Here is a 57,671-nt window from a genome sequence, read left to right as displayed (position 1 = left end):
CGGGGTAAACCAGGTCGGCTGGTAATCACGGGCCTGCTGCGGGCCGGTGGCCTGGGGCGTTTCAGCGGCGCTGGCTGCGGCCGGGGCCACGGCCAGCGAGCCGAGGCCGGAACCGATCGCCATCGCCGGTGCGATGCTGATGGTCCGCAGCAGAAAATCTCTGCGGGTGCTTCCTGTTTTTTGCTCTGACATCACATTGCCTTATCAGACGCCGGCGGCTGCAGGCGTGAAAAATGGGTTAACGCGGGTGAATAGTGCTACGGGCCGTAGGGTTTTATTGTAGACGCCACTTTTTTGTTACCGGTAACAATTTTGCAGAGTGTAACAGTAACCCGCGCAGAAAGTGAGGGGATTGAAACAAAAAGGCACAAATTCATTAACAAGCCCGCACTCTGACGGGCTACCGCTTCCTCGTCGGCATCGGGCTGGGCTTCTGCTACTCGTTTAGGTGAGGTGTCAGACCTGCAGCACTGCAGTTTTAACAAACCAGGTTATCGCTGCGGTCATCATCGGCAGGAAAATGCCCCAAAAAACCTTCGAGTCGCTGGAGTTGATACGCGAATTCAGTTTCTCAATCATCGCCTGATGCCGGCTATCCATGTTATCTAAGCGTTCATTAAGCCGAACTTCAAAAGCATGCAGTGTGCCGGTGAATTCGGCTTTGGTGACAAACGTATCACAACGCTCAATCAGCTTTTCCACCGAAGCGGTGGTGGCAAAATTTTTGGAGCGCTCGGTTAGCGCCGTCACATCCAGCCGGATTTGATGCGTATCCTTTTCAAGCTGCTCAATCCGTTTATTTAATTCATCCATCTCGTTTCTCCCTTTGTCAGTGCTGATTCTGCACAGCATCCGCAAGTGGCGGCACCGCGCATCCGGGTTGATCGGTTACCCACGGCCATTCAGGTCATGACGGCGGTGCGGATAAACCAGCCAATCGCGGCGGTCATGCCCGGTAAGAAAATCCCCCAGAAGATTTTGGAATCGACGGCGTTGATCCTTGATTCTGTGGCGTTGATTCTGGAATCTAAACGGCTGATCATCGCCATGTGCCGATCATCCATCTTTGCGAACCGTTCGTTCATCCGGTTGTCCATCCGATCCAGACGATCGTTCAGTCGCACTTCAAAATCATGCAGCTTGCCGTTGAACTCCGCCTTAGTGACAAAGCTATCGCAACGCGCAACCAGCGCATCCACCGAAGCCGTCGTGGCAAAATTTTTGGAGCGTTCGGTCAGCGTTGCCAAATCTACGCTGATTTTATGCGTATCCTTTTCAAGCAGCTCCACGCGTTTGTTTAACTCTTCCATCTCGTTTCTCCCTTTGTCAGTAACAGGCCTGAGTAACAGGCATGACATATTTCAAGCCGCCCAAAGTTCGCGTCTGACCACTTCAGGCGGGGAACGATACGGAAACTTAATTTACAGAAAATTCCAGATAATGACGTACAAAAGATGCGCGAATTTTCATCTGCGCATCTTTTATCAGCGGTGAGTTAAAGGGGCTCAGCCTGGCGCACCGTTAACCGGACAGCACGCAGAGGCAGTGGGTACTCACTGGAGAAGGTAGATTTTAGCCGCGCTTTTCTGCCGGCCGGCACTCACCCCGGCGTGAACGCCTCCAGCCGCGTCTCAGACGGCTGCGGGCGGCCAAAGTAGTAGCCCTGGAACAGCGTACAGCCCTCTTCTTTCAGCCGTTCAAACTGCTCGTTGCTCTCCACCCCTTCGGCGGTGATCTGAATATCCAGGCTGCGGCTCATGCCGGTGATAGCGCGGATAATCGCCAGCGCCTCGCGGCTGTCCTTCATATCGCTGATAAAGGATTTATCGATTTTGATTTTGTCGAACGGGAAGGATCGCAGGTAGCTGAGGGACGAGTAGCCGGTGCCAAAATCATCCAGCGCGATGCGCACGCCCAGCGCTTTCAGCTTCTGCAGCGTCTCAATATTCACCGAGTTGTTATCCAGCAGCACCGACTCGGTGATCTCCACCTCCAGCCGCTCCGGTGCCAGCCCGGAATCGCGCAGCGCAGCCTCCACCACCGAGACCAGCGCGCTGTTTTTAAACTGCAGCGGCGACAGGTTGACCGCCACGCTCTGCCCGCCCGCCCAGCCGGCCGCTTCGCGGCAGGCTTCATGCAGCGCATAGGCACCCAGGCTGTGGATCAGCCCGGTCTCTTCGGCAATCGGGATAAAGTCCATCGGCATAATCATCCCCTTCTCAGGGTGATGCCAGCGCATCAGCGCCTCATAGCCGACGATCTCGCAGTGCTGGTTGTTGGTGATTGGCTGATAGTAGAGCTTAAGCTGACGCCGGGTGATCGCCTCGCGCAGATCGTTCTCAATCAGGCGGCGCTTCTCGGCCTGTTCACCCATCTGATGGGTAAAGTGTTCAAAACGGTTTCGGCCGTTACGTTTAGCTTCGTACAGCGCCATATCGGCACAGCGCAGCTGCTGATCCGGCGAACTGGTTCCACGCTCGGCAAGGGAGATACCGATGCTCAGCCCCACCGACAGCGCATGGCCGTCCACGCTGAACGGCGGGCGGATCACGTCAATCAGCCGGCCGGCGACCAGCTCGGCCTCTTCGCCACCGCGCAGGCCGGGCAGCACGATGGCGAACTCGTCACCGCCGTTGCGCGCCAGCGTATCCTGCTCGCGCAGCACGCCGCGCAGCCTGGCTGCCACCGTACGCAGCAGATCGTCGCCGACCTGGTGCCCCAGCGCATCGTTAACGTTTTTAAAGTTGTCGAGATCGAGGCACAGGGTGGCGGTGACGCGCCGGGCATCGCGATCCTCGCGCAGCGCCTCGGTCAGCCGCTGGCTGAACAGTACGCGGTTCGGCAGGCTGGTCAGGTTGTCGTGGTGCGCCATATGGTGGATACGCGCATCGGCCGCCCGTTGATCGGTGACATCGTCGGCGATCAGCAGCACGTAGTTACGGTGTTCGTCGTTACCGCGAATAACCGAGGCGCTGGCGCTGATAATACGGTCGCCCAGCGGACTGGCCAGCAGACGCTCGTTGCGCTGCATCCCCTGTTTACGCTGCACCGCATCAGAGAGCTGCATAAAGTATTCGCTCATTTCTTCCGTCATGCATTCTGCCAGCTTCTTACCGACAAAATCACGCTCGGAGCCGCCGAGCAGCTGCTCGGCTTTGCTGTTGATCAGCAGGATTTCGCGCGATACCGCGTCTTCAACGATTACGCAGGAGGGAATATTGGAGACGATGGTATCCAGGAAGGTGGAAAGCGCCGCCATCTTCTCGCCGTTACGCTCCGCCAGCTCACGCGCCTGCTGCATCTGCTGCTCGTATTCGCGCAGCTCGGTGTAGTCACGGGTCACTTTGGCAAAGCCGAGCAGCAGCCCCTCATCGTTGCGAATCGCATCGATCACCACGTGCGCCCAGAACGCGGTGCCGTCCTTACGGTAGCGCCAGCCTTTGGTGTCGTAACGACCGGTTTCGCGTGCGATATTCAGCCCGTTCTGCGGCACGCCCTTCTCGCGATCTTCTGCGCTGTAAAAGCAGCTGAAGTTTTTACCGATGATCTCTTCCGGGGTATATCCCTTGGCGCGCTGAGCGCCGGCGTTCCAGTTGGCGACCACGCCATCCGGCTTCAGCATATAAATGGCGTAATCCACCACGCTTTGTACCAGCATGCGGTACATGACATCTGAATCATCTTTCATTTTTAGTGTTACCTGGTCACCGGCGGTATTTCATTGCTGCAAAACGCGGCCGGCTGAAAAACGCCTCTGACGGGCGCAAAATGTCACCGGGGCTTCCCTGCGAAAGCGGCGATGATGTCGGTTACAGTCTTGTTCCAGGGTTCGGGTATAAACTGAAAATCGCTGCCTGTCCAAGATAATTCCATTTACCCATCCTGGTTCATTTCAACAGTATCGGCATTGCTTAAAAAATATTCAGTCGTGCAACATTAATGCTTACCTCAGGGGAGCAGAAGTCAAAACCCGCGCCACGACATTTCCTGAAATAAATGCCCTGAGGTCGCCGGGCAACCTGCCCGTGGCAAGCTACACAGATTTCCTGCAGACACGAACGGATACAACCGTAGCGAGATTATTTACCGGCATTCAGGCTATAAAATTAAAAAATTCAGGAGTTGCGATGTTTAAATCCTTTTTCCCGCGGCCCGGCCTGCTTTTCATCAGCGCCGTGGCCTGGAGCGCACTGGCTATCCTGCTGTGGTTCACGTTTGCCAGCCGGCTGTTTGCGCATCTGATGTTTTTCTCTCCGGTGCCGGCCGGACCGCTGCCCGATAACGCGCTGCGTTTTATCGCCCCCACCTCGCTGGCCTTTGACGGCTACTATCTGCTGGTGGTCGGTCTGTTCAGCGCGGCCTGGTTCTGCCTCAGCCCGCACCCGTGGCAGCGCTGGTCGGTCACCGGCACCGCAATGATTATTTTCTTCACCTGGTTTTCGGTGCAGGTCGGCGTGGCGATTAACAGCTGGTACGGCCCGTTTTATAACCTGATTCAGAGCGCGCTGGACAAGCCCGGCAGCGTGCAGACTGGCACGCTGTACGTCCAGCTGCTGGATTTTCTCAGCATTGCGCTGCTGGCGGTGCTGATAGACGTGCTGAACCTGTTTCTGATCAGCCATTACGTGTTTCGCTGGCGCACCGCGATGAATGACTACTACATGACGCACTGGCCGCAGCTGCGCGGCATTGAGGGGGCCGCCCAGCGCGTACAGGAGGACACCATGCGCTTCGCCGCCACGGTAGAAGAGATGGGCGGCAGCCTGATTACCGCTCTGATGACGCTGATCGCCTTTCTGCCGGTGCTGGTGGCGCTGTCGGCCCACGTAAAAAGCGTGCCGCTGCTCGGCAGCATCCCCTATGCGCTGGTGATCGCGGCCGTGCTCTGGTCACTGCTGGGCACCGGGTTACTGGCCACGATCGGCATCAAGCTGCCGGGGCTGTCGTTCCGTAATCAGCGGGTGGAAGCCGCCTACCGTAAAGAACTGGTTTACGGCGAAGATGACCCCACCCGCGCCGCGCCGCCCACCGTGCGGCAGATGTTCCTGCAGGTACGAAAAAACTACTTCCGCCTCTATTTCCACTATCTCTATTTCAATATTGCGCGCATCTTCTATCTGCAGCTGGACGCGGTGTTCGGCCTGCTGGTGCTGTTCCCCGCCATCGTCGCCGGCGGCATGACGCTGGGGCTGCTGAATCAGATTACCAACGTGTTCGATCAGGTTCGCGGCGCGTTTCAGTATCTGATCACCTCGTGGACCACGCTGGTTGAGCTGATGTCGATCTATAAGCGCCTGCGCGGTTTCGAGCAGGCGCTGGCCGGACCGCCGCCAGGGCTGGCGGCTGGCTAACCGCGCGCGGCCACGCTTACCGCGAGGCCAGCGCGGCAAACACCTGCTGCACGGCCCAGGCACCGGGATCTTTCACCCCGTCAAGGCTCTGCGCGTTGAGGTAAGACGCGCGGCCCGCGCCCGCTTTCTGCATCCGGCTGGTGCTGTCCGCCCCCTCTTTCGCGGCGGCGGCGGCGACTGACAACCCTTCACCCGCCAGCAGCGCGGCAAAAGCCGGTGCCAGCGCATCAATCATGGTACGGTCGCCGACCCGTGCGCCACCGTAGTGCTGCAGCCGCTCCAGCCCCGCGGTCAGCGCCTCAGGCAGCGGATCCCCCTGCTGCAGGCGCTGACCGGCGGCGGTAAACAGGATCGATAGCAGCACCCCACTGGAGCCGCCCATCACCGCCGCCAGCTGTTCGCCTACCACGCTCAACAGCGCCGCAGGGTTATCCAGCGGCAGCTGTCGCGCTTCACAGGCGTGCAGCAGCGCGCGGCTGCCGGCCGCGAAGGTCGAGCCGGTATCACCATCGCCAACCCGCGCATCCAGCTGGTTCAGCTCACTCTCCAGGCCGATCAGGGTCTGGCAGACGGTGGTCAGCACGGCGGCCGCGCCGGCATTCTCTGACGGGGTAAACGACGTCTGCGTGGCGATCGGCTCCGCCGCTAGCGTCACCGGCGGTTGCGGGATACTCACCCCGGGCCAGCCTGCCGCCTCCACCGACGCCCGCAGCGCCGCGTCACGCTCAGGATCCAGCCGTAACACCGACAGCGAGAAGCCTTTCATATCCAGCGCGCTGACCAGCGTGGCCGGCCCGACCAGCAGCGTGACCCGTTTGCCCAGCGTGGAGCGCAGCACCTCGCGGGTCAAAACCGCCATCTCCAGCTGGGAAAAACCGCCGAGATTGTTGACCAGCAGCGCCAGCGGCCCGTCCCCGCTGACGCGCTGCAGGCGCTGGCTCAGTTCGTCTACGATCCTGCGGCTGTTCTGCGTTGCCAGCGTGGAGGCCCCCGGCTCACCGTGAATGCCCATTCCCAGCTCGCTGTGGCCGGGCGGCACGCGGTCGTCACGCACTTCGCCCGGCACGTGACAGGGGCTGAAGGCGAGGCCGATTGAAGCGGTAGCCTCAATCGCCTGCTGCGCCGCTGCCGTCACGTCGCTTAAGGTCCGCCCCTGCTCTGCGGCAAAGCCCGCCACTTTGTGTACCAGCGCGGTACCGGCGATACCGCGCGGCTGCGGGTTATCCGCCAGCGCAATATCATCGCGCACGATGACCATCGCGACCTCATAACCCAGCAGACGGGCCTTTTCCGCCGCCAGGCCGAAGTTAAGGCGATCGCCGGTGTAATTTTTCACGATCAGCAGGCAGCCGGCTGGCCCGGTAACGTTGATGATGGCATGCAGCACCGCATCGACGCTCGGTGAGGCAAAGATATCGCCACACACCGCCGCGGTTAACATCCCCTTGCCGACAAAACCGATGTGCGCCGGCTCATGCCCCGACCCACCGCCGGAAATCAGCGCCACCTGTGATTTATCCCAGTCGCACCGCACCACCACCCGGGTCTGCGGACCCAGCGCCAGGCGAGCCAGATTCGGGTACGGAGACGACATTAGCGCCCCGTCAATCGCTTCATTTACCAAATTTTGTTTCTGGTCGACAAAAAATTGATACATCGCTTTTCTCCGCGTTGAGACACCCTGTGAGGCAGGCCGATCCTGCAGATATGCTCGCTTTGCTGAATGCACCTTGCTGGCTGCCCTGCGTATCAGGACATATCTGCCAGACGAAGTCGATAATAATGACCGCTGTCTGTTACTTTTAGAAATAAACTTTCGCCATTCATTTTAATCATCCGCGTAATCATAATCCTAAAAACGATCCCTTATCGAACAATTAAAGTAATTAGATCTCGAATCAAACCCTTAAATCGAACGAATAAAACCATTCACTATAAATACCATAACAGCATGAATTAAAACGATTAGATAAAACATACGCATTTGACGCATTAATTTACAAAAACAGAATTCAGTTTGAAATTGCAGTATCAATCACAGTTCAAGGTAAATTAAGGTGCATTTATCTGAAAAAAGTTCTAAAACTATCTACAGGGATCTCAATCGGAACGTTGAATCGGCTAACGCCTTCAGGATACATAAGATAAATATTTTAATGATTACCGGCAGTCCCTGTTTTAACCTTAAGCAAAAATAATCCAGACACACGCCAACACCAGGGCGTTACAGGGAGCAGATCGACAGATCTGCTCTTTTTTTTTGCCGCCGCTTGTCCGCTTTTCGCCTGAGATTGTCAGTTTTGCGCCAGCCAGTACGCGCCGGCTTACGGCACACTAGCTGTTCACCCTTGACGCGATCGAAGACCTCTTCAGGAGCCTGAACATGCTGCCACATCCCGCCGAAAAATATCGCCCCTTTCCCGCCCTGACGCTGCCAGACCGCCAGTGGCCGGGCCACATCCTGCGCCAGGCACCGCGCTGGCTCTCCACCGATCTGCGCGACGGCAACCAGTCGCTGGCAGAACCGATGGATGCCGAACGCAAGATGCTGTTCTGGCAGCTGCTGTTGCAGTGCGGCTTTAAAGAGATCGAGGTCGCCTTTCCGTCGGCCTCGCTGACCGATTTCAACTTTGTGCGCCAGCTGATCGGGCAGCGGATGATCCCGCAGGACGTTACCATCCAGGTGCTGACCCAGGCGCGATCGGATCTGATCGATCGTACCTTCGCCGCGCTGGAAGGGGTGGATCGGGCGATCGTCCATCTGTATAACGCCACCGCGCCGGTATTTCGCCGGCTGGTGTTCCGCCAGAGCCGTGAACAGATTATCGAACTGGCCGTCAGCGCCGCCCGCCAGATCCGCCAGCGTTGCGAAGAGCAGCCGCAGACCCGCTGGACCTTCGAATACTCGCCCGAAACCTTCTGCTTTACCGAAATGGAGTTTGCCCTGCAGGTCTGTGAAGCGGTGGCCGCCGTCTGGCAGCCCTGCGACGCACGGCCAATGATTATCAACCTGCCGGCCACCGTGGAGGTCAGCACGCCAAACGTCTATGCCGATCAGATTGAGTACTTCTGCCGCCACTTCTCGCAGCGCCGGCAGGTGTGCATCAGCGTGCATCCGCATAACGATCGCGGCACCGGCATTGCCGCCGCCGAGCTGGCGCTGCTGGCGGGGGCTGACCGGGTGGAGGGCTGCCTGTTTGGCAACGGCGAACGCACCGGCAACGTCGATCTGGTGACCATGGCGCTGAACTTTTATACCCAGGGGATCGCCCCCGGACTGGATTTCAGCCAGATGAAACGGGTGGTGGACGTGGTGGAGCAGTGTAACCAGCTGCCGGTGCATCCGCGCCACCCTTACGCGGGTGAGCTGGTGTTTACCGCGTTTTCCGGCTCCCACCAGGATGCGATTAAGAAGGGCTTTGCCGCGCGTAAACTGCAGCAGGAGCCGCACTGGGAAGTGCCCTATCTGCCGCTCGATCCGGCGGATATCGGCTGCAGCTATGAAGCGGTGATCCGCGTTAACAGCCAGTCGGGCAAGAGCGGTGCCGCCTGGATGATCGAACAGAATCATGGCCTGACCCTGCCGCGCGGCCTGCAGCAGGATTTCAGCCAGCGGGTGCAGCAGGTCACCGACGGCGACAGCAAAGAGATGACCCAGGCGGCGATCTGGCAGCTGTTCCGCCAGGCGTATGGCCTGGATGCCCCGGCCTTACGCCTGAACGACTACCGCAGCCAGAGCGACCACCACGGGCAGCTGCAGTTTGCGGCCAGCGTGCAGCGCGGTGAGCAGGCGATCGCCATCAGCGGCTGCGGCAACGGGCTGCTGTCGGCCGCGGTAGACGCGCTGCGCCAGGCGTTCGACGTCCCCTTTGCCATTCAGGACTACCATGAGCACACCCTCGGCCAGCGTAGCGACAGCCGTTCCGTTGCCTATCTGCGCTGCACCTTCGGCGACAACCGCAGCCTGTGGGGCGTCGGCATCGACAGCGACGTGTCACGCGCGTCGCTGCAGGCGCTGCTAAACGCGCTGGGGCAGGCTCTGTCCGCCGCAGGGAAATGACGGCCAGCACAGGTTCAGCCCGCCGCCGGCGTGTTACCGACAGGGCCGCAGGCAGGAGCCTCACCGCCGGGCAGGCTCAGCCGCGCGCCGGGAAGTAGTCGCTGGGTGCCACGCCCATAATGCGGCGGAACATGGCGCTGAACGCGCTCTGGCTTTCGTAACCCAGCTCCAGCGAGACGCTCAGCACCGAGTCGCCGCGCGCCAGCCGCGTCAGCGCCTCCATCAGCCGCGCACGCCGCACCCAGTCGCTGAACTGCAGCCCGGTCTCCTGACTGAAGCGCCGGGCCAGCGTGCGGCTGCTGGCGTTAATCTGCCGCGCGCCGTTCTCCAGCGTCCAGCGATCGCCAGGCCGCGCGCGTACCGCACGGCACAGCGCCACCAGCGCGTCGCTGGACGGTTCCGGCAGGCGCAGCGGCAGCTCATCCAGCCCCCGTATCTCATCCAGGATCAGCTCATAGATGCGCTCGGCGCGGCTGGCGGGTGGGTACACCTCCGGCAGCGCCAGCGCGCTGACGATCAGTTCGCGCAGCAGCGGCGACACCTGCACCACCTGACAGCTGGCGGGCAGATCGGCGCGCGCCAGCGGATCGATAAACAGCGTCCGCGCCGCAACGTCACCGGTAATCTGCAGTGCATGATGCACGCCGGCCGGCAGCCAGACGCCGCGTCCCGGCGGCACGATCCAGTGCCCGCTATCGGTCTCGACCCGGACGACACCGGTCAGCGTATGCACCAGCTGCGCACAGTTATGATAATGGCGCGGCTGATGCTCGCCGTGGCGGTAGTCATGGGCAAAAGGCACCAGCGGGCGGGTGGCAAAGCTGAAGTCGATAGTGGAGGACATAACAGGCTCGCGATAGCGTTCAGGCCTAAAGCTTATCACAGGACGATCGCCCGCTGGCGGCCAGACAGGGGTGACAGCGGCCAGGCTCCGGGTAGACACAATGACAGAAGCCCCGGGCATCCGCTTATGGCGGCACACCCGGGCATCGTTTCAAAAGACAGCGAACCGCAGCCGGTGTGGCAGCGGCGGCGCGTAAAGCGGCACACCGGCAACGGGTAAAGACGCTTTGTGCTTAACGGAACACGCTGATCGCCTCCACCAGCCGGGTGGCCTGGCGGTTCATCCTGCCGGATGCCTGGGCGCTCTCCTCCACCCGGGCGGCGTTCTGATGGGTAATGTGGTCCAGATCCTCCACTGCCAGGCTCACTTCGCTCAGCGCGGTGGCCTGCTCGGCGGTAGCTTCGCTAATCCGGGTAATCAGCGTGGTGACGTTCTGCACCTGGCTGACGATATTTTCCATCGTTTTACCGGTGTCGTTCACCTGCAGGGTGCCCGACTGCACTTTGGTGGTGCTGGTCTCCACCAGCGACTTGATCTCGCTGGCCGCCGCCGCGCTGCGCTGCGCCAGGTTACGCACCTCACCGGCTACCACCGCAAAGCCTTTGCCCTGCTCGCCGGCGCGGGCGGCTTCCACCGCGGCGTTCAGCGCCAGAATATTGGTCTGGAAGGCGATGCCGTCAATCACGCTGGTAATGCTGGCGATCTTTTTCGAACTGTCGGTAATTTCCGCCATCATTTTGACCATCTCCTGCATCGCTGCACCGCCCTGCAGCGCGCTTCTGCTGGTACCGATCGACAGCGTGTTGACCTCGGCGGCGGTATCGGTGTTGTTCTTCACCGTGGCGGTCATCTCATTCATGGTGGCGGCGGTCTGCTGCACGTTAGCGGCCGCCTGCTCGGTACGGCGGCTCAGCTCGGCATTGCTCTGCGCGATGGCATCGCTGGCACTGAGCACGTTGATGGCCTGACCGCTGACGTCACCCACCAGCCAGCGGAACATCAGCCCCAGCTGGCCGATGGCGCGCAGCGTCATACCCACCTCATCAACCCGGTCCATCTGCTCAACTTTCTGGCTGTCCCCGGTGGCCACGCCCAGCGCCTGCTGGTAAACACGCTCGATCGGCCGCGAGATCTGGCTCTCCAGCCAGGCGGAGACGAGCAGCAGCAGCAGCGCCATACCGGCAGCGAAGATGCCGGTTGCGGTAGCGCTCAGCCCCAGCCCCCAGACGCCCAGCGTGGTCAGCGGCAGCAGCAGCAGCAGCGGGCTGCGGATGCGCCAGCGCAGCGGCTGGGTCTTAAACAGTGAACGCCAGCGCATAAGGCCGGTGCGCACCACCAGCCCTTTATGAAAACGCACGCCTTTCGCTTTGCCATCGCGGAATTTTTGATACAGCGCGGCGGTCTCGCGTACCTCCTGCTGGCCGGGCTTAGTGCGCACCGACATATAGCCCTGCACCTGGCCGTTGCGCACTACCGGGATGGCGTTGGCACGCACCCAGTAGTGATCGCCATTTTTACGGCGGTTTTTCACCAGCGCACTCCATGGCTCCCCTTTTTTCAGCGTCGCCCACATATCGGCAAAGGCTTCAGGCGGCATATCCGGATGGCGCACCATATTGTGCGGCTGGCCGTTAATCTCTTCAGGCGTAAAACCGCTGACCTCAATAAACGCATCATTGGCGTAGGTGATGCGGCTGCTGGCGTCGGTGGTCGACATCAGCGTGGCATCATCGTCAAACAGGTACTCTTGCTGTGTAACGGGCAAGTTATTACGCATGGGTTAAATCCTTCATGGGATCAACAAAAGTGAGGTAAGAGGGGATGAGTTATATTTTTTTATATTTTCGGCGCGAACGGGCAGATCTTTAGTGGCCTTAACACAAATCACATGACGCAGGTAGCATATCCACTCGCTCAGTGACGGCAGGTGGTCGCCGGTGAACGGTCAGTTGCAACGGGCAGAAAAACCCTGAGTGCGGTAAGTGATTAAACTTAAGACAGATTTTAGAGTATTACAGATGTATCTTCGGCGGGAATAAAAAAAGACCAGCCCGCAGGCTGGTCCCCTTCAGCGCACGCGGCGCCGGATACTCAGGTTAACGGCACGCGGTTAACCGGCCACCTGTTTCAGCTGCGCCTCGTAGGCCACCGCCTGTTTCGCATCAAACTGATCTTCCCACTTGGCGATTACCAGCACCGCCAGCGCGTTACCGACCACGTTCAGCGCGGTACGTGCCATATCGAGGATACGATCCACGCCGGCGATAAACGCCAGCCCTTCCAGCGGGATGCCGACGCTGCCCAGCGTCGCCAGCAGCACCACAAAGGAGACGCCCGGCACGCCGGCGATCCCTTTCGAAGTGACCATCAGCGTCAGCACCAGGATAATCTCCTGGCCCAGCGACAGATCGATGCCGTACAGCTGGGCGATAAAGATCGCCGCGATGCTCTGGTACAGCGTGGAGCCGTCGAGGTTAAACGAGTAGCCGGTCGGCACCACAAAACTGGTGATCGCCTTCGGCGCGCCGTAGGCCTCCATCTTCTCCATAATGCGCGGCAGCACGGTTTCCGAACTGGCGGTAGAGTAAGAGAGGATCAGCTCATCTTTCAGGATGCGGATCAGGGTGGTTATGCGCAGCTTACAGAAGCGGGCCACTGCCCCCAGCACCACCAGCGCAAAGAAGAGAATCGCCACGTAGACCAGCACCACCAGCTTAGCCAGCGGCCACAGCGAGGCGAAGCCAAAGTTGGCGACGGTCACCGAGATCAGCGCAAACACCCCGACCGGCGCGTAGCGCATAATCATGTTGGTCACTTTGAACATCGCTTCCGAAGTGGAGCGGAATACCTTCACCAGCGGATCGCGGTGTTCCGCCGGCAGCGATGACAGCCCAAGGCCGAACAGCACCGAGAAGAAGATGATCGGCAGCATGTCGCCTTTCGCGATCGCCGCAAAGATATTCTGCGGGATCAGCGACAGGATGGTGGTCACCAGGCTGTGTGGCTGTCCCTGCACCTGCGCGGTGGTGGCTTCATACTTAGAGATGTCCACCGTTGCCAGCGTCGACATATCTATGCCGGAGCCGGGCTGAAACACGTTCGCCAGAGTAATCCCTGTCACAATGGCAATGGTGGTAATCACTTCAAAATAGATGATGGTTTTGACACCAATACGCCCGAGCTTTTTCGCATCACCCACGCCGGCAATGCCGACGATCAGCGTGGAAATCACGATCGGCACCACGATCATTTTGATCAGGTGGATAAAGATATCACCGGCCGGGCTGAGCACGTTAGTGACCAGCCACTCGCGGCTCTCCTGCTGATTATGCAGTACCGCACCGACGGCGATCCCCAGTACCAACGCAATCAATATTTGCCAGGCAAGGCTGAACTTTACAGATTTCATAACTTGTCTTTTTCCTTAACACAACCTGCTTACCGTATGAGACATACGGCATGAATGGCGCTCAGAGGAGGCAGTCCGAATTCGGACAATTCGCAGGTGATGGATGGTTGATTCCTGTTTTACAGGCGCGTAATCAGTACCATTTTCAACGGCATGAATGCAACCCTACGCGATATGCGGCTACTTATTTAATCAGCGACAGGATAAACGTCTGAAAAATAGCCAGCATAATAAACCGTTGTTATGAAAGCGTTTATTAATCTAAAAAATGCGCATAGTGATGCAAAAAAGCGGCGTTGCCCGCAGAAATAAAAAGGTCTATTTGCGTTTTTTTTGCACGGCGTGCTGTACTGCAACCGGCATAACGGCGCGCCATACCCAACGGAAACGGCCACTGTCGGGCGGCTTTCATCACCGGCTGTTATGACGTGATCTGCCGCGCAAAAAGAAAACAAAGCCAGACACCGGTCTTCAATTAACCTTTGATTGACATATTATTAACATCTTCAAGGAGGCGAGCCATGACAGAAAAACACCGTTACCCGGTTCCCGCAAACATTGCGGAACATACGCTGATCAATGCCCGGCAGTACCAGTCGATGTATCAACAGTCGGTCGAAAACCCCGACGCATTCTGGGGAGAGCAGGGAAAAATTCTCGACTGGATAACCCCCTATCAGACGGTGAAGAACACCTCCTTTGCCCCCGGCAATATTTCCATTCGCTGGTATGAAGACGGCACGCTGAACCTGGCCGCCAACTGCCTCGATCGCCACCTCGACGCCCGCGGCGACCACCCGGCGATTATCTGGGAAGGCGATGACGCCGGCGAAAGCACCACCCTGACCTACCGCGAGCTGCACCGCGATGTCTGCCGCTTTGCCAACGTGCTGTTGGATCTCGGCATTAAAAAAGGCGACGTGGTCGCCATCTATATGCCGATGGTGCCGGAAGCGGCGGTGGCGATGCTGGCCTGTGCGCGCATCGGCGCCATCCATTCGGTGATCTTCGGCGGCTTCTCGCCGGAGGCGGTGGCAGGCCGCATCATCGACAGTAATTCACGTCTGGTGATCACCGCCGATGAAGGCATACGCGCCGGGCGAGCCATTCCGCTCAAGCGCAACGTTGACGATGCGCTGAATAACCCTAACGTCACCAGCGTCAGTAACGTGGTGGTGCTGAAACGCACCGGTAAGGCCACCGGCTGGGACAACCAGCGCGACCTGTGGTGGCACGAACTGGTCAGCAAAGCCAGCGACCATCATCAGCCAGAGCCGATGAACGCCGAGGACCCGCTGTTTATCCTTTATACCTCCGGCTCCACCGGCAAACCGAAAGGGGTGCTGCACACCACCGGCGGTTACCTGGTTTACGCGGCCAGCACCTTTAAGTACGCCTTTGACTACCAGCCGGATGATATTTACTGGTGTACCGCCGACGTCGGTTGGGTCACCGGCCACAGCTACCTGCTGTACGGCCCGCTGGCCTGCGGTGCCACCACGCTGATGTTTGAGGGCGTGCCCAACTGGCCGAAGCCGAGCCGCATGGCCGAGGTGGTCGACAAGCATCAGGTCACCATTCTCTACACCGCGCCGACCGCGGTGCGCGCATTGATGGCAGAAGGCGATAAGGCGATCGAGGGCACCCAACGCAGTTCGCTGCGTATTCTCGGTTCCGTGGGCGAACCGATTAACCCGGAAGCCTGGGAGTGGTACCACAAGAAAATCGGTAACGGTAAGTGCCCGATTACCGATACCTGGTGGCAGACCGAAACCGGCGGCTTTATGATCCTGCCGCTGCCGGGCGTTTGTGCACAGAAGCCGGGGTCGGCGATGCAGCCGTTCTTTGGCGTGCAGCCGGTGCTGCTGGATAACGAAGGCAAGGTGCTGGAGGGCGCGACCGAAGGCAACCTGGCGATTGCCGATTCATGGCCGGGCCAGGCGCGTACCCTGTTCGGCGATCACGATCGCTTTGAACAGACCTACTTCTCCACCTTTAAGAATATGTACTTCAGCGGCGACGGCGCGCGGCGCGATGAGGACGGCGACTACTGGATCACCGGCCGCGTTGACGATGTGCTGAATATCTCCGGCCACCGGCTGGGCACGGCGGAGATTGAGTCCGCGCTGGTTTCCCACCCGAAAATCGCCGAAGCGGCGGTGGTCGGCATTCCGCACAGTCTGAAGGGCCAGGCCATTTACGCCTATATCACCCTGAACAGCGGCGAAGAGCCGACGCCGGAGCTGTACACCGAGGTGCGTAACTGGGTGCGGAAAGAGATCGGCCCGATCGCCACGCCGGACGTGCTGCACTGGACCGACTCGCTGCCAAAAACCCGATCCGGCAAAATTATGCGGCGCATTCTGCGCAAAATTGCCACCGGCGATACCGGCAATCTCGGCGATACCTCCACGCTGGCCGATCCGGGCGTGGTGGAGAAGCTGCTGGAAGAGAAACAGACCATTAAGATGCCGTAACTCACAGGGGCCTCCGCGCCCCTGTTTTACCTGCCGCAGAGCAGGGCCTGCCGTAATGCTCTTTCATTCGAAACACCGTTGATATCAATAACAAAAAACTCCCTGATCGGGGCGTGGTGCCTGTCCGCACCCCTCCGTTCACCACCTCTGGAGGCGTTAATGAACGATGTCATCATCCAACGCATTGAACACAGTGCGCGCTTTAAGGAGCTGGTCAGCAAGCGCCAGGCCTTTGCCACCCTGCTGTCGCTGATTATGCTGGTACTCTACGTCGGCTTTATCCTGCTGATCGCCTTTGCCCCCGGCTGGCTCGGCACCCCGCTGCACGCCGGCACCAGCGTAACGCGCGGCATCCCGATCGGCGTCGGCCTGATCGTTATCTCCTTTGTGCTGACCGGCGTCTACGTCTGGCGCGCCAACGGTGAATTTGACCGCCTGACCCGCGAACTGCTTGCCGAGGTGAAGCAATGAAACAGCCTTTACGCCTGTTCAGCCTGCTGGCGCTGCTGCCGGTACCGGCGCTGGCGGCCGACGCCATCAGCGGCGCGGTCGAACGTCAGCCGACCAATATTGAAGCGATCGTGATGTTCCTGATTTTCGTCGCCGCCACGCTGGGGATCACCTACTGGGCGTCGAAGCGCACCCGTTCGCGCAGCGACTACTACACCGCCGGCGGCAACATTACCGGCTTCCAGAACGGCCTGGCGATGGCCGGTGACTTTATGTCAGCCGCCTCGTTCCTCGGTATTTCGGCGCTGGTCTATACCTCCGGCTACGACGGGCTTATCTACTCGCTCGGTTTCCTGGTGGGCTGGCCGATTATCCTGTTCCTGATCGCCGAACGGCTGCGCAATCTTGGCCGCTACACCTTTGCCGATGTCGCCTCTTACCGTCTGCAGCAGAAACCGATCCGCACCCTCTCCGCCTGCGGTTCGCTGGTGGTGGTGGCGCTGTATCTGATTGCGCAGATGGTCGGTGCCGGCAAGCTGATCCAGCTGCTGTTTGGCCTCGACTATCATGTGGCGGTGGTGCTGGTGGGCATTCTGATGGTGCTCTACGTGCTGTTTGGCGGCATGCTGGCCACCACCTGGGTGCAGATTATTAAGGCGGTGCTGCTGCTGTTCGGCGCCAGCTTTATGGCAATTATGGTGATGAAGAGCGTCGGCTTCAGCTTTAATACGCTGTTCAGCGAGGCGATGAAGGTCCATCCGAAAGGCATTGATATTATGAGCCCGGGCGGGCTGGTGAAAGATCCGATCTCGGCGCTGTCGCTCGGGCTGGGGCTGATGTTTGGTACCGCCGGACTGCCGCATATTCTGATGCGCTTCTTCACCGTCAGCGACGCCCGCGAGGCGCGTAAAAGCGTGTTTTACGCCACCGGCTTTATGGGTTACTTCTACTTCCTGACCTTTATTATCGGCTTCGGTGCCATTCTGCTGGTCGGTGCCAACCCGGCGTTTAAAGACGCCGCGGGCGCGCTGATTGGCGGCAATAATATGGCGGCGGTGCATCTGGCCGACGCGGTGGGCGGTAGCCTGTTCCTCGGCTTTATCTCCGCCGTGGCCTTCGCCACCATTCTGGCGGTGGTGGCCGGGCTGACGCTGGCCGGGGCATCGGCGGTGTCGCACGATCTCTATGCCAGCGTGTTCCGTAAGGGGCAGGCAAGCGAGAAAGATGAGCTGCGGGTGTCGAAGATCACCGTGCTGGTGCTGGGGGTGGTGGCAATTGCGCTGGGGATCCTGTTTGAGAAGCAGAATATCGCCTTTATGGTCGGGCTGGCGTTCTCGATCGCCGCCAGCTGTAACTTCCCGATTATCCTGTTGTCGATGTACTGGTCGAAGCTGACCACCCGCGGCGCGATGATCGGCGGCTGGCTGGGGCTGCTGACGGCGGTGGGGCTGATGATCCTCGGCCCGACGGTGTGGGTGCAGGTGCTGGGCCACGCGAAGCCGATATATCCGTATGAGTATCCGGCGCTGTTTTCGATGCTGGCCGCCTTTATCGGGACCTGGCTGTTCTCGGTGACCGATAACTCCGCCAGCGGCGCGCAGGAGCGCCAGCGCTTCCAGGCGCAGTTTATCCGTTCGCAGACCGGGATTGGGATTGAGGGTGGTAAGGGGCACTGAGTCAGCAAGGGGGGCCTGTACGTTCTGAGTTGCCTGAAGGTAAAAACCGTTAACACCGTGCCCGGCTCAGGGAGCCTGTACACTCCGCAAAGACGCAACAAGCGTCATCCATGACAGCTCAGCGCGGGCCCTCCCTGGCCCGCGATGCTTTGCTCCGTGTACAGGCTCCCTTCGCTTTAGGTTCGGAGCTGCCTGAAGGAAGGGCACCGTGCCCGACTCCCATCGTTTTGCATTGTCCGCAGGAGTCATCGCCTGCGGGTTCAGTGATCGACAGGCTCAGGCAGCTCTTTCCGGATAAGCGGACCGTCAGCGGCCAGGGACGGCCGCTGCCGAGCGCACACGGACGTGTTCATAGCGTGTCCGCGTTCCGGAAAGACCCGATACGCCGGGCACCGGAACACGCAGCGACTTCTGCTTTGTGCGGGCCATCCATGACCCGTGATGCTTTGCTCCGTGTACAGGCTCCCTGCGCTTTAGGTTCGGAGCTGACTGAAAGAAAACACCTTTCAAGATACAGCCTCCCTGCGCTTAACGTTCCGAGTTGCCTGTAAGCAGAACAGGTTAGAAGTGCAGCGCGGCACCCACATAAGGGCCGTTGGCGACGACGTTGTCTTTACGACCGTCTTTGCCGTTCAGGCTCATATATTTGTAGCCCACGCTGACGTCAACCAGCGAGATCGGCTGGAAGCTGACGCCGGCAGCGGCTTCCTGATAGTTGTCGATGTGGCTGGAGGTCGCGTCCGGCGCGTAGAAGTACTCACCGTAGACGTTAAACATGCTGGTTACCGGCACCTTAACGCCGCCGCCGATGGCGATGGCATAGCCGTCACGGGTGTCTTTCGGGTTGGTGGACAGTGCTTTGACGGTCGGTGACAGGAACACGTCGCCGACCGCCACGTTGTAGCCCAGACCGAGGCTTTCCACGTTGCCGTCGTGGTCGCTGCGCAGCCAGTCGCCGGACAGCGCAAAGCCCGGGGTGTTGGTGCCCAGACCGACGTGAACGTCAGTGTAGTCTTTGCCCACGCTCACGCCACCTTCGATAGCCTGGGCAGAGCCTGCCAGCGCCAGCAGTGCCAGCGCACCGGTTGTCATTGCCACTCTTTTCATTGTTTTCTCCTGGTAAAAATTACGCATGCCGCAGGGCGGCGAGCGTGAAGACTAAAGCAATCACACTAAGAATTATATGAGAAACAGGGGAAAGCGCCTGAATTTGATTAACATTACAAAAATGGCGGTAAGCAAATATTTCTTATCCGGCCCACATCAGATGACCAATGGCCGGGGCCAGCACCACGGTGAGAATACCGGACAGCATCATCACCAGGCTGGATACCACGCCCTCCTGTGCACCCAGTTCGTAAGCGCGGGCGGTACCGGCACCGTGGGAGGCGGCACCAAAGCCCGCGCCCTTCGCCATCCCCTGGGTTATTGCCAGCCGCAGGAAAAGAATATCCCCCACGGCCATGCCAAATACCCCGGTGATCACCACAAACAGCGCCACCAGGTCCGGCTGGCCGCCGAGCTGTTTCGCCGCCGCCAGCGCAAACGGCGTGGTGATCGAACGCACCGCCAGGCTGCGCTGAATAGCCTCGGGCAGCATCAGCAACCGGGCCAGCCACACCGAGCTGAACACGGCGACCAGCGTGGCGACGATCACCCCGGCGGTCAGCGACAGCCAGTGGCGGCGAATAATCGCCAGGTTTTCATATACCGGCACGGCAAACGCCAGCGTCGCCGGGCCGAGCAGCCACAGCAGCCAGCGGCTCTCACCGATATAGTCCTGCCAGGAAACTTTTGTTACCAGCAGCAGCGCCACCAGCACCATCGGCGTCATCACCAGCGGCATCAGCAGCAGACGGTGCCAGCGGCGGTAGAGGCGCTTATTGCAGAAGTAGACGCCCAGCGTGACCAGCAGGCACACCACGCTCAGCAGCAGATCACGCATGACGTTTAGCCTCCCGCCGCGCGCTCAGCCAGCACTCAAAACGGTAGACCCGCTCCACCACCACGCTGGTCGCCGCCAGCACCAGCAGGGTACTGACGCCGATCACCAGCAGAATGCGCCAGCCCTCCAGCCGCAGCAGCTCCGCATAGTTCACCACCGCCACCACCGCCGGGATAAAGAACAGCAGCATTTCGGCCAGCAGCCAGTTCGCGCCGGCTTTGACCCAGCCGAGCGGCAGCACCCGCAGCACGATCATCGCCAGCAACAGCAGCAGGCCGACGATATTGGCCGGCAGCGGCAGGTGCAGCCAGATCACCAGTTGCTCAGAGAATACAAACAGCGCGATGTAGAGTAAGACCTGCAGTGGCACCTGCAGGCGCTGCCGCCAGGCGGGGGCAGACGGTAGCGGGCCGGTCAGGTGCTGTGGGGTGCTGCGACTCACTTTTTATCCTCGGTAATACTTCGACAGAAATGATTATAAATCCGCGACAAAGGGTGAAAAAAATGAATTAATATTATTCCAGCTATGCCAGAAAGGAATGATGATGGACGTTCGCGCGTTGCGCTATTTTGTGGAAGTGGTTCGCCAGCAGAGTTTTACCCGCGCGGCGGAACAGCTGTACGTCACCCAGCCGACCATCAGCAAGATGCTGCGCCAGCTGGAAGAGGAGCTGGGCTGCACGCTGCTGCTGCGCGAAGGGCGCAGGCTGCATCTGACCGACACCGGCCAGGCGGTCTATCAGCGCGGGCTGACTATCCTGCAGGAGTTTAAACAGCTGGAAGCCGAGATCAGCGATATCAACGAGCTGAAAACCGGCGAGCTGCGGCTGGGCATTCCGCCGATGGTCGGCATGCAGATCGCCGGTGCGGTCTCCGCCTTCCGCCAGCGTTACCCGGGTGTGGTGCTGAAGATCTCTGAGTTTGGCGGCCTGACGGTGCAGCAGGCGGTGCTGACCGGCAGCCTGGACATTGCCATGACCGCCCTGCCAATCGCTGACGATCAGCCACTCAACGCGCTGCCGCTGGTCAGCCATCCGCTGTGCGTGCTGGTGCCGCGTACCGAGGCCTGGCTGCGCCGCACCCACGTGCCGCTGGCCGAGCTGGCCGGGCATCCGATCCTGATTTATAACGAAGAATTTTCCCTCAACCGCCAGCTGATGCGCGCATTTCAGGCCAGCGGCTTTACGCCGCAGATCGCCGTGCGCAGCGGCCAGTGGGACTTTCTGGCGGCAATGGTACAGGCAGGAATGGGGGTAGCGATTTTGCCGGAGCCAGTCTGTCAGCGGCTGGATAAGAGCCAGCTGCTGTGGCTGCCGCTGGAGTCGGATCTGGTGTGGCAGCTGGGGCTGATCTGGCGCGAGGGCAGCTACCTGTCGCGCAGCGCCCAGGCGTGGATCAGCTGCTGCCGCGAGTGCCTGCCGGGTGAAGCACCAGGGCTGTCACTGTAAAATTCAGAAAATGCGCGGTTATTTGTTGCGGAGATGCTGAGAACTAATCCGCACATTTTTGTGCTACCAGCATACGGGCAGGGCATTGCCCCACCCGCCGGTTTACTCCTCTTTACCGCTCAGCAGCGTTTCCAGCAGGTCGAGCTCGTGCAGCAGCTGCTGCATGGTTTCGTTGCTGATCTGCTGGGTGGCGCGCAGGTGGTAGAGCTCGGCGCGTTCGGCACGCACCGCGTTCAGGCGGAAGCGGCGTTCGAGGTTCTCGGCAAACTGCGAACGTTCCAGATCGTCTTTGCCGTCCACCCGGCGGCGCAGGTTACCAATTACCCGCGAACTCACCTCTTTCAGTAGCTCGGTATCGATGTTCTCTTCGGTGTCCGCCGTCAGCCGTTCTTCCATCTTATACAGGCTCTCCATCGCCACGCCGGCCATCACCGCCCGCGCGGTCTGCACTTCGCGGCGGTGCACGCTTTTATCGATGCCATCAATACCGCGCAGCAGCAGCGGCAGCAGCACCACACCAACCAGCAGCGAGAACAGGATCACCCCGGTGGCGAGAAACACCAGCTCGTAGCGCGCCGGGAAGTCGCTGCCGTTGCTCAGCAGCAGCGGAATCGACAGCACGCCGGCGAGGGTAATCGCCCCGCGCACGCCGGCAAAGGTGGCGATCAGCAGCTCGCGGGTGGAGTAGCTGGAAAACTCCATCGGCCGCTTTTTCAGCAGGCGGCGACTGATGGCGCGCATGGTCCACAGCCAGCCGAAACGCACGATCATCAGCGCAAAATAGACCAGTACCACCGAGGCAAACAGCACCCACAGCTCGACGTTAGGGTCGGCATCGGCCTGCCTGACCGAGATTTCCAGAATCCCCGGCAGCTGCAGGCCGAGCATCAGGAACACCATGCCGTTAAACACAAACTCCAGCATCTGCCAGACGCTGTTGGCACGCAGGCGCATCGCCAGCGGCGCCTGGCGAATAATGCCGGAGCGTGAAATGGTCATCCCGGCCGCCACGGCGGCAAGGATGCCGGAGACGCCGATATGCTCGGCAATCAGGTAGGAGGCAAACGGCAGCAGCAGCAGCAGCACGGTCTGCGTTGCCGGATCGTCACCGCTCAGGCGGCTGAACAGGCGCAGCGATTTACCGTACAGCCAGCAGATGGCGATACCGGCCAGCAGGCCGCCAATTGCCACCTTAAGAAATTCGACCGTAGCACCGGAGACGGTAAACACCATGGTGCCCATCACTACCGCCACGGCAAACTTCAGCGACACCAGGCCGGAGGCGTCGTTCATCAACGCCTCGCCCTGCAGGATCGACATGATTTTTTTCGGAATACGCCCTTCACCGACGATGCCGGAGAGCGCCACCGCATCGGTCGGTGACAGGACGGCGGCCAGCGCAAACGCCGGGATCAGCGGGATGCCCGGCACCAGCCAGTAAATCAGGTAACCAATACCGACCACGGTGACCAGCACCAGCGCCAGCGCCAGGCCGATAATCTCCCGCCCGTGGTGCAGGAACTCGCTGGTCGGGGTTTTCCAGCCGTCGGCAAACAGCAGCGGCGGGATAAACAGCACCAGAAACAGCTCGGGGTCAAAGTCGACGTGCAGGCCGAACGTCGGCCAGGCCAGCAGCGCCCCCACGGCAATCTGCACCAGCGGCAGGGGGATCTGAAACGGGATAATACGCGCGGCCACGCCCGAGAGCGACACGACCAGCGTCAAAATGAGGATGGTGAAGAAGATTTCCATGTTTACCTTACTCTGTCTTCCGGTGGGGTTTCATGCAAAGACGGCAGCGCAATGCACCTTGCAGAACATCACCGTCAGCGGCACAGCCAGCGTGACGGGACACAGATTATAGTAAAACAAAATAGTAAACCGTTGAAAAACAGGATGTGCTCAGGAGGGAAATTCAGTAGGTTCTGAAGGTGGGGCCGCCGTCTGCGGCCCCGAAACAGCATTAAATCGCCCAGCCGCCGGCATAGAAAGCGACAAGGATCGCCGCGATAATCACCGTACCGGCGTTCAGCTTGCGCCATTCGCCGGCAAAGATGCGGCCGATCACCAGCGCACCGAAGCCAAGCATAATGCCGGTCACGATGTTGCAGGTCAGCACGATAAACACCGCCGCCAGCAGGCCGGACATCGCATCAACAAAGTCATCAAAGTCGATTTTAGAGACGTTGCTGAGCATCAGCAGGCCAACGTACATCAGCGCCGGTGCCGTGGCATAACCCGGCACCAGGTAGGCCAGCGGTGACAGGAACAGGATCATCAGGAACAGCACGCCGACCACGATCGCCGTCAGGCCGGTTTTGCCGCCCGCCGCGGTGCCCGCCGCCGATTCGATATAGACCGCCGCCGGGGCCGCACCGACCAGACCGGAGAAGATGCTGCTCAGCGAGTCGCTGGTTAACGCCTTACCGCCGTTGATAATCTGGTTGTCTTTATCCAGCAGGTTGGCCTGGCCGGCCACCGCGCGGATGGTGCCGGTGGCATCAAACACCGCGGTCATCACCAGTGCCAGTACGCTTGGCAGCACCGCCGGTTGCAGCGCGCCGAGGATATCCAGGCTGAACACCAGCGAATTCCCCTGCGCATCGCTCAGGCTTGGCATGGCGAACAGCCCCTGATACTTAACCGACGGGTCAAACAGCAGGCCGATCACCGAGATGGCGATAATGGTCAGTAAAATGCCGCCCGGCACGCGCAGTTTCTCCAGACCAAAGATGGCCGCCAGTCCGACCAGCGTCATGATCACCGGGAAGGAGGTGAAGTGGCCCATCGCCACCGGCAGACCGGCCGCCGGGTTCTTCACCACCAGGCCGACGCTGTCCGCGGCGATCAGCAGCAGGAACAGACCGATACCGACTCCGGTACCGTGCGCAACGCCCATCGGCAGGTTGCGCAGGATCCAGGCGCGAATGCCGGTGGCGGATATCAGGGTAAACAGGATACCCATCAGGAACACCGCACCCAGCGCCACCGGCACGCTGATCTGCTGCCCCAGCACCAGGCTGAAGGCGGTAAAGGCGGTCAGCGAGATGGCACAACCGATCGCCATCGGCAGGTTCGCCCACAGCCCCATCAGCAGCGAGCCAAAGCCCGCCACCAGACAGGTGGCCACAAACACCGCCGTTGGCGGGAAGCCGGCTTTACCAAGCATGGACGGCACCACAATCACCGAGTAGACCATCGCCAGGAAGGTCGTAAGTCCGGCAATAATTTCCTGACGCACGCTGCTGCCGCGTGCAGAAATTTTAAACCAGGCGTCCAGGCCGCCGGCCGGTTGAGAAGGAGTCGACATGATAATCCTCTGAGATTTCTTATGAGTTATTGCTGCGCGGTATCGCGGGCAGAGCCGCGATCGACGTTTGCATCCCTGGCACAATAGTCGCGGTGCAGCGGACCTCAGGGAGAGGCGCTGGCCGGATAAAGGCAAACGTTTACTATTTTCACGCAAAAAAAGCCCGGCCGTGATGAGACCTGAAACGATTCACGGAAAGGCAAACGATTATCCAGCCTTTAATGAGGTATTTTCAACACCTGTTCACGTGATTTTTTGCCGGATGGCAGTCAGCCGTTGCGCAACGCCGTTACACAGAGAGGGTAACGGCGAAAAGCCAGGGTGCGAAATAGCCCTTTCTTATGGGTTCAGGATAGCGTTAGTTCACCACCCTGCTGCACCGCACGCTGCCAGGCCTCCCGCGCCTGCACCTTCTGCAGCCAGGCCTGAATCGCCGGGGACTCTTTACCGCCGCCGCGCGCGCTGAGCGCCTGCAGCGGGAAGCTCATCTGCACGTCGGCAATGCTGATGCGGCTGCCGGCGAACCACGCATGTTGCGTCAGGTGCTGTTCGATAAACTCGCGATGGGTAACCAGCTGCGGGTTGAGATAGCCTTTCTGTACGCCCGCGCCAAAGGCGCTGCCAACCGGGCGCAGCAGCCACGGCACCGGCGGTTTCCCCATACGGCCGAAGATCAGCTTCATGACCAGCAGCGGCATCAGCGAACCTTCCGCGTAGTGCAGCCAGTAGCGCGCCTGCAGCTGCTCCTCTTCATCGGACAGCGCCAGCTTTTGTTGCGGATCGTAGCGGCTGGCCAGGTACTCAAGGATAGCGCCGGACTCGGCCACAACCCGGTCACCATCGGTAATCACCGGCGATTTGCCCAGCGGATGGATTTTTTTCAGTTCAGGTGGGGCCAGCAGCGTGCCCTCACGCTGGTAGCGGCGGATCTGGTACGGCACCTCCAGCTCTTCCAGCAGCCACAGGATACGCTGCGAGCGCGAGTTATTCAGATGGTGAACGGTGATCATAGTGGCTCCTGTTGTGTGCCCGGCATAAAAACGTCGGTAACGTCTGAGTATAGGTGACGACGTGCCAGCGGTAAGATTTGAATGAGGGTCACATTTTCGCTGCACCCATCCGCGTTGAAGTCGTCGTTTCACCGAAAAGCCCTGCCGCCAGATTGCCCTTTATACCTGTTCAGGTATGGTGATAATATCACCACAAGGTAAAGGAACAGGGAGATGGGTACACAGGGAGAAAGGCCGTTAATCTGGCTGGGCAGCAGTAAAAAAGATTTGATGTCGCTGCCCACCGCGATCCAGCGTTTTTTTGGCTTCGCACTGGATTTTGCCCAGCGCGGCGAAAAACACGACAGCGTGAAGGTTCTTAAGGGATTTGGCAGCGCCGGTGTTCTGGAGGTCGTGGAGGATGATATTGGCGGTACTTACCGCGCGGTCTATACCGTTAAGTTTTCTGAAGCCGTGTTCGTACTGCATGCTTTCCAAAAGAAGAGTAAACAGGGAATCATGACGCCAAAAGAGGATATGGAGATCGTTCGAATTCGTCTCAAGGTGGCAGAAACCATTGCTCAGGAGTTAAGAAATGAAAAAGACAGTCATTGACGGTATCACCGTTGAGCAGGGTTCAGGCAACGTGTTCGCCGACCTGGGGTTACGCGACGCGGAGAAGCACAAAATTAAGTCTGGGCTGGCCATTGAAATCATCAAGTCGATCCGGCGGCTGGGGCTGACCCAGGCTGCCGCTGGCGAACGCATGGGTATCAGTCAGGCCAAGGTCTCCAATCTGCTGCGTGGTGACTTTACTCACCTCTCGGAGCGTAAGCTGATGGAGTGCCTTAACCGGCTCGGTTGTGATATTGAGATTGTGATTACCCCCTCCTCCTCACCGATTGGTCACCTCAAACTGGCCATTTAACGCCCCGGCGCTCCTGCTCTGATCGTCCAGGGCCGCCTCAGCCGCCCTTCACATCCAGCAGGATCGCGCCGGTGCCCTGCTCGCTCAGCCGGTCGTTCGGGTTGCGCAGCGGGCAGTCCTGCATCGACAGGCAGCCGCAGCCGATGCAGCCGTTAAGATCGTCGCGCAGATGAGTGAGGGTTTCAATGCGCCGGTCCAGCTCGTCACGCCACTGCTGGGACAGCACCGCCCACTCTTTTGGCGACATGCGTTTGTCCGCCGGGTACTGCATCAGGCTGTCGCCGATGGTCGCCAGCGGGATGCCGATACGCTGGGCGATCTTGATCACCGCCACCCGGCGCAGTACGTCACGGTGATAGCGCCGCTGGTTGCCGGCATTGCGGTGGCTGCTGATTAAGCCTTTACTTTCATAGAAATGCAGCGCGGAGACCGCCACGCCGCAGCGCTGGGCTACGTCGCCGGGGGTCAGTTCGCGCTTGTTCGGCGTGGTACGAGTTTTTTTCATTTAGCCCTTTACCTCAAGTTAACTTGAGGAATTATACTCAGCCACCATTGATACCGCGAGGGCTAACGCCCCTGTTGCTCATTTTTTCCGCCAGCGTGGCGCAGAGACCCGGGAGAAACCTGTATGCATGACGAGATCATCAGCACCCTGACCGACTGGATCGATAACAATCTGGATAAGACGCTGTCGATTGATGAAGTAGCCGCAAAATCGGGGTATTCGAAATGGCACCTGCAGCGGATGTTCCGCGCCATCACCAAACAGACGCTGGGGAATTATATTCGCGAGCGCCGCCTGACCCTGGCAGCAGAAGCGCTGCGTCAGACCCAGCGGCCGGTGTTTGATATCGCCATGCAGTACGGCTACGACTCGCAGCAGACCTTTTCCCGCGTGTTCCGCCGCCAGTTTATGCAGACGCCCACCGCCTATCGTCACCATATGCGCCGCCAGGCGCTGGCACGCAGCAGCTGGAGCTTTGACTGCAGTGACTATCCGGCGGGCGGTTTTGCCCAGCGCATCGCCGATCAAAACAGCCCGGCGCGTAATTAAGCCTGCCGCGAGGCGACCACCTGAGGTAGCACGACGCCCGTCATGCAGCAGGAGGGTGACAGATACCAGCCGCCGCCTGACGCTTTAACGTGATACATCGCCGCGTCGGCCTGCGCCATCAGCGCCTGCACGCTGCTGTGATCTTTCCCCTGCGCCGCGCCGATACTCAACGACTGCACAACCCGGGTGCCGTCCTGCAGCACGATCGGCTGTGCCATCGCGGTGATAATATCCTGCGCCACCCGTGCCACCTGATCCGGCCGCTCAACGGTCGCCAGCAGCACCGCAAACTCATCGCCGCCCATCCGCGCCACCAGGTCGTCACGCCGCAGCCGCGCGCGCAGCCGTCGGCCGGTCTCCTTCAGCACCCAGTCCCCCGCCGCATGGCCGTACCGATCGTTAATCTGCTTAAAGCGATCGCCATCAATAAACAGCACCACCATCCGCTCGCGGCACCAGGGCTCCTGCCACAGCGAGGCCAGCTGGTGTTCGAAGGCGGCCCGGTTCGGCAGGCCGGTGAGCGGGTCGTGCAGCGCCTTGTGCGCCAGCGAGGCGTTTTCGCTTGAAAGCTTCTGCTGCCAGCTCTCCAGCTCCGCATGCAGCCGGCGCGACAGGAACCAGGCCAGCAGCGCCACCACCAGCAGCATGGCGCTCAGCAGCAGCAGCACCAGCCAGATCGCATCGGGGGCGGTTTCCCCCCGCTGCGGCTGCGACATTCTCATCGCCAGCAGCGAGACGCTGCCAAACAGCAGCGCCACGCCGACCATCAGCAGATGCATACGCTGAACCTGTTTACGAATGGTCGGGACGCCCGGTGAAAATGCGCTCCCGGTGCGACGGTTTTTCATCATAGGTTCCTCAGTTGCCGCGCCGTTAACGGCGGCCCCGCAGGGCTTCCACCCCGGTAATACGTCCCTGGCGATCGTGGGTGACCCGCAGCAGATCGTTACTGCTGAGTACGCTGACGTCGCTTTCACTGATGGCAAAGCTCTCCGCCACTTCGTCCGGATCCAGACCCGGGCGGCGGCGGCGGCGCTCGGTGCGAAAGCGCAGCTGGTTGTACTTAGCCCAGCCGATCAGCACCAGCGCGTTAAACAGCGCGATAGCAAAATAGAGCGTCAGGGTATCCATTCCCGAGCTCAGCGGCCGCGGGCCGCCGTAAGGCGTTGAGTGCAGGATATGCAGCAATCCGGTGACAAACAACCAGATAAATCCGCACCACGCCAGCAGCGTGAGCAACAGGTCGATGAATCGCGGCAGCCAGCTGCGCGCGGTGAATATCAGCGGTGAAGCCATAGCGTTATCCTTTTTCTATCCCGCGATCCGGGCTTTCCCAGCGCGCGCGGCGCTGGCGCGAACGCAGCATCACTTTCGGGAACGACACCAGGGTGGTAAACAGGCTCAGCATCCAGTAGACCAGCGGATACCAGATCACCCAGAACAGCGAGTTGCCGAGCCTGGGCTCATAGCGGCGCTCGATCAGCAGGCTGACGCTGAACTGCAGCAGACAGGTCACCGCCAGTACCATGCCGGTAAACTGCGGTGGGAACAGATCGTAGACGCGGATATTGTCCGGCAGCGGCATCACCAGCCCCAGCAGAAACAGAATGATGCTCACCGCGTAGGTAAAGGCCCAGATGGTGGAGAAGCTGAACTCAAAGAACAGCACCCACATCCGACGGTACTCCCACGACCAGATATGCCGCAGGTTTTTCAGAAACACCTCGGCACCGCCCTGCGCCCAGCGCAGCCGCTGCTGCCACAGGCCTTTTACGGTCTCCGGCATCAGGATCCAGCACAGCGCGCGCGGCTCGAAAAACACCGACCAGTGGCGCAGCTGCAGCTTCCAGCTGATATCGATATCTTCGGTGATCATCTCCGGGCTCCAGTAGCCCACTTCCGCCAGCGCGCGGCGGCGGAAGGCGGCCACCACGCCGGAGACGGTAAATACCTGGCCATAGACGCGCTGGGTGCGTTTGATCAGGCCAATAATTGAGGAGAACTCCCCAACCTGGATACGGCCAATCAGCGTTGAGCGGGTGCGGATACGCGGGTTGCCGGTGACGGCGCCCACGCGCGGGTTATCCAGCAGCGGGGCCACCAGCCAGGCGGCGGCGTCACGATCCAGCAGGGCGTCACCATCAATACAGACCAGGAAGTCGCTGCGTGCCGCAGCGGCCCCGGTTTGCAACGCGATGGCTTTGCCCTGGTTGGCGGCCAGATGAATCACCCGCAGGTGGGAGAATTCCACCGCCATCTGGTCAAGGATCTCGCCCGTGTCATCTTTGGAACCATCGTTAACGGCGATCACTTCCAGCCGGGCGTAACGCTGGTTCAGCGCGGCCTCCAGCGTTTCACGCACGTTGGGACCTTCGTTGTAGCAGGGCACAATTACCGAGATCAGCGGGTTACCGGCCAGCTCAGGTGCCGGGGCGTTTTCGCCCCACGCCCAGTGCCGTTCGCGGTAGAACCAGAAATAGAGCCCGCCGGTCATCCAGATCCCGGACATAAACAGCGGCCAGAAGAACACGAAGTTCAGCATCACCTCACCGGTATAGATCAGGGTGATGCCAAACGGGATACTCAGCACCAGGCAGAGTATCAGGAACGCAAGAAGACGATCGATCATGGCAGCGGATACCAGGTTGAAGAGAACACGGGACGGATGTCGTTCAGCGCAGGCCGGTTATTCAGAAAATCATCCGGATAGTAGCCAAAGCTCTGAGCGCCGCTGGTCTGCAGCTGTTTCATCCAGTCGGCCAGCTGTTCACCGCTGAGCGCACCCTGCTCTTCCGGCTGACGCCAGTCGCGCGACTGCAGCTCAAACACCGTTTTCTGCAGCGCGCCCGGGCGCAGCGCCACGGTGGTCACCAGCTTATCCAGCCAGGCCAGGTCCTGCCCCTGCGGCACCTGCTCCATCAGCGGCATCGCCATCGGCGCAACCCAGTCGTAGGTTTGCAGGAAGTCGTCGAGGTTCTGCGCAAACCAGGCCTCGCTCTCCGGCTCAAGGATCGGCAGGGCGAAGATATTGCGCGCGGTCTTCACCTGCGGCCCGCGAATGGCGCGCACATCGGCGGCCAGCTGGCGGGTAAAGTCGATAAGCGTGCGGCTTTTAAAGCGCGTCCAGCGCTGCATCATCGCCGGGTCCTGACGGATGGCGGCGATCGAGGTCGGGAAGCCGGCGGCCTGGTAGGCCTGCAGCGCGTCCGGGCTGGCGTCTTCGTCGTCGCCCAGCAGGGCATCATCGTGGAAAATGATGCCGGAGAAAGAGGTATGGGCGGCCAGATCCTGGTAAATCTCGCGAATACGCCGGCGCGCTTCGGCGCTGTACGGCGACAGCCGCTGATACTGCTGCGCATCCACCGTCGTCTGGCCGGTTTTCAGGTCAACCTTCGCCACGCGCGGCAGCGATTTGTCGAGATCGAAGGCCAGCACCGGCATCCATGCATAGACGCTGGCATGAGTCCGGGTACTTATCTGCCACGCTACCCGGTTGAACAGGTCGGCGCGTACCGGCAACCAGCGGTTGGGGAAGTAGAGCTGTTTAACGTTGCCGTCGCCGTCCGGGTCGGCAAACGCCTGCAGGAATACCGTGCTGGCACCGGTGTCGGCCACCCGCTGGATCAGCTTGTCGAGGTTGCGCGACTGCTGCTGCGGGTCTGCATCGTAGACGTAATCGAGATCGACGTGCAGCACGCGCATCGGCGCTTTTTCCTGCACTTCGGCAATGCGCTGCGAGAAGCTGTAGAGGCCTGGGTTGTTGCCGATCAGCAGGCGCGGCACGTTGTCGAGACGGTCAACCGAGGCCAGCCCTTCATTTAAGGTCAGCGCCATCTGGTAGCCCTGCTGACGAACAATGCTCAGCGCTTCACCACCGGCGGCACCGTAAGGCCACACCCAGACGCGCGGCGCTTTGCCGGTCACTTCGGTGATTTTTTGAGTGATTTTCGTTACGTCTTCACGCACGCGCTGGCGGTAGGCGTCCCCGCTCTCATACGCGCCCTGTTCACGGCTGTAGCTACGGTTCACCGCAAACGGCTCGCTGTTACCCTGCGGGTTAGAGACCGCGCCTTTGTGCTGGTCCCAGGTGTGCGCGCCGATTTCCACCAGCCCGGAGCGCGACATCTCGGCAATCTGCTGCCAGGTAGCAAAGCGGTCACGCGGGGTGATCAGCCCGCCGAAGTTGACCGGCTGGCCGACCGGGGTGCTCACCCAGCTGCCGACCGGGGCCAGCACCGCGTGCCACTGGTACGCCTGCAGCAGCGGCCAGACCCGGCGATAGAAACTGCTGTAACCGTCGTCAAAGCTGAGCAGCACCGCTTTTTCCGGCAGCGGCGCGCCGCCGTCGCGGGCGGCGAGGATCTGGTCGACCGACACCGGCCGGTAGCCGTTTTCACGCAGCCAGGCAAACTGTTCGTTAAGCGCGTCGCTGCGCACCGACAGATAGCGCTGGTCGGCCCCGCCGTCTTCAACGTCGTGGTAAGCCAGCACGATAAAGTGATTTTTGGGCCAGGGTTTTTCCGCCGCCAGCACGGCGCGCTGGGCGGGCGGCGTAAAACGCAGCGGCCCGGTCTGGCTGCATGCGCTGGTCAATAGCGCCGCCAGGGCCAGGGAGAGAAGAGTAAACAGGCGCATCGGTCGGCCCCTCAGAATCGGTAATTCATGTCAAAAGACACGGAAAGATTTTTTTCGCGCACGCCGTCATACGGGCGTTTGTCCCAGCTCAGCGTCACGCCGCTGTCCAGCACGTCGTTCCAGCGCACCCGCTGGCCGTAGCTGACGCGGGTGACCGCACCCGCCTGTTGGCCCTGCTGCCAGTAGCGGCCGGCACCGACCTCAACCTGCTGACGCCATTCGGTCTGATAGTGGCGGTACAGCAGGTGATCGAGCGTGACGCCAGGCACCAGCGACAAATCGCGTGACGGGCTGTAGTAAGCGCCGTCGGTTTTGCTGTTGCTGCTGCCGCTGAGGCTGGGGGTAAAGTCGAGGCTGTAACGGGCCGCGGTAAACAGACGCTCTTTGCCTGCCAGCGACCACTTCAGCCGCCGGTTGCCGTCGGAGAACCACGAAGGTGACAGCGTCGCCTGCCACTCACGGCGCTCGCTCTGCCGCCAGCGGGCAAACAGCGAGCCGCCGTCGACCGTCACGCCGTCGCGCAGCGCCCGCAGCGGTGCGTTGCGCATCAGCCGTTCGGCCGATCCTCCCACCCGCCACCGGTCGCTGAGGTCATGCCAGCCCGCCAGACGCAGGCCGGTTTTAGTGCCGCTGCCGTAGCGCTGGCCGTTCAGCTCCAGCTCCGCCCAGTTGTCGCGGGCGCGATACTCCACCCCGCCGCGCACGCTGCGGTTCAGCGCCTTGCCTTCGCGGTACTCGCTGTCGGCAAACGCCAGGCCGCTGAACAGCCGCCAGTTCTCTTCGATCGGCGGGCCGTAGAGCAGTGCGTCCAGCGAAAAGTCATTCGCGCCGCTGACCGGACTGTCGGAGTCGATACCGTGTTCGGCGTTAATCCGCAGTTGGTAATAGCGGTGGACGTTACGCAGGCGATCGAGCCGCTGCGCGCTGCGGCTTTCCGGCTGGCGGGCCAGCACGTCGTCGGCCAGCAGATCGGCCTGATGCCACTCCTGCAGCGCCAGCGCGGTTTGCGCCTGCTGGCTTTCCAGCGCCTGGTTGCGTGGCTCCAGGCTTTCGGCACGCTTGAGCAGCGCTTCCGCCTGGCGCGGCCAGCCGCGCATCAGCAGCACGCCGGCCAGATCGGTCTGCAGGCTCTGATTTGCCGGGGCGGTCTGCGCCAGCTTTTCGGCCCGCTGCTGCGCGAGGGGCAGATCGTCGTTGAGCACCGCCGCCTGCACCTGCATCTGCCGGGCACTGAGCCAGCGGTCGTTCGGCTGTGGCACCGGCGATCCGTAAATGCGCAGGTAATAGGGGGTGATTGCGGCGTACTCGGCGCTCTGCTGGCGCGCTTCTTCGGCCTGTTCGGCTTCGGCATGGGCGTAGAACAGATTATCCTGCTCGCGGCGGGTCAGCATACCGATCTCGCCTTCACGCCGGACCGACTGGTAGAGCGCTACCGCCTGCTCAGGCTGATGCAGATAGAGGTACGCTGAAGCCACCCAGCGGCGGGCATAAGCCGGCACTTCGGCCCCACCGGCGCTCAACTGATGATACTCGTCGATCGCTTTTTGCATCTGACGGCGGGCGACCAGCGCACCAAGGCGGTCGATACGGGCACGGCGAACGTCGCCTGCCGCCTCCGGTTGCAACTGCCACGCCTGCAGCAGCCGCTCATAGCCGGCCAGCGCCCGATCGGCCACGCTGAAGCGTTCGGCCTCGCTGCGGCTGGCGCTGAAGGCGATACGTACCTGCTCCGCCAGCGCGTCGCTCTGCAGGCGACGCAGTTCGGCGGCGGCGGGCTGGCTCTGCCCGCTTGCGCGCAGGGCCTCGCCGCTGACCCGGTTAAGGGCCAGCGCCGAGACGTAGTTTTGCTGAACGTTAAGCAGGCCGGGGTAACGCGTTTCCGCCTGACTGGACGACTGCAGGGCATCCCAGCGCAGCCCGGCGGCCCGCTGGGCGTAGGCGAGATCCAGCCAGTGCTGCGCGGTATCTCCCTGCTGCCGCCGCTGCTGAGCCAGACGCAACGCTTCGGCACGCTGCCCGGCGTCGGCCAGCGTCATAATGTAGCCGCTGTGCAGATCGTCATTAGCCGGCTCCGCGGCCAGCGCAGAGCGCCAGACGGACAACGCCGGCTGCCACTGTTTCAGGTTACGCAGCGCGCGGGCCGCGGCCTGCTGCCCACGTACCGGCAGCGTAACCTGCTGATAGCGCTGCCAGGTGGCCACCACCTGCCGGTCGTCACCCGCCCAGCCGGCGATCTGCAGCCAGTCGGCAATCTCACTGGCGGTGAGATCGCGGTGAGCCGCCTGTTGCGGGAAGAAGGTCAGTGCAGGAGCGCTGTTGCCTGCACGTGCCATGGTAATCAGCTCATCGTAGTGCCGATCCTGCGCCAGCGTAAACGGCGGCACTAAGCCCAGCGCAATGCACAAAGCCACGCGCGCAGGCCGTGCACGGCGCAGCGGATTCAACCTGGTAGTAAAAGTAAATAACACAGAGGCTCCTTTATTATTAACCCAGTCCATTGGAGTATTATTTTTATTGACGCACGATTAGTGCATAGATCTAAATTTAGATCAGGCAATGATGAGAAAATGATACCGATATTTCAGTTCTGAAAAAAAATCCTACACGGGGTTGGTTAATCGTACAACTTTTACCATGATAGGATTCATCTTAAATCATACAAAACTTGACGATTAGCGAGTGGGTCATGTAAATAAAAATCATATAAATCATGGCATTATATTAATGAATATGGTTTTACGCCGTAAAACGATCGCTTGAGAATAGAACCTGGCACTGCCGGAAAAACTTGTACAAAGTGAAATTTTCTCTCACTGAAATTTCGCAGCAATAAATTAGTCTGCCATGATCTCAACAGGCAGATATAAAACTGTCATGACAGCGTCCATTTTCAGTGCTGGCAAGGAATCACCTGTGGCCAGCAGCAATTTAATTTCCTTAATGACTTTCGCCTGTAAACATTCCATATCATATTCCTGCCCTAATGTTTTATTTCGCACCCCTGTTACCGATCGCCCTTAGGGACGAGGCGGCGAAAAAATGGTCATTTGCAAGCTAAAAATTGTTCAAAAAAATAATCCAGATGGTACAATGTGACCGCCATCACACTTTACCCCCGTATTCGATCGGAAAGAGCCCTCCTGGTTGCTCTCCTCCGCCAGCTGGTGGCACTTTTTCCTGTCAGGTCTGTTATTGCGGAGTGTTAAGAATGGGTACGATTACCGCCAGCGTGCTGCTGATGAGGTGGGAGCTGTTAAGCGCAGTGATGATGTTTCTGGCCAGCACCTTCAACGTGAAGTGTCGCCAGGCCAGCCGCAACGCGATGGCGTTTGTTTTCACCGGTATCGGTATCGGCATGTCGTGCTGGTTCGTCACCGGCCTGCTGGGCATCACGCTGAGCATGGAAAACCTGCACAACTTCTGGCACATCACCAAAGAGGTGTTTGTTGACGTGATGAGCCGCACGCCACCCGAGTGGCCGCTGCCCTGAGCCTGATGCCTGACGGGCCGCATCGGGTGCTGCACAACCTGGCAGCATTCGGCGGCCCCGGCGCGTCTTGCCCGCTGACAATCTGATTTCGTCCTGAATCTCCCCAGCCATAAACCACAGATAATAGCGCACAGAGTGGATTAGTCGATCCGCGATGAATACGCTCAGGCATTTTCCAACCGTTACCCTGACTCACCCAACGCAGGGAAGGAATGCAAGGGTGCCCCGAAGATAACGGATGGTATGAGTCAGCGTTACTTTATTTTCTGGATGACGGCTTTGCTCATCCCTAATCGCGATGCCTGTCTGGTGCCACCCTTCTTCGCCAATGCAAGAGTTAATAGAATTTATTCTTTAAAATCTGATAGTTAAATCAAAAAAGGCCGAACTTTTTCGTGTTTAAACATCGTTTGATTCGGCAAAGCCGAGTATTTTAAACAGCAGGAAAAAATCTCATTATTTTGTGAATCCGGTCTGTTTTACATGCAATGTCGATTATTAGAATCGCACTTACATTTATACCAGGTTAATATCCCGATACAGTTAAGATATATAAATAAATTATTATCACTCCGGCATAATTAAGCAAGGTAATCGCATTAATGAGAAAGTCACGTTATACCGAAGAACAAATCACCAGCGCTATTAAAGCATCGGAAAACGGGTCCCGGACGAAAGACATTTGTGACTCGCTGGGCATCTCTGAAGCGACCTTCTACAGCTGGAAGAAAAAGTATGCCGGGCTGGATTCGGAACAGGGAAGGAAAATCAGAGAATTAGAGGAAGCGCTGCAGAGCCTGAGCCGTGAACTGCAGCAGCTGGCGGGCGACAAAGAGATGCTCCAGGGCGTGGTGAAGAACTTTTTCAGCACCGGCGATAAACGCCAGGCGGTTAATTTCCTGCAGGAAACTTACCAGATTGGCACCCGCCACAGCTGTCGCCTGCTGGATATCAGCCGCAGCGTTTACCACTATTCCTGTCACTGTGAAAATCATTGACGTTGCCCGACGGCTGGCACCCTCCAGCCGGACGTAAAAAGACACGTTATCAATGCTTAATGTTAACCGGCCAGATAATCACCAGCGCCGCTGAAAGCACGCGCGGTGCTAATCATTCTTCTGCGCACCCGTTGCGTTAACGGGTGGGAGATTCCAGCTGCACGTCATCAATTTTCCAGCCGTCGCGGTCGTGGGTCAGCGTCACCAGCAGCTGTTGCCGATCGGCCGGATCGCGACCCAGCACCACCTCGCCGCTGGCCTGATTACCGTTGAGGGTAAAATCACTTGCGCTGACGTTATTGACCCAGCCGTCGCTGTAATCCTGATCCTGTAAGAAGTAGTCGTCATCCATCCCCTGCGGGCTTTTGATCAGCAGCGTGATTTTTTTCAGCAACCGTTCGGTAACGTACTCTTTTAACAGCGGGTCGTGCTCATCAATCGGGCTCTCTTCATGGCTTAACGCCGTCAGATACCAGTTGTAAAAAGCCAGGCTGGTCCCCTGCGGGTCGGCGTTATGCTCTGCCGCCAGCGTCTGGAAGGCCATTGTTGATGCCAGCAGCATCAGCCACCACTTTTTCATGCAAACCATCCCGAATAACCTTTGCCACCCCTTTCGCTCCCTCACTCTGCCGTCAGCCTCCTGGCTGCCAGTGATTGTATTGAAATTACGCAGCGAATCCAGCCTGCAACGCCCCCGTTGCCCCGCTTTTGCCACTATTTTTTATTGCAGGTTTATGCAGGCCGCGGCCGCAGGCAACCCAGGGTTACCCGCGGCGCGGAACGGCTGACGCGGCAGCGTCAGGCCCAGTGCTTGTTCTTACTGGTTTTACCGATGCCGGGGTTACAGCTGTTGGTGGGATCAAGCTGATGGAAGTGGTGCTGATGCTCTTCCGAGGCCTGATAAAGATGGCCAATATTATGTTCGGCCGGATACTTCGCCCCGCGCTGGTCAAGATACGCCAGCACCGCCTGTTTAAACTGCGCGCCGTCCACACCGGGTTGCAGAATATAGTCCTGATGGTTGACCAGGCAGAAGAAGTGGCCGCAGCAGGACTCCTCAAGCACCTGTGCCTGTAGCTCGGCGGGCAGCTCGATACGCCACTGCGTGTCGTTACGGCGCAGCGCCACGTCAAAGGCGATCAGCCGCTGGTCGGTGTTAATGCCGTAGGCATCGCAGTAAAACACCGTGCAGGCGCCGACGCCAAAGCGCACCAGGAACGCGTCACGCTGTTCCGTCTCATCGCAGTGGAACCACTCACCGTTGTGCCCGCTGAAAAAGACGGTCAGCAGCCGGTGCATTTGCGCCACCTCACTGTGCGCCACCTTAATCATCAGGTGATGCTCATAGCGACGGTGCCAGGAGAGCAGCCGCGGCGCAATGCCGGAGGGGGTAATGCGGTTGCCCAGCTGGATCAGCTTATCGATGGTGTTCTGCGGCAACAGGTTGAGCTTTTTCACCCACGCATCCCAGCGGGCCTTCTTCGCCATCAGCCCAGGCAGCGCCGCCGGGCCCAGCCGCCGGATAGACAGCAGCATATGCCGCGCGTAACGCAGGGTCAGGCGGAAGGCGTTGCGGTGGATATATTCGGCCTGAACCGGCAGCTGCTCCATGTTCTCAATCAGGTAACGGCGCAGCGCCAGCAGCACCTGCTCATCGTTGGTGCCGAGGTAGAAGGTATCCTCCTGCTCGCTGGCGTCAAAGGTGGCGAGGCGAACGGCGAAGACGATCACCTTACCGGCGCAGCCCGCGCTGTCGTGCAGGTACTGAGGATTACCGTTAAAGCGCGTCGGCGTTACCGCATCAACATCTTTGATCACAGACGCATAGTCATCGGCCCAGATCTTCCCCGCCCAGTCCGGCGCGCTGCCGGTGGTATAGCTGCCGGCCTGCAGATTGGCGAGCATCGCCTCCGGCGTCTCGCCAAGATCGATCCCCAGGTGATTAATCAGCTGCAGCTCACCCGCGTCGTTAATGCGAGCAAACAGTGATTTTTCGGTAAACGCCGGGCCGCGCTGCAGCAGTGAACCGCCGGAGTTATTGCAGATGCCGCCGACCACCGACGCGCCGATACAGGAGGAACCAATCACCGAGTGCGGCTCTTTATGGTGAGGCTTCAGCGCCGCTTCCAGTTCGGTCAGGGTGCTGCCGGGGAAGGCGATCGCCTGCCGTGCATTATCGATCACCTGCACCCCTTTAATCTGCCGGGTGCTGACGACGATCACCGGCCGGTCATAATCATCGCCGTGCGGCGTGGAGCCACCGGTGACGCCGGTGTTGGACGCCTGCATCAGAATAATGGTGTCGTTCTGCTGGCAGACCTGCAGCACCTGCCACAGCTGCAGCAGGGTTTGCGGCACCGCCACGGCCAGCGCGTCGCCGTGGCCAACGCGGAAGCCTTTGCAGTAATACGCTTTCTTGTAGCTATCGGTGATCAGCTGGCCTGAACCAACCACGTCGCTCAGCTGTTGAAGGACTGTAGAGTGTTGCATCGTCGCGCTGCCGCTCCCTGGAACTGAAGTTATGCGCAAAGAGTGTACCGGGGGGTGAGGTTGAGAGCCAGCGTTGCGTTTTGCTGCGCGAATTGTGCCGGGTAATAAAGTGATTTATCCGGCCTCAGGCGCTCACAGCCATCACTATCTTCCGCCATACCCCCCTGGTCCGGCGTGAATATCGCTGTCGCCGCCGCCATCGGCGGGGAAAATTTTTCCACCTGACTTTTTCGCTATCGGTGAATAAATAGTTAGAATTTTCTCAGGTATAGGGAAAGCATTTTTATGCAAAAAATATGCAGTTAAAATGCATAAGGATAATTATTCACTTGTTTTTCAGAATCTTGAATGTGATCAAAAAGTGAATAAAAGCGCTTTACACTGTGTTGACATTGTTACTCCGCACGGCCAGAGTTAGGCCACCTGACCCACCCTGCGGATTAACGCTCACGGGTTAACGGGCAGATCGTGACACTGAGTCGTGGCGAGTTCCCGACGATTTCCTTAAGCAGTCCATCCGGCTGCTTCTCTGGCCAATGACGACGCTCTGCGTCTTCCTGTCGCGTTGACCATGTTGAACCCCCATCGTTGCGGGACGGCCTGATGTTGCCCGCTGACCGCGAAAATAGTGAGAGGATGCTTATGTCTGACCCGACGGATGCGCAGCAGGAACTGCATCGTGGCCTCAGTTCGCGCCATATTCAGCTGATCTCCCTTGGCGGTGCAATCGGCACCGGCCTGTTTATGGGCGCAGGAAAAACCATCGCCGTCTCCGGCACCTCGATCCTGATCACCTACGTGGTGGTGGGTTTCTTTATGTATATGGTGATGCGGGCGATGGGCGAAGTGCTGCTGAGCAAGCTGTCGTATCGCTCATTTGCCGACTTTGTTGCCGACTACCTCGGCCCGAAGGCCAGCTTCTATCTCGGCTGGTCCTACTGGCTTAGTTGGGTGGTGACCTGCATTGCCGACGTGGTGGTATGCGGCGGCTACGTGCAGTACTGGCTGCCGGAGCTGTCGCCGTGGATCCCGGCGCTGCTGACCCTCGGCATCCTTTGCCTGCTTAACCTGCTGGCGGTGAAAATGTTCGGCGAAACCGAATTCTGGTTCGCGATCGTTAAGATTATTGCCATCGTGGCGCTGATCGTCACCGGGGCCTGGATGATTGCCACCGGCTGGATGTCGCCGGACGGCGTGCAGGCCTCGCTGCATAACCTTAGCGACCCGGCGGTTTTTATGCCCCACGGGGTGATCGGCTTCTTTGCCGGCTTCCAGATCGCCATCTTCGCCTATACCGGCGTCGAGCTGCTGGGCACCATGAGCGCCGAAACCCGCTCGCCGGAGACCGTGCTGCCAAAAGCGATTAAATCAATTCCGCTGCGCATTATCATTTTCTACGTTCTGTCGATGGTGGTGATCATCGCCGTGACCTCCTGGCAGCATATCTCGCCGGAAACCAGCCCGTTCGTCACGCTGTTTGCCAAAGCGGGCCTGCCGGCGGCGGCGGCGATCATTAACTTTGTCGCCCTGACCTCGGCGATGTCGTCGGCCAACAGCGGCGTCTACTGCAGCACCCGCATGCTGTACGGCCTGTCCGTCGAGAAGCACGCCCACCGGCAGTTCCGCATTCTGTCGCGCTCCACCTCAATTCCGGTACGCAGCCTGCTGTTCACCTGCTTCTGCATGTTTATCGGTACGCTGCTGCTGTTCCTGGTACCCAACGTGATGACGCTGTTCACCGTCGTCTCGACCCTGGCCGCTATTCTGGTGATCTATACCTGGGCAATGATCCTGATTGCCTACCTGGTCTACCGCAGGCGTAACCCACAGGCGCACCAGCGCTCGGCGTTCAAAATGCCGGCGGGCATCACCATGAGCTGGCTGACGCTGCTGTTCTTCCTGTTCTCACTGGTAGTGATGGTGTTTGACCCGGACACGCTGCTGGGCCTGGTGGCGATGCCGTTCTGGTTTGTGCTGCTTGAAGGGGTATGGCGGCTGAAACAGCGCCGCGAACGGGACGTGCTGAAGCTGGAAACCAGCCGCTGAGCCGGGTGCGGTTTTCTACCTTCAGGCACTCTGAACGTAAAGCGAAGGGAACCTGTACACGGAGCAAAGCATCGCGTGCGGGGGATGACAGAAGTCGCTGCAGGTTTCGCCGCCCGTCCTCGCGGCAGTAATCGCTTTACGTGCGGGTCGCTGCCGGTTCGCGTGCCCGGCGTATCGGGTATATCCGGAACGCGGACACGCTGTAAATACGTCCATGTACGCTCGGCGCCGGCCATCCCTGGCCGTCGACGGTCCGCTAACCCGGATATACCCGATTGCCCGAACGTTCTGATGTTGCTGCCACAGTCCGTCGATCACTGAACCCGCAGATGATGTCATCTGCAGACAACGCAAACGCAGCGATTTAAGTCAGGCACGATGTTAACGGTTTTTTACCTTCAGGCGACTCAGAACGTAAAGCGAAGGGAGCCTGTACACGGAGCAAAGCATCRCGGGMCAGGGATGKCCCGCGCTGAGCTGTCATGGATGACGTTTTTTGCGTCTTTGCGGAGTGTACAGGCTCCCTGAGAGCCTGTACACGGAGCAAAGCATCGCGGGCCAGGGATGGCCCGCGCTGAGCTGTCAGGGATGACGTTTTTTGCGTCTTTGCGGAGTGTACAGGCTCCCTGAGCCGTGCACACTGTTAAAACAAACGCCGCTTTTACGCTTTTACGCTTTTACGCTTTTACGCTAAAAAGATTACAGCACGCCCTGTGCCAGCATCGCGTCCGCCACCTTCACGAAACCGGCGATATTGGCACCGTGTACGTAGTGGGTCTGCTTACCTTCACCACCGTACTCAACGCATGAGTGGTGGATGTCCAGCATGATGTGCTGCAGGCGGATATCCACCTTCTCAGCCTTCCAGCTCAGACGCGCGGCGTTCTGCGCCATCTCCAGACCCGAAGTCGCCACGCCACCGGCGTTAGCCGCTTTGCCCGGTGCGAACAGCACGCCGGCATCAAGGAAGGCATCGGTCGCCTGAATCGTGGTTGGCATATTGGCACCTTCCGCTACCGCCTTCACGCCGTTGGCGATCAGCAGTTTAGCTGCGGGCAGATCCAGTTCGTTCTGGGTGGCGCACGGCAGCGCGATATCCACCGCCACGCCCCACGGCTGCTGGCCTTCGAGGTAAGTCAGACCGCGCTCGCGGGCATAGTCTTCCACCGTGCCGTAACGCACGTTTTTGATATCGGCCAGATGCGCCAGCTTCTCGGTGGTAAAGCCCTCTTCATCCACCACGGTACCGCGGGAGTCAGACACGGTGACCACGCGCGCGCCCAGCTCCAGCGCTTTTTCGATCGCGTACTGCGCCACGTTACCGGAACCGGAAACCGACACGCGGCTGCCTTCAAAACCGAGGCTGTGACGCTTGAGCATCGCTTCGGTGAAATAGACCAGACCATAACCGGTGGCTTCCGGGCGGATCAGACTGCCGCCAAAGGTCAGCCCTTTGCCGGTGAACACGCAGGCGGTGTTATTGGAAAGCTTTTTCATCATGCCGGACATAAAGCCGACTTCGCGGCCGCCCACGCCAATATCGCCCGCCGGGACGTCGGTGTCCGGCCCCAGGTGACGATACAGCTCGGTCATCAGCGCCTGACAGAAGCGCATCACTTCCGCGTTGCTTTTGCCTTTCGGGTTAAAGTCAGAACCGCCTTTACCGCCGCCCATTGGCAGGGTGGTCAGGGCATTTTTAAAGGTCTGTTCAAAACCGAGGAACTTCAGAATCGACAGGTTGACCGACGGGTGGAAACGCATGCCGCCTTTGAACGGACCAATCGCCGAGCTGAACTGGACGCGCCAGGCGCGGTTAACATGTACCTGACCTTTGTCATCGGTCCAGGCGACGCGGAACTGAATCAGACGCTCTGGTTCCACCAGACGTTCCAGCAGCCCCTGATCCTGGTAGCGTGGGTTCTGCTCAATGAACGGCCACAGCGAGGTGAACACCTCACGAACCGCCTGCAGGAATTCCGGCTGGTGTGGGTCGCGCTGTTGCAGAGAGGTAAGAAACGACTCCAGAGAGTTATAACCTTTCATTACTGATTCCTTATGCCAGATGTGCGTCCGCTGACGGGCTTGACTGTTTTTTTAATAGTCAGCGGGGTGATTATTGTGCGTCGTCGACTATATCACCGCTTTTTGCCCGTACAATAAAAAACTTATGACCCGCAGGCTGCTGAAATACCTGCTAATTACGGGGTTTTCTATCTCATAACCATAACGGATTAGCGACCGAAGTCAGTGATGGCGCGGCCTCAGGCACGTTTTCTGCTACCGGAAACAATCCAGTCAGAACCTAAAGACGCCAGATAAAAAAATTATTGCAAAACAGTGGCCTGGACAATGACATAAGAATTTATTATGACGATTTTTCTGCGATGAAACATAGTGATACCCGAAAACGACGCCATTAGCGTCTGCAGCCATAGCGGCAAAAACTGCGACGACAAGCAGCCAGCACTGGAGAAACGCAGACATCAGCGACGCTGGGAACGGTGAGTACGGTAAGGACCGCAGGACGGTGACACATGCCTGAAACAGAGGCCCGCCGCAGAACGCGGCGGGCCTGAAGGTTACTTCATCGCTGGCGTCTGCAGCTTCTGCAGTGCCCCGGTCTGCTTGCGCATCTCTGCCACCTGTTTCGCCGTAACTTCCGCGCCCTGGTTACCCCAGCAGTTACGCACGTAGTTCAGCACTTCAGCAATCTGCCGGTCGTCCATCTTCCAGTCGAACGCGGGCATCCCGGCGGCCGTCTGCCGCTCTTCGGTGTGCGGCGCGCGGGCACCACGCAGCATGGCGTGGATCATATTGGTCGGGTTGTGCTGCATCGCCAGGTTGCCGGCAAACGCCGGCACCATGCCGGTGATGCCTTCACCCTGCAGGCCGTGGCAGGCCGAACAGTTAACCTCATAGCTCAGCGCGGCACGGCTCTTCAGCCCGTCATCCAGTACCATCCCCTGCGGGGCCGGCGTCTCTGACGGCTTCACGCCGCGCAGATAGTGGGCAATCGCCTGCAGATCGTCACCGGTGAAGTACTGGGTTGAGTGTTCCACCGCTTCGGCCATTGGCCCTGCCGCCACGCTGATGCCGTTCGAACCGGTTTTCAGATAGTCGGCTACCTCATCCGTACTCCAGTTGCCGATACCCGCGTGCGGGTTCGGCGAGATATCCGGCGCATACCAGTCTCCGAGGCTGCCGCCCTGCAGATACGCGCTGCCGATCTCCCCGCCCAGCGCATTGCGGGGCGTGTGGCAGACGCTACAGTGTGCCGATCCGTCCACCAGATATTTACCGCGGTTCCACGCGGCGTCCTGCTCAGCATCCGGCCTGAAGCCGTTGTTATCAAAGAACAACAGGTTCCAACCCGCCATTGCCAGGCGGATGTTATACGGGAAGTGCATACCGGCGTTTTCATCCACCCGCTTGCTGCGCGAAGGGATAGCAGAGAAATATGCCCATAAATCATGCATATCCTCATCGCTAATCTGCGTGTAGGCGGTGTAAGGCATCGCCGGGTAGAGGAAACCTTTCTCACCGCGACCGTGGCGCACCGCGTTGTAGAAATCACGCTCGGTCATGCGGCCAATACCGGTTTCACGATCCGGCGTAATATTGGAGGTCTCCAGCGCGCCAAACGGCGTATCGATCTTGTAGCCACCGGCAAAATCGGCGTTATGGCAGGCGGCGCAGTCGGCCAGGCGCATCACGTATTCGCCGCGTTTAATCGCCGCCGGGTCGCTGCTTTTGAAATCGGCCAGCTGCACCTTATCGTCGGCGACCGCATTACGTGAGGTGTCCAGCACCGTCCACAGACGACCGGCCGCACCGATCCCGGCCAGCACGGCCAGCGCCGCCAGGCTGTATGCAAGTTTCTTTTTTATGCTCATCGGATTATGCCCCCACCAGCGGCGCAGGGTTTTTAACGTAAGTTTCATGGATGGCGCGCGCGGCGCGGATCGCCAGTGCACCGACGGTGACGGTCGGGTTATAGCCGCCGTTGTTCGGGAAGGCCGAGGCGCCAACCACGAACAGGTTGTGCGCGTCCCAGCTCTGCAGGTACGGGTTGAGCGCCGAGGTGGTCGGATCGCTGCCCATCACCGCCCCGCCGATGGTGTGTGAGCTGTGCTGCATATAGGGGTTCCAGCTCTTCTCTGACTGGTTATCCACCACCAGATGCTGGCCGCCGATCTCTTTCATGATATTGATGGCGCGATCGGTAATGTACTTTGCCATGCGGATATCGTTCTTGTTCCAGTCGAAGGTCATGCGCAGCAGCGGCTGGCCGTGGCGATCTTTGTAGAGCGGGTCGAGGTCGAGATACGCCTCGCGCACCGGCATTGAGGTGCCCTGGCAGAAGATAGTCCCTGCGGTCTGGTAGTCACGCGCGTAGCCCGCCTTCCACTCGCTGCCCCAGCGTTTGGTGCCCGGGCGCAGGCCGTCCATATTCTGGATCGGCCGCCCGTTGGTGGAGAAGCCCATAATCCCGGCACCGCCGATAAAATCGAGATGGCTGTGGTCGAAGTTATCGCCGTTGAAGTCGTCAATCTGCACCGCCAGCGCGCCGCCGCCGATAAACGGGTTCATATGCTCGTTATCGAAGAAGCCGGTGACCGATGAGCAGGTCTGATAGTTGTAGTTACGGCCGATGGTGCCACGACCGGTGTGCGGATCGTACTGCTCGCCGACGCCGGAGAGCAGCATCAGGCGCACGTTATCCATCTGGTAGGCGGTGAAGCAGACCACATCGGCCGGCTGGAAGCCTTCAGTACCCTCTTTGGTAATAAATTTCACGCCGGTGAGCGTTTTGCCGTCCTCATGCTTTACCGCGTGCAGCACTTCGGTGTCGGCCAGCAGGGTAAAGTTCGGGCGGCGCATCAGCGCGGGCAGGATACAGGCCTGCGGTGAGGATTTGGAGAAGTTGCCGCAGCCGTGAAAGTCGCAGAAGCCGCAGTAGGTGCACGGCCCCATGGTGACGCCAAGCGGGTTCACGTACGCCTGCGAAATGTTACCCGCCGGGACGGTAAACGGGTGATAGCCCATCCGTTCGGTGGTGGTGCGGTACTTGCGCATCCAGTGGGTGTCTTTCAGCGGTGGCGTCGGATACTCGCGCGTGCGTGAGCCTTCAAATACGTTGCCGCCGTGAATTTTTTCACCGTTAAGATTACCGGCCTTGCCCGAGGTACCGGCTATGCGTTCGAAACGGTCATAGTAAGGGGCCATTTCATCATAGGTCACGCCCCAGTCCTGCAGCTGCAGGCCGGCCATTTTCGCCGCGCCGTAGCGCTCACGGGTCTGGCTGGCGACCTCAAAATCCCACGGCGAGAAGCGCCACGACATGCCCGCCCAGTGAGTGCCGGCTCCGCCCACGTTCCAGCCAAACTGGAAGGCCGACCAGTTACGCACCGGCGCTGCCTCCTGATCCGGGCGGTTACGGAAGGTGGTGGTTTCCACGCTCATCGGCTGCATGATTTTTCGGCGGGTGTGCCAGCGCAGCTCGTCCGGATCTACCGCCGGTGGGAAGTCGGTGGAGGTATCACGCCATGCGCCGCGCTCAATCCCCACCACGTTCAGCCCGGCACGCGTTAACTCTTCGGCCATCACCGAGCCAGCCCATCCCATGCCGACAATCACTACGTCAGCCTTTGCTCTTATTTGCGACATTTGCTCTGTTCCTGCTGTTTTTATTAATCGTTCGGGATGAGGCTGACCGGAATCAGCTTTAAATCTTCGTTGTGGCGATCGACATACGGGCGATAGTCGTAACGCGCACCGGGGAAGCCAATCATTTTCCAGCCGGCCATATTTTTATTCCCACCGTAGATCGGATCGGCCAGATAGCCTTCACGGGCGTTGCGCAGCATTAACTCAAACAGCGCCTGGCTGTTAATATCACGGCCGAGATCGACAGCGCCTTTTTCCATGGCGGTGAGGAAGCAGTCGATCTGTTCAGCGTTCAGCGTATGCAGCGAGCCCTGATGATTTTTCTGCGCCCAGCTTTCCAGCGCCGACAGCCCGGTCAGGTAGCGTTCACGCGGCGGGGTAAGAAACTGCGGACTGCCCATCAGCCGCTGCTCATTTTCCGGTTTCAGCGGACCGTCCAGATAGAGCGCGGCCCCGGAGCCGTAGTCACCGGCCAGCTGGCTGTCGACGAACTCAATGCAGCCCGCTTCGGTGGCCGACGGGCCGTGGCGGTCAGCGGGGATCAGCCGGTCAAAGATCGCCGACAGGTTTTTACGGGCCGTTTCATCGGTCAGCACCTGATAACCCTGCTGCCAGGCCGGTTGCGGCAGATGGTCAGTATTCATCTGCGTGGCCAGCGGTACGTTGCGCAGCTCCTGCGCGGCCAGCTTCGGCGCGACGGCGAATGCCGCCGCGATAGAACTCAGCGAAAATATCGCCTCTCTGCGGTTCATAGTTTTTCCTTTACGACGGCGGCCAGCATGGCCGCGATTGCCCGACACTAAAAAAAGACGTAACGATCCCCACCCGGACCAGTGACTGGCTGTTCGGGCGTATTCCTGAGGTGAATTTTAATTACGACCAGCCCTACGCTGACGTATTCACGTTCGTATTATTAGCGTGCACGAGTGCGCACATTCTGTTTGGGTGCAGAGAGTATCAATAAACGCCCACCGTACCGGTTATCCCGTTAGCGGCTGGCGAATTATGCGCAGGGAGAAATACTACCCTGCATCTTTTATTATCAGCGGGATGCGTACGGCGGAACTTTCTCACACCCCTTTGGTTATTACCGCGATATTACTCAACCGTTACCGGCAGATGGGAACGGCGGATCTTCAGTTCACCTTTGCGCCACGCTTCCGGTGGGCTGGCACGCTCCTCAATCAGCCGGTTCAGCGACTCACCGGTCAGCGACTCAATCCCCTGGCTGTAGCTGGTCAGCTGATAGCTTTCGCTGCCGGCCTCTTCGATATCATCAAAGCCCACTACCGCAATCGTACCCTCGTTGCCGGTGAGGCGTAATGCATCCAGCACGCCCAGCGCCAGGATATCGTTTTCACAGAACAGTGCCTCAACGCGCTGCCCGGCCGGCACCGCCTGCAGATAGTCCAGCAGGGCCTGCATTGCCAGGGTACGGCTGTATTCCCCGGCGATCAGCAGGCGATCGACCATTTTCCCGGCCTGCTGCAGCTGCTGCTGGTAGCCGTCATAGCGGTACAGCTGGCTGCTCAGCGTGTCAGGCCCCTTCATATAGCCAAAGCGCTGATATCCCTGCGCCAGCAGCAGAGACGCCACTTCAGCACCGGCCTGATGACCGTCAATATTCACCACTTCGATGTCTTCCACATCGCTGTTGCGGCACACCTGCACCAGCGGGATATGGTGCAGCTCATGCGCTATCGCAATCAGCTGGTCGGTCAGCACCGTGCCTAAAAACAGGATGCCGTCCACCTGCAGCTGGTCTGCCATCGCCATCACCGAGCGGTAGTTTTCCCCGGTGGTGATGTTGAGGAGCAGTGCCATATAACCGCGCGCCTGCAGCTGTCGGGTAACCACATCCATCATCATCATCGAGTGCGGGTTCTGCATCTGGTCGATCACCACACCGATGATGTGGGTGCGCTTTTTCGACAGGCTGCGCGCCAGCAGGTTGGGCCGGTAGCCCAGCTCTTTCGCGGCGGCCAGCACCTTCTCGCGCGCCCGCCCGGAGACCGACGCCCCCGGCGTGAAGGCGCGTGATACCGTCCATTTAGACACACCCGCCATCGCCGCCACATCGCTGGCGGTGGCCTTGTGGCGCGTCTTTGTCTCTTTTGTCATAACACCTGCGTCCCAGTGTCCGAGTTACGTAACCCAGCATTGAACGCTAAACGCAGGGGAAAAGAAACCTTTAGCCGTGCTTCGCGCGGCCAATCCGTGACCACAGCGTTATCCCCTGTTAATGTTGCGATTATGTTCGATCTTTGCACCCGATTGCAATTATTTTTGCATCCGGGTGCAGAATATTGAAATTTTGTTATAGCAAGAGGGTGAGATGGCATTCAGGTGTGGGATCCTTGTTCATCCGTGTGCCGGGCGTGCAGCCGACAGGGACCGCGGTCGGGCAGGCAAGACAGGATGGGCTGTCGTGGCCGGACGGGTGGGTGGGGGATGTGGTTGTCGCGTGTTCCATCCGCACCGGCTGGGGTGCGGATGCCGCTGGGGTTTAACGGAAAAGTGGGATGTTGCGCCAGGCCGTAAAGGTCAGCAGGCCGATGGCCGCCACGCCCCAGGCCATGGCGGCCAGCGTCCAGTGCGCGTACTGATAGAGCGCCAGCAGCAGCAACGGCAATGTGCTGGAACAGAGCGAGTAGGACAGATTATAGATCAGCGAAATGCCGGTCACCTTCACCTGCGGCGGGAACAGCTGCACCATCACCGCCGGTACGGCGGCGATCACCCCACAGCACAGGCCGAGCAGGATGTAGCTCAGCAGCACGCGGGTGATGTCGCCGCTGAGGCTGGCGGCCATCACGCTGACGCCTGCCGCCAGCAGCACCGAATAAATGGCGAAGGTGCGCCACGCGCCCAGCCGGTCGGCGATCCAGCCGGCAACAATACAGCCCACGTTGAGCGCCAGAATGCCCACGCAGCTGATGCGGAAGGTGGTCGCGGCATCAAAATGCCAGCTCTTCTGCAGGATCAGCGGCAGCACCACCACGGTGACGATCACCGCCGAGGTCAGCACCGCGGTCAGAAAGAACGCCGGCAGCGCCGCTCTGCGGTGCTGGCGCAGTATCTCCCCCAGCGGCAGGCGCGGAGCCTGCGCCTTCTCCTGCTGCATGGCGATAAACACCGGGGTTTCCTGCAGCCAGCGCCGCAGCCACAGCGAGATAAAGCCCAGCAGGCCACCGACGATAAACGGAATGCGCCACGCCCAGTCGCGCATCTCGTCGGCGCTGAACAGCGTGGTGATCAGGGTAACGGTCAGCGCCGCCAGCATATAGCCGAAGGTCAGCCCGGCCTGCAGCATACCCAGCGCCAGACCACGGTGCCTGGCAGGCGTGTGCTCGGCAACAAACACCCAGGCATTCGGCACTTCGCCACCCAGCGCGGCGCCCTGAATAATGCGTGCCAGCAGCAGCAGCAGCGGCGCCCAGTAGCCGATCTGCGCATAGCCCGGTAGCAGCCCCATCGCCAGGCAGGGCAGCGCCATAAACAGCATGGTGAAGTTGAACATCCGCTTGCGGCCGTAGCGATCGGCATAGTGGGCAATCAGCAGGCCGCCGAGCGGGCGGGCCAGATAGCCCACCGAGAAGATAGTCATGCTCTGCAGCAGGCGCACCCACTCCGGCGTATCGGCGGGGAAGAAGACGTCGGCGATCACCGCAGACAGGAAAACAAAAATAATGAAGTCGAACACTTCAAGCGCCCCGCCTAACAGCGACAGGCCGATCATCTTGTAGTCGTGGCGGGTTAACTGATGGGTTGTTGTAGTCACGGAGACATCTCACTGCCATGCCGCAGACGCCGTCAAAGCCTGGCGGCTGCGGATCGGTTATGCCGTAAATGCCGACCGGACCGGGCAAACCTCAGAGGCAGCGCGGCGCAGCTGGCATTCATGAAGGGCGCACGCCCTTATCACCGCCCGGCACACTCCGCCGGACGGTGCAGCAGTCTGCCACAAAATTGTCTTAAGGCGTCAGTTATCCGTACCCGGCGACCGGATCAGGAGTACAGCGTCGACGAGGCGAGCAGTCGGCGGCTTAACCCGCGTGCTGCTCAACGAGTCCGTCCAGCGCGTCTTGCGCCAGTCCGGTGGCTTGCAGGATAGTTCCCTCATCCAGTCCCATCTGTAACATTGTTCGGGCAATGCCTAACTGAGCCAGGTGCTGGCCTTCTTTAATTCCTTTCTCTATCCCTTTCTCTATCCCTTTCTCTATCCCTTTCTCTATCCCTTTCTCAATCCCTTCCTCTACCCCATTCGCTATGCCTTTCTGATAGCCAGTAAGTTCAAATTGCTCAGCAAGCGTCATCATTTCATCACCTCGTTGCGGCATCCGCCGCTTCAGTTCAGCTAATACGGCCTGTGCATCAGTCGACTTACCCATTTTAATCATATAGCTGATTAACAGCCTGAACTGCTCCCTGCTGAGCAGGCTGGACTGGATGACGGTGGTCAGCCGGTCAATAAGCGTCAGGAGGTCACGCTGCTGCGCATGTTTCAGTATCAGCGTCAGCGCAGCCATGCGGCGATGGTGCATGATTTCATCGTCCGGAATCACCGTCACATCCACCAGCGGAAAAGCGCAGTTGTAGAGCTGTTCTGCCACATCGGGGTGGCGAAACTCATCCAGCCACTTAGTCGAGTGAGGGTAGCCCTTACGCTTACCGGCATAAAACAGGATGGGGATCACCAGCGGTAAGTACTTATTACCGGCATCAAGATGGCGCTGCATCGCGGCAACCGCGTAACGCATTAACCGGAAAGCCATATGTTTATCCGGTGTGCTCTGGTGTTCGATCAGCACCTGAATGTAGCTATCTCCGGCGATGGTTTTAAGGCTGTAGAGCACATCGCTGAAACAGGATCGCAAATCCTCATCGACGAAGGAACCCTGTTCCAGCCGGAGAGTGCTGAGATCGCACATTTCCTGCAGCCGGGCAGGTAGATGCAGCGCAATAAAGTCCCGGGCAACATCGGGATCGGACAAATACTGTCGGAAGGTCGCATCGTGCGGCGTGGGCGTACTCTGACTCTGTTTCATCATCCCTGCTCCTGAAGATAAGAAGAACTCAACTTATCAGAATTATTTTCCATAAATTACCTAAAGGTGCTTGTTATTGCAGCAGCCGCGCTTGCACACCCTATTGCACCTTTATGGTTCACATCAGTCATTAAAGAGGCATCAACCGCTCGATTCGTGCATATAAATACGGAAAAAAGCACAGCATCAGAACCAAATCCCTGTGTAATGCATATCCTGTGAATTGACAGAAAAAAATAATTCTCTCTGTTTTTCATCGCCTTGAGTCAAAACGATTACTGAATAATTCTGCGCCGGCCTGGGAATTGCAAATTCTCCTGCAGACAATTATCGATACCTTTGGGGAAAGACGTATGGGCACCAGCCAGTCAGCAGGTCAGCTGCAAAGAGGTTTGAAAAATCGCCATATTCAGCTGATAGCGCTGGGAGGCGCCATCGGCACCGGGCTGTTTCTCGGTATTGCACAAACCATAAAAATGGCCGGCCCGTCGGTGCTGCTCGGTTACGCCATTGCCGGCACGATCGCCTTCTTTATTATGCGCCAGCTCGGCGAGATGGTGGTGCACGAGCCGGTCGCCGGATCCTTCAGTCATTTCGCCAGCCAGTACTGGGGCCGCTTTGCCGGTTTCGTGTCGGGCTGGAACTACTGGGTGCTGTATGTGCTGGTCAGCATGGCCGAGCTCACCGCGGTCGGGATTTACGTGCAGTACTGGTGGCCGGAAATCCCGACCTGGGTCTCTGCCGGGGTGTTCTTTATCGCCATCAACGTTATCAATATGACCAGCGTGAAAATCTACGGTGAGGTCGAGTTCTGGTTCTCAATCATTAAAGTCGCGGCGATTGTCGGTATGATCGGCTTCGGTGCCTGGCTGCTGGCCAGCGGTCACGGCGGCCCGGAGGCGAGCGTCGCCAACCTGTGGCAGTATGGCGGATTTTTCCCTAACGGCATCAAAGGGCTGGTGATGGCGATGGCGGTGATCATGTTCTCATTCGGTGGGCTTGAGCTGATCGGCATTACCGCCGCCGAGGCCGACAATCCACAGCACAGCATTCCGAAAGCCACCAATCAGGTGATCTATCGCATCCTGCTGTTCTATGTCGGCGCGCTGGCGGTGCTGCTGTCGCTCTATCCGTGGCAGAAAGTGATCGAAGGCGGCAGCCCGTTCGTACTGATTTTCCACGCCCTCGACAGCAATCTGGTGGCCACGCTGCTTAACGCAGTGGTACTTTCGGCTGCCCTGTCCGTGTATAACAGCTGCGTGTTCAGCAACAGCCGTATGCTGTTTGGCCTGGCGAAACAGGGTAACGCCCCGGCCTCCCTGTTAAAAATTAACCGTCGCGGCATTCCTTTTAACGCACTCAGCGTCTCGGCGCTGGTTACCGCGCTCTGCGTGCTGCTCAACTATCTGATGCCGGGCAAGGCCTTTGGACTGCTGATGTCGCTGGTGGTCTCTGCGCTGGTGATCAACTGGGCGATGATTAGCATCACCCACCTGAAATTCCGCCGCGCCATGCACGCCGCCAGACAAAAAACTCATTTCGCCAGCCTGGGTTATCCACTGACCAATATCCTGTGCCTGCTGTTCCTGGCCGCTATTCTGGTGATTATGCTGATGACCCCGGGCATTGAGATTTCAGTCTGGCTGATCCCCGTCTGGCTGCTGGTGCTGACCGTGAGCTATCAGTTAAGAAAAAAGAAAAACACCGAACCAACAGGCAAAATTGTTGAAACCAGCCACCTCTGAGACAGGAACAAAATGAAAAAACTATTACCTTTGCTGTTACTGGCAGCCGCCGGGAGCGCCAGCGCAGAATCACATCTGCAAACCGTGGTTAAACAGGGCACGTTAAACGTCTGCACCACCGGTGATTACAAGCCTTACACCTTTCTCAAACCCGACGGTAGTTATGAAGGAATTGATACGTCGATGGCAGAATCGCTGGCGAAAAGCCTCGGTGTAAAGGTTAACTTCGTGAAGTCGACGTGGAAAACCCTGACACCGGATCTGGTGGCGGGCAAGTGCGATATCGCGATGGGCGGGATTTCGGTCACGCTGGCGCGTCAGCAGCAGGCTTTCTTCGCGGAAAAGATCGACGTGGACGGTAAGATCCCGCTGGTACGCTGCGAGGATGTGAAAAAATATCAGACGATTGCGCAGATCAACCAGCCTTCAGTGCGTCTGATCGAGCCTGCGGGCGGCACCAACGAGGCGTTCGCACACGCCTTTTTACCGAAAAGTACGCTGATCCTGTCGCACGATAACGCCGGTATCTTCCAGCAGCTGGTCGATAAAAAGGCCGATGTGATGATCACCGAGGCGTCTGAAGCGCTGTATCAGAAGAAGTCGCACCCTGCACTTTGCGCGGTGAATCCGGATAAACCGATGCAGTATGGCGAGAAGTCTTACATGCTGCCGACCGACGATATCAGCTGGAAGCTTTACGTCGACCAGTGGTTGCATCTGGCCCGCGCCACCGGCGAATACCAGAAGATCGTCGCCGACTGGATGTAAGTGCTACCGCAGTCGGTGGCATGTGAGAGGCCGGGGAGCCCGCCACGGCCAGTCGTCATCCACTAAAAAGGGGCCATCAGGCCCCTTTCGATTTTTGTACCTGAAGCGGCACAACAGTCAGTCTGAACGACATTCAGCCTCAGAACGGAATATCGTCATCAAAGTCCATCGGCGGTTCATTGTTCGCCGGTGCGCTGTTCTGCTGTGGCTGCTGCTGCGGGCGAGACTGCTGCGCGCCGCCGCTGAACTGGTTGCCGCCCTGTGGCTGCTGTGGCTGGCCCCAGCCGTTGTTATTGTTGTTGCTGCCGCCCTGGCCGCCGCCTGCCGGTGCGCCGCCGCCCTGGCCACGGCCACCCAGCATCTGCATGGTGCCGCCGACGTTCACCACCACTTCGGTGGTGTATTTTTCCACGCCGGCCTGGTCGGTCCATTTGCGGGTCTGCAGGGCGCCTTCGATATAGACCTGAGAGCCTTTACGCAGGTACTCACCGGCCACTTCGGCCAGTTTGCCGAACAGCACCACGCGGTGCCACTCGGTCTTCTCTTTGGTTTCGCCGGTTTGCTTGTCACGCCAGCTTTCAGAGGTGGCCAGAGTGATGTTGGCAACGGCACCGCCGTTCGGCATGTAGCGGACTTCCGGATCCTGACCCAGATTCCCGACTAAAATTACTTTGTTTACGCCTCTGCTGGCCATGTTGCTCTCTCCGGTTAATGATCTGCTTTAAGTCTAGGCGCAAAATTCTAGCATGACACCCCCGCAGATCCTACTTTCGGATCGCGATCCGCGGGTAACGGCATGACGTGCAGCGTTACATGCCGCCGTGGAAGCAGGTTCACGCGAAACGCTGCTTTCCTGCGCACAGGCCGACAAAGCACTGTATATCCATTCAGGTTTTTTTGTGCCATAATTACTCGTTTCGTTTCTGGCCATGCCGGGCAGGCATGGTGAGGTTTGTGCTAATCCGGGAAGTGTGAATGGATAAGATCGAAGTACGGGGTGCCCGCACCCACAATTTGAAAAACATTAACCTGACCATTCCGCGTGACAAGCTGATCGTGGTCACCGGCCTGTCGGGTTCCGGCAAATCGTCGCTGGCGTTTGACACGCTGTATGCCGAAGGGCAGCGCCGCTACGTCGAGTCGCTCTCCGCCTACGCCCGTCAGTTCCTGTCGCTGATGGAAAAACCGGACGTCGACCATATTGAGGGGTTGTCTCCGGCGATCTCCATCGAGCAGAAATCGACCTCGCATAACCCGCGATCCACCGTCGGCACCATCACCGAGATCCACGATTACCTGCGCCTGCTGTTTGCCCGCGTGGGCGAGCCGCGCTGCCCGGATCACGACGTGACGCTGGCGGCGCAAACCGTCAGCCAGATGGTGGATAACGTGCTGGCGCAGCCGGAAGGCCGCCGCCTGATGCTGCTGGCGCCGATTATTAAAGAGCGTAAGGGTGAGCACACCAAAACGCTGGAAAACCTCGCCAGCCAGGGCTATATCCGCGCGCGTATTGATGGCGAGGTATGCGATCTCTCGGATCCACCGAAGCTGGAGCTGCAGAAGAAACACACCATAGAGGTGGTCATCGATCGCTTTAAGGTGCGTGAGGATCTGGCGCAGCGGCTGGCCGAGTCGTTTGAAACCGCGCTGGAGCTCTCCGGCGGTACCGCCGTGGTGGCGGATATGGACGATCCTAAGGCCGAGGAGCTGCTGTTCTCCGCCAACTTCGCCTGTCCGGTGTGCGGCTACAGCATGAGCGAGCTGGAGCCGCGCCTGTTCTCCTTCAACAACCCGGCCGGTGCCTGCCCGACCTGCGACGGGCTGGGCGTGCAGCAGTACTTTGACCCGGACCGCGTGGTGCAGAACCCCGAGCTGTCGCTGGCCGGCGGTGCGATCCGCGGCTGGGACCGCCGCAACTTCTACTACTTCCAGATGCTGCGTTCGCTGGCCGAGCACCTGGATTTTGATATCGAAGCGCCGTTCAACACGCTGGATGCCTACAGCCGCAAGGTGATCCTCAATGGCTCCGGCAAAGAGAATATCGAGTTTAAGTACGTCAACGATCGCGGTGATACCTCGGTGCGTCGCCATCCGTTTGAGGGCGTGCTGCACAACATGGAGCGCCGTTATAAAGAGACGGAGTCCAGCGCCGTGCGTGAGGATCTGGCGAAGTTTATCAGCAACCGCGCCTGCGCCAGCTGTGACGGTACCCGTCTGCGTCGCGAAGCGCGCCACGTATTTGTGGAAAACACCACGCTGCCGACCATCTCGGATATGAGCATCGGCCATGCGATGGAGTTCTTCCAGAACCTGAAGCTCAGCGGTCAGCGCGCCCAAATCGCGGAGAAAGTGCTGAAAGAGATTGGCGATCGCCTGAAGTTCCTGGTCAACGTCGGGCTGAACTACCTGTCGATGTCGCGCTCCGCGGAGACCCTCTCCGGCGGCGAAGCGCAGCGTATTCGCCTGGCCAGCCAGATCGGGGCCGGGCTGGTCGGCGTGATGTACGTGCTGGATGAGCCGTCGATCGGCCTGCACCAGCGCGACAACGAACGGCTGCTGGAGACGCTGGTCCACCTGCGTAACCTCGGCAACACGGTGATCGTGGTTGAACACGATGAGGATGCGATCCGCGCCGCCGACCACGTGATCGATATCGGCCCCGGTGCCGGCGTGCACGGCGGGCAGATCGTCGCCGAAGGCACGGTGGACGACATAATGGCGGTGGACGCCTCGCTGACCGGCCAGTACCTGAGTGGCAAGCGCGGCATCCGCATCCCGGAAGAACGGGTTAAAGGCGATCCGTCGAAGGTGCTGCAGATCACCGGCGCGCGCGGTAACAACCT

General features: G+C 59.4%; 46 protein-coding genes (2 of these 46 cut by a window edge). 15 read left to right on the top strand and 31 right to left on the bottom strand.

Features of this window, described 5'->3' with window-relative positions:
* The 4 genes from ASF13_RS09295 to ASF13_RS09280 all read right to left on the bottom strand — a co-directional run.
* Positions 1 to 192, bottom strand: the 5' portion of a protein-coding gene (locus ASF13_RS09295; protein ID WP_056235211.1) for a gluconate 2-dehydrogenase subunit 3 family protein. The gene continues 549 nt to the left of window position 1, outside the view; 192 of the gene's 741 nt are visible here — the first part of the coding sequence; its start codon is at positions 190 to 192; its stop codon lies off the left edge, out of view.
* 264 nt (positions 193 to 456) lie between these two features.
* Positions 457 to 813, bottom strand: a complete 357-nt coding sequence (locus ASF13_RS09290) for a hypothetical protein (RefSeq protein WP_056235209.1) — start codon at positions 811 to 813, stop codon at positions 457 to 459.
* An 89-nt stretch (positions 814 to 902) separates the two neighbouring features.
* The gene (locus ASF13_RS09285) at positions 903 to 1,310 is read right to left on the bottom strand and encodes a hypothetical protein (RefSeq protein WP_056235207.1); all 408 of its coding nucleotides are present in this window, start codon (positions 1,308 to 1,310) and stop codon (positions 903 to 905) included.
* A gap of 290 nt (positions 1,311 to 1,600) precedes the next feature.
* Positions 1,601 to 3,688, bottom strand: coding sequence for an EAL domain-containing protein (locus ASF13_RS09280; RefSeq protein ID WP_056235203.1), 2,088 nt, complete (start codon positions 3,686 to 3,688; stop codon positions 1,601 to 1,603).
* 439 nt (positions 3,689 to 4,127) lie between these two features.
* On the opposite strand from ASF13_RS09280, the gene sbmA reads away from it, so the two are divergent.
* Complete coding sequence (sbmA, locus tag ASF13_RS09275) at positions 4,128 to 5,351, top strand: peptide antibiotic transporter SbmA (RefSeq protein ID WP_056235202.1); 1,224 nt, start codon at positions 4,128 to 4,130, stop codon at positions 5,349 to 5,351.
* 16 nt (positions 5,352 to 5,367) lie between these two features.
* Here the strand turns inward: sbmA and ASF13_RS09270 are convergent, their stop codons facing one another.
* Positions 5,368 to 7,008 carry a dihydroxyacetone kinase subunit DhaK gene (locus tag ASF13_RS09270; RefSeq protein WP_056235199.1) on the bottom strand — a complete coding sequence of 547 codons (1,641 nt, stop codon included), beginning with the start codon at positions 7,006 to 7,008 and terminating at the stop codon, positions 5,368 to 5,370.
* Between the two features lie 726 nt (positions 7,009 to 7,734).
* Between ASF13_RS09270 and leuA the strand changes: the two genes are divergently transcribed.
* Entirely contained in the window at positions 7,735 to 9,411 is a 1,677-nt protein-coding gene (gene leuA / locus ASF13_RS09265) for a 2-isopropylmalate synthase (RefSeq protein ID WP_056235197.1), read from the top strand.
* A 76-nt stretch (positions 9,412 to 9,487) separates the two neighbouring features.
* On the opposite strand, the gene ASF13_RS09260 is transcribed toward leuA, so the two are convergent.
* The 3 genes from ASF13_RS09260 to gltP all read right to left on the bottom strand — a co-directional run bounded on the left by ASF13_RS09260 (position 9,488) and on the right by gltP (position 13,664).
* Positions 9,488 to 10,255 carry a helix-turn-helix transcriptional regulator gene (locus ASF13_RS09260; RefSeq protein ID WP_056235194.1) on the bottom strand — a complete coding sequence of 256 codons (768 nt, stop codon included), beginning with the start codon at positions 10,253 to 10,255 and terminating at the stop codon, positions 9,488 to 9,490.
* 232 nt (positions 10,256 to 10,487) lie between these two features.
* On the bottom strand, positions 10,488 to 12,032 hold the full coding sequence (locus ASF13_RS09255) for a PAS domain-containing methyl-accepting chemotaxis protein (protein ID WP_056235191.1): 1,545 nt from the start codon (positions 12,030 to 12,032) through the stop codon (positions 10,488 to 10,490).
* Positions 12,033 to 12,365: 333 nt separating this feature from the next.
* Positions 12,366 to 13,664: a glutamate/aspartate:proton symporter GltP gene (gltP, locus tag ASF13_RS09250; protein WP_056235188.1), complete on the bottom strand. Its 1,299-nt coding sequence runs from the start codon at positions 13,662 to 13,664 to the stop codon at positions 12,366 to 12,368.
* A 521-nt stretch (positions 13,665 to 14,185) separates the two neighbouring features.
* Between gltP and acs the strand changes: the two genes are divergently transcribed.
* From acs to actP, 3 genes are all read left to right on the top strand, one after another.
* Complete coding sequence (acs, locus tag ASF13_RS09245; RefSeq protein WP_056235187.1) at positions 14,186 to 16,141, top strand: acetate--CoA ligase; 1,956 nt, start codon at positions 14,186 to 14,188, stop codon at positions 16,139 to 16,141.
* A 159-nt stretch (positions 16,142 to 16,300) separates the two neighbouring features.
* Complete coding sequence (locus ASF13_RS09240) at positions 16,301 to 16,612, top strand: DUF485 domain-containing protein (RefSeq protein ID WP_056235184.1); 312 nt, start codon at positions 16,301 to 16,303, stop codon at positions 16,610 to 16,612.
* On the top strand, positions 16,609 to 18,267 hold the full coding sequence (gene actP / locus ASF13_RS09235; protein WP_056235181.1) for a cation/acetate symporter ActP: 1,659 nt from the start codon (positions 16,609 to 16,611) through the stop codon (positions 18,265 to 18,267). Before ASF13_RS09240 ends, actP begins: the two co-directional genes overlap by 4 nt.
* A 561-nt stretch (positions 18,268 to 18,828) precedes the next feature.
* Here the strand turns inward: actP and ASF13_RS09230 are convergent.
* From ASF13_RS09230 to ASF13_RS09220, 3 genes are all read right to left on the bottom strand, one after another.
* Entirely contained in the window at positions 18,829 to 19,374 is a 546-nt protein-coding gene (locus tag ASF13_RS09230; protein WP_056235178.1) for a YfaZ family outer membrane protein, read from the bottom strand.
* Between the two features lie 142 nt (positions 19,375 to 19,516).
* The gene (locus ASF13_RS09225; protein ID WP_056235175.1) at positions 19,517 to 20,212 is read right to left on the bottom strand and encodes an LrgB family protein; all 696 of its coding nucleotides are present in this window, start codon (positions 20,210 to 20,212) and stop codon (positions 19,517 to 19,519) included.
* Entirely contained in the window at positions 20,205 to 20,654 is a 450-nt protein-coding gene (locus ASF13_RS09220; protein WP_369814371.1) for a CidA/LrgA family protein, read from the bottom strand. Before ASF13_RS09220 ends, ASF13_RS09225 begins: the two co-directional genes overlap by 8 nt.
* A 103-nt stretch (positions 20,655 to 20,757) precedes the next feature.
* On the opposite strand from ASF13_RS09220, the gene ASF13_RS09215 reads away from it, so the two are divergent.
* Positions 20,758 to 21,660 (top strand): LysR family transcriptional regulator, encoded by a 903-nt coding sequence (locus ASF13_RS09215; RefSeq protein ID WP_056235172.1) that lies wholly within the window; start codon positions 20,758 to 20,760, stop codon positions 21,658 to 21,660.
* Between the two features lie 102 nt (positions 21,661 to 21,762).
* Here ASF13_RS09215 and ASF13_RS09210 read toward each other — a convergent pair whose 3' ends face one another.
* From ASF13_RS09210 to ASF13_RS09200, 3 genes are all read right to left on the bottom strand, one after another.
* Complete coding sequence (locus ASF13_RS09210; RefSeq protein ID WP_056235171.1) at positions 21,763 to 23,412, bottom strand: Na+/H+ antiporter; 1,650 nt, start codon at positions 23,410 to 23,412, stop codon at positions 21,763 to 21,765.
* A 211-nt stretch (positions 23,413 to 23,623) separates the two neighbouring features.
* Positions 23,624 to 24,970 carry an NCS2 family permease gene (locus ASF13_RS09205; protein ID WP_056235168.1) on the bottom strand — a complete coding sequence of 449 codons (1,347 nt, stop codon included), beginning with the start codon at positions 24,968 to 24,970 and terminating at the stop codon, positions 23,624 to 23,626.
* 347 nt (positions 24,971 to 25,317) lie between these two features.
* Positions 25,318 to 25,980 (bottom strand): glutathione S-transferase family protein, encoded by a 663-nt coding sequence (locus ASF13_RS09200; protein ID WP_056235165.1) that lies wholly within the window; start codon positions 25,978 to 25,980, stop codon positions 25,318 to 25,320.
* Positions 25,981 to 26,193: 213 nt separating this feature from the next.
* On the opposite strand from ASF13_RS09200, the gene ASF13_RS09195 reads away from it, so the two are divergent.
* Together ASF13_RS09195 and ASF13_RS09190 are read left to right on the top strand one after the other, a co-directional pair.
* Positions 26,194 to 26,574, top strand: coding sequence for a type II toxin-antitoxin system RelE/ParE family toxin (locus ASF13_RS09195; protein WP_056235161.1), 381 nt, complete (start codon positions 26,194 to 26,196; stop codon positions 26,572 to 26,574).
* Entirely contained in the window at positions 26,555 to 26,887 is a 333-nt protein-coding gene (locus ASF13_RS09190; RefSeq protein ID WP_056235159.1) for a helix-turn-helix domain-containing protein, read from the top strand. Before ASF13_RS09195 ends, ASF13_RS09190 begins: the two co-directional genes overlap by 20 nt.
* A gap of 37 nt (positions 26,888 to 26,924) precedes the next feature.
* On the opposite strand, the gene soxR is transcribed toward ASF13_RS09190, so the two are convergent.
* Positions 26,925 to 27,392 (bottom strand): redox-sensitive transcriptional activator SoxR, encoded by a 468-nt coding sequence (soxR, locus tag ASF13_RS09185; protein WP_056235155.1) that lies wholly within the window; start codon positions 27,390 to 27,392, stop codon positions 26,925 to 26,927.
* Between the two features lie 123 nt (positions 27,393 to 27,515).
* Between soxR and soxS the strand changes: the two genes are divergently transcribed.
* Positions 27,516 to 27,941, top strand: coding sequence for a superoxide response transcriptional regulator SoxS (soxS, locus tag ASF13_RS09180; RefSeq protein WP_056235152.1), 426 nt, complete (start codon positions 27,516 to 27,518; stop codon positions 27,939 to 27,941).
* Here soxS and ASF13_RS09175 read toward each other — a convergent pair.
* The 6 genes from ASF13_RS09175 to ASF13_RS25175 form a co-directional block, all read right to left on the bottom strand.
* Positions 27,938 to 28,789 carry a GGDEF domain-containing protein gene (locus tag ASF13_RS09175; protein ID WP_056235149.1) on the bottom strand — a complete coding sequence of 284 codons (852 nt, stop codon included), beginning with the start codon at positions 28,787 to 28,789 and terminating at the stop codon, positions 27,938 to 27,940. The two genes, soxS and ASF13_RS09175, sit on opposite strands and share 4 nt — an antisense overlap.
* Positions 28,790 to 28,814: 25 nt before the next feature.
* On the bottom strand, positions 28,815 to 29,237 hold the full coding sequence (pgaD, locus tag ASF13_RS09170) for a poly-beta-1,6-N-acetyl-D-glucosamine biosynthesis protein PgaD (RefSeq protein ID WP_056235147.1): 423 nt from the start codon (positions 29,235 to 29,237) through the stop codon (positions 28,815 to 28,817).
* Between the two features lie 4 nt (positions 29,238 to 29,241).
* On the bottom strand, positions 29,242 to 30,570 hold the full coding sequence (pgaC, locus tag ASF13_RS09165; RefSeq protein ID WP_056235145.1) for a poly-beta-1,6-N-acetyl-D-glucosamine synthase: 1,329 nt from the start codon (positions 30,568 to 30,570) through the stop codon (positions 29,242 to 29,244).
* Positions 30,567 to 32,576, bottom strand: a complete 2,010-nt coding sequence (gene pgaB, locus ASF13_RS09160; RefSeq protein ID WP_056235143.1) for a poly-beta-1,6-N-acetyl-D-glucosamine N-deacetylase PgaB — start codon at positions 32,574 to 32,576, stop codon at positions 30,567 to 30,569. Before pgaB ends, pgaC begins: the two co-directional genes overlap by 4 nt.
* An 11-nt stretch (positions 32,577 to 32,587) precedes the next feature.
* Complete coding sequence (pgaA, locus tag ASF13_RS09155; protein ID WP_162237189.1) at positions 32,588 to 34,987, bottom strand: poly-beta-1,6 N-acetyl-D-glucosamine export porin PgaA; 2,400 nt, start codon at positions 34,985 to 34,987, stop codon at positions 32,588 to 32,590.
* Positions 34,988 to 35,410: 423 nt separating this feature from the next.
* Positions 35,411 to 35,542 (bottom strand): hypothetical protein, encoded by a 132-nt coding sequence (locus ASF13_RS25175; RefSeq protein WP_255354428.1) that lies wholly within the window; start codon positions 35,540 to 35,542, stop codon positions 35,411 to 35,413.
* Between the two features lie 242 nt (positions 35,543 to 35,784).
* On the opposite strand from ASF13_RS25175, the gene ASF13_RS09150 reads away from it, so the two are divergent.
* Positions 35,785 to 36,066 carry a YjcB family protein gene (locus tag ASF13_RS09150; RefSeq protein ID WP_056235137.1) on the top strand — a complete coding sequence of 94 codons (282 nt, stop codon included), beginning with the start codon at positions 35,785 to 35,787 and terminating at the stop codon, positions 36,064 to 36,066.
* A gap of 602 nt (positions 36,067 to 36,668) precedes the next feature.
* A complete protein-coding gene (locus tag ASF13_RS09145) occupies positions 36,669 to 37,064 on the top strand; it encodes a transposase (protein ID WP_056235135.1) in 396 nt (131 codons plus the stop codon).
* A gap of 136 nt (positions 37,065 to 37,200) precedes the next feature.
* On the opposite strand, the gene ASF13_RS09140 is transcribed toward ASF13_RS09145, so the two are convergent.
* Both ASF13_RS09140 and dld read right to left on the bottom strand, forming a co-directional pair.
* Positions 37,201 to 37,644 carry a DUF3828 domain-containing protein gene (locus ASF13_RS09140; protein WP_056235132.1) on the bottom strand — a complete coding sequence of 148 codons (444 nt, stop codon included), beginning with the start codon at positions 37,642 to 37,644 and terminating at the stop codon, positions 37,201 to 37,203.
* A gap of 218 nt (positions 37,645 to 37,862) precedes the next feature.
* Positions 37,863 to 39,554 carry a D-lactate dehydrogenase gene (gene dld / locus ASF13_RS09135; RefSeq protein ID WP_056235130.1) on the bottom strand — a complete coding sequence of 564 codons (1,692 nt, stop codon included), beginning with the start codon at positions 39,552 to 39,554 and terminating at the stop codon, positions 37,863 to 37,865.
* A 642-nt stretch (positions 39,555 to 40,196) separates the two neighbouring features.
* Between dld and ASF13_RS09130 the strand changes: the two genes are divergently transcribed.
* The gene (locus tag ASF13_RS09130; RefSeq protein WP_369814370.1) at positions 40,197 to 41,600 is read left to right on the top strand and encodes an amino acid permease; all 1,404 of its coding nucleotides are present in this window, start codon (positions 40,197 to 40,199) and stop codon (positions 41,598 to 41,600) included.
* Between the two features lie 699 nt (positions 41,601 to 42,299).
* Here the strand turns inward: ASF13_RS09130 and gdhA are convergent.
* From gdhA to ASF13_RS09095, 7 genes are all read right to left on the bottom strand, one after another.
* On the bottom strand, positions 42,300 to 43,643 hold the full coding sequence (gdhA, locus tag ASF13_RS09125) for an NADP-specific glutamate dehydrogenase (protein ID WP_056235126.1): 1,344 nt from the start codon (positions 43,641 to 43,643) through the stop codon (positions 42,300 to 42,302).
* A gap of 536 nt (positions 43,644 to 44,179) precedes the next feature.
* A complete protein-coding gene (locus tag ASF13_RS09120; RefSeq protein WP_056235123.1) occupies positions 44,180 to 45,493 on the bottom strand; it encodes a c-type cytochrome in 1,314 nt (437 codons plus the stop codon).
* 4 nt (positions 45,494 to 45,497) lie between these two features.
* Entirely contained in the window at positions 45,498 to 47,267 is a 1,770-nt protein-coding gene (locus ASF13_RS09115) for a GMC family oxidoreductase (RefSeq protein WP_056235121.1), read from the bottom strand.
* A gap of 23 nt (positions 47,268 to 47,290) precedes the next feature.
* Entirely contained in the window at positions 47,291 to 48,019 is a 729-nt protein-coding gene (locus ASF13_RS09110) for a gluconate 2-dehydrogenase subunit 3 family protein (RefSeq protein WP_056235118.1), read from the bottom strand.
* Between the two features lie 346 nt (positions 48,020 to 48,365).
* Positions 48,366 to 49,388 carry a LacI family DNA-binding transcriptional regulator gene (locus tag ASF13_RS09105; RefSeq protein WP_082502324.1) on the bottom strand — a complete coding sequence of 341 codons (1,023 nt, stop codon included), beginning with the start codon at positions 49,386 to 49,388 and terminating at the stop codon, positions 48,366 to 48,368.
* Positions 49,389 to 49,773: 385 nt separating this feature from the next.
* Positions 49,774 to 51,048 carry an MFS transporter gene (locus ASF13_RS09100; RefSeq protein WP_235514975.1) on the bottom strand — a complete coding sequence of 425 codons (1,275 nt, stop codon included), beginning with the start codon at positions 51,046 to 51,048 and terminating at the stop codon, positions 49,774 to 49,776.
* Positions 51,049 to 51,313: 265 nt separating this feature from the next.
* Positions 51,314 to 52,315 (bottom strand): Rpn family recombination-promoting nuclease/putative transposase, encoded by a 1,002-nt coding sequence (locus ASF13_RS09095; RefSeq protein ID WP_056236353.1) that lies wholly within the window; start codon positions 52,313 to 52,315, stop codon positions 51,314 to 51,316.
* Between the two features lie 353 nt (positions 52,316 to 52,668).
* On the opposite strand from ASF13_RS09095, the gene ASF13_RS09090 reads away from it, so the two are divergent.
* The gene (locus ASF13_RS09090; protein WP_056235113.1) at positions 52,669 to 54,060 is read left to right on the top strand and encodes an amino acid permease; all 1,392 of its coding nucleotides are present in this window, start codon (positions 52,669 to 52,671) and stop codon (positions 54,058 to 54,060) included.
* A 12-nt stretch (positions 54,061 to 54,072) separates the two neighbouring features.
* On the top strand, positions 54,073 to 54,828 hold the full coding sequence (locus ASF13_RS09085) for a transporter substrate-binding domain-containing protein (RefSeq protein WP_056235110.1): 756 nt from the start codon (positions 54,073 to 54,075) through the stop codon (positions 54,826 to 54,828).
* A 139-nt stretch (positions 54,829 to 54,967) separates the two neighbouring features.
* Here the strand turns inward: ASF13_RS09085 and ssb1 are convergent, their stop codons facing one another.
* On the bottom strand, positions 54,968 to 55,522 hold the full coding sequence (gene ssb1 / locus ASF13_RS09080) for a single-stranded DNA-binding protein SSB1 (RefSeq protein WP_056235107.1): 555 nt from the start codon (positions 55,520 to 55,522) through the stop codon (positions 54,968 to 54,970).
* A gap of 281 nt (positions 55,523 to 55,803) precedes the next feature.
* On the opposite strand from ssb1, the gene uvrA reads away from it, so the two are divergent.
* Positions 55,804 to 57,671, top strand: the 5' portion of a protein-coding gene (gene uvrA / locus ASF13_RS09075; protein WP_056235104.1) for an excinuclease ABC subunit UvrA. 961 nt of this gene lie beyond the right edge of the window; only the first 1,868 of its 2,829 coding nucleotides appear in the window; its start codon is at positions 55,804 to 55,806; the stop codon falls past the right edge of the window.

Origin of the sequence: Erwinia sp. Leaf53, from assembly GCF_001422605.1 — a bacterium.
Classification (GTDB): Bacteria; Pseudomonadota; Gammaproteobacteria; order Enterobacterales; family Enterobacteriaceae; genus Erwinia.
This window is presented reverse-complemented; position numbering and strand designations above follow the sequence as displayed.

Coding starts and splice junctions, on each gene's coding strand:
- ASF13_RS09205 (WP_056235168.1), bottom strand. CDS start 24,970: ATGTCGACTCCTTCTCAACCGGCCGGCGGCCTGGACGCCTGGTTTAAA.
- ssb1 (WP_056235107.1), bottom strand. CDS start 55,522: ATGGCCAGCAGAGGCGTAAACAAAGTAATTTTAGTCGGGAATCTGGGT.
- acs (WP_056235187.1), top strand. CDS start 14,186: ATGACAGAAAAACACCGTTACCCGGTTCCCGCAAACATTGCGGAACAT.
- ASF13_RS09200 (WP_056235165.1), bottom strand. CDS start 25,980: ATGATCACCGTTCACCATCTGAATAACTCGCGCTCGCAGCGTATCCTG.
- ASF13_RS09140 (WP_056235132.1), bottom strand. CDS start 37,644: ATGAAAAAGTGGTGGCTGATGCTGCTGGCATCAACAATGGCCTTCCAG.
- ASF13_RS09085 (WP_056235110.1), top strand. CDS start 54,073: ATGAAAAAACTATTACCTTTGCTGTTACTGGCAGCCGCCGGGAGCGCC.
- ASF13_RS09230 (WP_056235178.1), bottom strand. CDS start 19,374: ATGAAAAGAGTGGCAATGACAACCGGTGCGCTGGCACTGCTGGCGCTG.
- ASF13_RS25175 (WP_255354428.1), bottom strand. CDS start 35,542: ATGGAATGTTTACAGGCGAAAGTCATTAAGGAAATTAAATTGCTGCTG.
- ASF13_RS09120 (WP_056235123.1), bottom strand. CDS start 45,493: ATGAGCATAAAAAAGAAACTTGCATACAGCCTGGCGGCGCTGGCCGTG.
- ASF13_RS09290 (WP_056235209.1), bottom strand. CDS start 813: ATGGATGAATTAAATAAACGGATTGAGCAGCTTGAAAAGGATACGCAT.
- pgaD (WP_056235147.1), bottom strand. CDS start 29,237: ATGGCTTCACCGCTGATATTCACCGCGCGCAGCTGGCTGCCGCGATTC.
- ASF13_RS09105 (WP_082502324.1), bottom strand. CDS start 49,388: ATGACAAAAGAGACAAAGACGCGCCACAAGGCCACCGCCAGCGATGTG.
- sbmA (WP_056235202.1), top strand. CDS start 4,128: ATGTTTAAATCCTTTTTCCCGCGGCCCGGCCTGCTTTTCATCAGCGCC.
- ASF13_RS09215 (WP_056235172.1), top strand. CDS start 20,758: ATGGACGTTCGCGCGTTGCGCTATTTTGTGGAAGTGGTTCGCCAGCAG.
- ASF13_RS09195 (WP_056235161.1), top strand. CDS start 26,194: ATGGGTACACAGGGAGAAAGGCCGTTAATCTGGCTGGGCAGCAGTAAA.
- ASF13_RS09145 (WP_056235135.1), top strand. CDS start 36,669: ATGAGAAAGTCACGTTATACCGAAGAACAAATCACCAGCGCTATTAAA.
- pgaC (WP_056235145.1), bottom strand. CDS start 30,570: ATGATCGATCGTCTTCTTGCGTTCCTGATACTCTGCCTGGTGCTGAGT.
- ASF13_RS09255 (WP_056235191.1), bottom strand. CDS start 12,032: ATGCGTAATAACTTGCCCGTTACACAGCAAGAGTACCTGTTTGACGAT.
- actP (WP_056235181.1), top strand. CDS start 16,609: ATGAAACAGCCTTTACGCCTGTTCAGCCTGCTGGCGCTGCTGCCGGTA.
- ASF13_RS09225 (WP_056235175.1), bottom strand. CDS start 20,212: ATGCGTGATCTGCTGCTGAGCGTGGTGTGCCTGCTGGTCACGCTGGGC.
- pgaB (WP_056235143.1), bottom strand. CDS start 32,576: ATGCGCCTGTTTACTCTTCTCTCCCTGGCCCTGGCGGCGCTATTGACC.
- ASF13_RS09270 (WP_056235199.1), bottom strand. CDS start 7,008: ATGTATCAATTTTTTGTCGACCAGAAACAAAATTTGGTAAATGAAGCG.
- ASF13_RS09260 (WP_056235194.1), bottom strand. CDS start 10,255: ATGTCCTCCACTATCGACTTCAGCTTTGCCACCCGCCCGCTGGTGCCT.
- ASF13_RS09110 (WP_056235118.1), bottom strand. CDS start 48,019: ATGAACCGCAGAGAGGCGATATTTTCGCTGAGTTCTATCGCGGCGGCA.
- ASF13_RS09285 (WP_056235207.1), bottom strand. CDS start 1,310: ATGGAAGAGTTAAACAAACGCGTGGAGCTGCTTGAAAAGGATACGCAT.
- dld (WP_056235130.1), bottom strand. CDS start 39,554: ATGCAACACTCTACAGTCCTTCAACAGCTGAGCGACGTGGTTGGTTCA.
- soxS (WP_056235152.1), top strand. CDS start 27,516: ATGCATGACGAGATCATCAGCACCCTGACCGACTGGATCGATAACAAT.
- ASF13_RS09280 (WP_056235203.1), bottom strand. CDS start 3,688: ATGAAAGATGATTCAGATGTCATGTACCGCATGCTGGTACAAAGCGTG.
- ASF13_RS09175 (WP_056235149.1), bottom strand. CDS start 28,789: ATGAAAAACCGTCGCACCGGGAGCGCATTTTCACCGGGCGTCCCGACC.
- leuA (WP_056235197.1), top strand. CDS start 7,735: ATGCTGCCACATCCCGCCGAAAAATATCGCCCCTTTCCCGCCCTGACG.
- ASF13_RS09150 (WP_056235137.1), top strand. CDS start 35,785: ATGGGTACGATTACCGCCAGCGTGCTGCTGATGAGGTGGGAGCTGTTA.
- ASF13_RS09190 (WP_056235159.1), top strand. CDS start 26,555: ATGAAAAAGACAGTCATTGACGGTATCACCGTTGAGCAGGGTTCAGGC.
- ASF13_RS09210 (WP_056235171.1), bottom strand. CDS start 23,412: ATGGAAATCTTCTTCACCATCCTCATTTTGACGCTGGTCGTGTCGCTC.
- gdhA (WP_056235126.1), bottom strand. CDS start 43,643: ATGAAAGGTTATAACTCTCTGGAGTCGTTTCTTACCTCTCTGCAACAG.
- soxR (WP_056235155.1), bottom strand. CDS start 27,392: ATGAAAAAAACTCGTACCACGCCGAACAAGCGCGAACTGACCCCCGGC.
- ASF13_RS09115 (WP_056235121.1), bottom strand. CDS start 47,267: ATGTCGCAAATAAGAGCAAAGGCTGACGTAGTGATTGTCGGCATGGGA.
- ASF13_RS09130 (WP_369814370.1), top strand. CDS start 40,197: ATGTCTGACCCGACGGATGCGCAGCAGGAACTGCATCGTGGCCTCAGT.
- ASF13_RS09240 (WP_056235184.1), top strand. CDS start 16,301: ATGAACGATGTCATCATCCAACGCATTGAACACAGTGCGCGCTTTAAG.
- gltP (WP_056235188.1), bottom strand. CDS start 13,664: ATGAAATCTGTAAAGTTCAGCCTTGCCTGGCAAATATTGATTGCGTTG.
- ASF13_RS09095 (WP_056236353.1), bottom strand. CDS start 52,315: ATGAAACAGAGTCAGAGTACGCCCACGCCGCACGATGCGACCTTCCGA.
- ASF13_RS09090 (WP_056235113.1), top strand. CDS start 52,669: ATGGGCACCAGCCAGTCAGCAGGTCAGCTGCAAAGAGGTTTGAAAAAT.